This is a genomic window from Shewanella sp. SM87 (genome assembly GCF_025653705.1).
Lineage (GTDB): Bacteria > Pseudomonadota > Gammaproteobacteria > Enterobacterales > Shewanellaceae > Shewanella > Shewanella oncorhynchi.
In genome coordinates, this window is sequence record NZ_JAKKSC010000014.1 from 57,672 (window position 1) to 115,342 (window position 57,671).

At 44.0% G+C, this 57,671-nt stretch carries 47 protein-coding genes (2 of these 47 cut by a window edge); 26 read left to right on the forward strand and 21 right to left on the reverse strand.

What is annotated here, in order from left to right; all coding sequences use genetic code 11:
* The 3 genes from L5M11_RS12690 to L5M11_RS12700 form a co-directional block, all read left to right on the forward strand.
* Nucleotides 1–210, forward strand: partial view of a phosphoadenylyl-sulfate reductase gene (locus L5M11_RS12690; RefSeq protein WP_263192287.1) — the final stretch only. It extends 573 nt beyond the left edge of the window; the window shows 210 of its 783 coding nt (coding positions 574–783); its start codon lies off the left edge, out of view; its stop codon occupies nt 208–210.
* Nucleotides 211–967: 757 nt separating this feature from the next.
* Nucleotides 968–1,753, forward strand: coding sequence for a monofunctional biosynthetic peptidoglycan transglycosylase (gene mtgA / locus L5M11_RS12695; RefSeq protein WP_105251581.1), 786 nt, complete (start codon nt 968–970; stop codon nt 1,751–1,753).
* Between the two features lie 402 nt (nt 1,754–2,155).
* The gene (locus L5M11_RS12700) at nt 2,156–3,892 is read left to right on the forward strand and encodes a hypothetical protein (protein WP_263192290.1); all 1,737 of its coding nucleotides are present in this window, start codon (nt 2,156–2,158) and stop codon (nt 3,890–3,892) included.
* A gap of 61 nt (nt 3,893–3,953) precedes the next feature.
* Here L5M11_RS12700 and L5M11_RS12705 read toward each other — a convergent pair whose 3' ends face one another.
* A complete protein-coding gene (locus L5M11_RS12705; RefSeq protein WP_263192292.1) occupies nt 3,954–5,510 on the reverse strand; it encodes a S41 family peptidase in 1,557 nt (518 codons plus the stop codon).
* A 232-nt stretch (nt 5,511–5,742) separates the two neighbouring features.
* Nucleotides 5,743–6,627: a phospholipase A gene (locus L5M11_RS12710; RefSeq protein ID WP_113939007.1), complete on the reverse strand. Its 885-nt coding sequence runs from the start codon at nt 6,625–6,627 to the stop codon at nt 5,743–5,745.
* Nucleotides 6,628–7,069: 442 nt separating this feature from the next.
* Here L5M11_RS12710 and cobA point away from each other — a divergent pair, with 442 nt between their 5' ends.
* The 5 genes from cobA (at nt 7,070) to cysC (ending at nt 12,847) form a co-directional block, all read left to right on the forward strand.
* Nucleotides 7,070–7,912: a uroporphyrinogen-III C-methyltransferase gene (gene cobA, locus L5M11_RS12715; protein WP_263185873.1), complete on the forward strand. Its 843-nt coding sequence runs from the start codon at nt 7,070–7,072 to the stop codon at nt 7,910–7,912.
* A gap of 91 nt (nt 7,913–8,003) precedes the next feature.
* Nucleotides 8,004–8,912 (forward strand): sulfate adenylyltransferase subunit CysD, encoded by a 909-nt coding sequence (cysD, locus tag L5M11_RS12720; RefSeq protein WP_105251586.1) that lies wholly within the window; start codon nt 8,004–8,006, stop codon nt 8,910–8,912.
* Nucleotides 8,913–8,994: 82 nt separating this feature from the next.
* Entirely contained in the window at nt 8,995–10,437 is a 1,443-nt protein-coding gene (cysN, locus tag L5M11_RS12725) for a sulfate adenylyltransferase subunit CysN (RefSeq protein ID WP_011788280.1), read from the forward strand.
* Between the two features lie 3 nt (nt 10,438–10,440).
* The gene (locus L5M11_RS12730) at nt 10,441–12,165 is read left to right on the forward strand and encodes an SLC13 family permease (RefSeq protein WP_263161563.1); all 1,725 of its coding nucleotides are present in this window, start codon (nt 10,441–10,443) and stop codon (nt 12,163–12,165) included.
* Between the two features lie 64 nt (nt 12,166–12,229).
* Nucleotides 12,230–12,847, forward strand: coding sequence for an adenylyl-sulfate kinase (gene cysC, locus L5M11_RS12735; protein ID WP_105251589.1), 618 nt, complete (start codon nt 12,230–12,232; stop codon nt 12,845–12,847).
* Nucleotides 12,848–12,949: 102 nt separating this feature from the next.
* Here the strand turns inward: cysC and L5M11_RS12740 are convergent, their stop codons facing one another.
* Both L5M11_RS12740 and L5M11_RS12745 read right to left on the reverse strand, forming a co-directional pair.
* Entirely contained in the window at nt 12,950–13,789 is an 840-nt protein-coding gene (locus L5M11_RS12740; RefSeq protein ID WP_028761753.1) for a TIGR03899 family protein, read from the reverse strand.
* A 143-nt stretch (nt 13,790–13,932) separates the two neighbouring features.
* Nucleotides 13,933–15,141, reverse strand: a complete 1,209-nt coding sequence (locus L5M11_RS12745) for an MFS transporter (RefSeq protein WP_263161566.1) — start codon at nt 15,139–15,141, stop codon at nt 13,933–13,935.
* A 476-nt stretch (nt 15,142–15,617) separates the two neighbouring features.
* Between L5M11_RS12745 and hemG the strand changes: the two genes are divergently transcribed.
* On the forward strand, nt 15,618–16,139 hold the full coding sequence (hemG, locus tag L5M11_RS12750) for a menaquinone-dependent protoporphyrinogen IX dehydrogenase (protein ID WP_113939252.1): 522 nt from the start codon (nt 15,618–15,620) through the stop codon (nt 16,137–16,139).
* A 107-nt stretch (nt 16,140–16,246) separates the two neighbouring features.
* Nucleotides 16,247–16,774: a cytochrome b/b6 domain-containing protein gene (locus L5M11_RS12755; RefSeq protein ID WP_263161931.1), complete on the forward strand. Its 528-nt coding sequence runs from the start codon at nt 16,247–16,249 to the stop codon at nt 16,772–16,774.
* 106 nt (nt 16,775–16,880) lie between these two features.
* On the opposite strand, the gene L5M11_RS12760 is transcribed toward L5M11_RS12755, so the two are convergent.
* The 3 genes from L5M11_RS12760 to nfsB form a co-directional block, all read right to left on the reverse strand.
* Nucleotides 16,881–17,636, reverse strand: a complete 756-nt coding sequence (locus tag L5M11_RS12760) for a DsbA family protein (protein WP_263161569.1) — start codon at nt 17,634–17,636, stop codon at nt 16,881–16,883.
* A 312-nt stretch (nt 17,637–17,948) separates the two neighbouring features.
* The gene (locus L5M11_RS12765; RefSeq protein WP_131524261.1) at nt 17,949–18,593 is read right to left on the reverse strand and encodes a DNA-J related domain-containing protein; all 645 of its coding nucleotides are present in this window, start codon (nt 18,591–18,593) and stop codon (nt 17,949–17,951) included.
* 333 nt (nt 18,594–18,926) lie between these two features.
* On the reverse strand, nt 18,927–19,580 hold the full coding sequence (gene nfsB / locus L5M11_RS12770) for an oxygen-insensitive NAD(P)H nitroreductase (protein WP_219233801.1): 654 nt from the start codon (nt 19,578–19,580) through the stop codon (nt 18,927–18,929).
* 162 nt (nt 19,581–19,742) lie between these two features.
* Between nfsB and L5M11_RS12775 the strand changes: the two genes are divergently transcribed.
* The 4 genes from L5M11_RS12775 to L5M11_RS12790 all read left to right on the forward strand — a co-directional run bounded on the left by L5M11_RS12775 (nt 19,743) and on the right by L5M11_RS12790 (nt 21,880).
* Entirely contained in the window at nt 19,743–20,108 is a 366-nt protein-coding gene (locus tag L5M11_RS12775) for a glyoxalase superfamily protein (RefSeq protein WP_113939000.1), read from the forward strand.
* 77 nt (nt 20,109–20,185) lie between these two features.
* Entirely contained in the window at nt 20,186–20,542 is a 357-nt protein-coding gene (locus tag L5M11_RS12780) for a DUF6547 family protein (RefSeq protein WP_014611206.1), read from the forward strand.
* Between the two features lie 190 nt (nt 20,543–20,732).
* Nucleotides 20,733–21,020, forward strand: a complete 288-nt coding sequence (locus L5M11_RS12785; protein WP_105251593.1) for a hypothetical protein — start codon at nt 20,733–20,735, stop codon at nt 21,018–21,020.
* A 122-nt stretch (nt 21,021–21,142) separates the two neighbouring features.
* Nucleotides 21,143–21,880 carry a hypothetical protein gene (locus L5M11_RS12790; protein ID WP_263192295.1) on the forward strand — a complete coding sequence of 246 codons (738 nt, stop codon included), beginning with the start codon at nt 21,143–21,145 and terminating at the stop codon, nt 21,878–21,880.
* 487 nt (nt 21,881–22,367) lie between these two features.
* Here L5M11_RS12790 and L5M11_RS12795 read toward each other — a convergent pair whose 3' ends face one another.
* From L5M11_RS12795 to L5M11_RS12805, 3 genes are read right to left on the reverse strand one after another with little or no spacing between them, the layout of a single operon-like run.
* Nucleotides 22,368–23,093, reverse strand: a complete 726-nt coding sequence (locus L5M11_RS12795; RefSeq protein ID WP_028761645.1) for an amino acid ABC transporter ATP-binding protein — start codon at nt 23,091–23,093, stop codon at nt 22,368–22,370.
* Nucleotides 23,086–23,766: an amino acid ABC transporter permease gene (locus L5M11_RS12800; protein ID WP_263192297.1), complete on the reverse strand. Its 681-nt coding sequence runs from the start codon at nt 23,764–23,766 to the stop codon at nt 23,086–23,088. Before L5M11_RS12800 ends, L5M11_RS12795 begins: the two co-directional genes overlap by 8 nt.
* A gap of 7 nt (nt 23,767–23,773) precedes the next feature.
* The gene (locus L5M11_RS12805; RefSeq protein ID WP_006085902.1) at nt 23,774–24,508 is read right to left on the reverse strand and encodes a basic amino acid ABC transporter substrate-binding protein; all 735 of its coding nucleotides are present in this window, start codon (nt 24,506–24,508) and stop codon (nt 23,774–23,776) included.
* Between the two features lie 433 nt (nt 24,509–24,941).
* Here L5M11_RS12805 and L5M11_RS12810 point away from each other — a divergent pair, with 433 nt between their 5' ends.
* On the forward strand, nt 24,942–25,760 hold the full coding sequence (locus tag L5M11_RS12810) for a hypothetical protein (RefSeq protein ID WP_263192298.1): 819 nt from the start codon (nt 24,942–24,944) through the stop codon (nt 25,758–25,760).
* 8 nt (nt 25,761–25,768) lie between these two features.
* Here the strand turns inward: L5M11_RS12810 and L5M11_RS12815 are convergent, their stop codons facing one another.
* Complete coding sequence (locus L5M11_RS12815) at nt 25,769–26,659, reverse strand: LysR family transcriptional regulator (RefSeq protein WP_219254006.1); 891 nt, start codon at nt 26,657–26,659, stop codon at nt 25,769–25,771.
* Nucleotides 26,660–26,781: 122 nt separating this feature from the next.
* On the opposite strand from L5M11_RS12815, the gene L5M11_RS12820 reads away from it, so the two are divergent.
* The 5 genes from L5M11_RS12820 (at nt 26,782) to L5M11_RS12840 (ending at nt 31,041) form a co-directional block, all read left to right on the forward strand.
* Nucleotides 26,782–27,216, forward strand: a complete 435-nt coding sequence (locus tag L5M11_RS12820; protein ID WP_263192300.1) for a CidA/LrgA family protein — start codon at nt 26,782–26,784, stop codon at nt 27,214–27,216.
* A 2-nt stretch (nt 27,217–27,218) separates the two neighbouring features.
* Entirely contained in the window at nt 27,219–27,938 is a 720-nt protein-coding gene (locus tag L5M11_RS12825; RefSeq protein ID WP_263142698.1) for an LrgB family protein, read from the forward strand.
* Between the two features lie 176 nt (nt 27,939–28,114).
* The gene (locus L5M11_RS12830) at nt 28,115–28,606 is read left to right on the forward strand and encodes a GNAT family N-acetyltransferase (RefSeq protein WP_131525584.1); all 492 of its coding nucleotides are present in this window, start codon (nt 28,115–28,117) and stop codon (nt 28,604–28,606) included.
* Between the two features lie 396 nt (nt 28,607–29,002).
* On the forward strand, nt 29,003–29,971 hold the full coding sequence (pbpG, locus tag L5M11_RS12835; protein ID WP_105251600.1) for a D-alanyl-D-alanine endopeptidase: 969 nt from the start codon (nt 29,003–29,005) through the stop codon (nt 29,969–29,971).
* Nucleotides 29,972–30,135: 164 nt separating this feature from the next.
* Nucleotides 30,136–31,041 (forward strand): hypothetical protein, encoded by a 906-nt coding sequence (locus L5M11_RS12840; protein ID WP_263142631.1) that lies wholly within the window; start codon nt 30,136–30,138, stop codon nt 31,039–31,041.
* Nucleotides 31,042–31,070: 29 nt separating this feature from the next.
* Here the strand turns inward: L5M11_RS12840 and L5M11_RS12845 are convergent, their stop codons facing one another.
* The 6 genes from L5M11_RS12845 to L5M11_RS12870 all read right to left on the reverse strand — a co-directional run bounded on the left by L5M11_RS12845 (nt 31,071) and on the right by L5M11_RS12870 (nt 41,501).
* Nucleotides 31,071–32,168: a calcium:proton antiporter gene (locus L5M11_RS12845; RefSeq protein WP_025008445.1), complete on the reverse strand. Its 1,098-nt coding sequence runs from the start codon at nt 32,166–32,168 to the stop codon at nt 31,071–31,073.
* 143 nt (nt 32,169–32,311) lie between these two features.
* Nucleotides 32,312–34,624, reverse strand: coding sequence for a toxin-antitoxin system YwqK family antitoxin (locus tag L5M11_RS12850; RefSeq protein WP_263192301.1), 2,313 nt, complete (start codon nt 34,622–34,624; stop codon nt 32,312–32,314).
* Nucleotides 34,625–34,783: 159 nt separating this feature from the next.
* Nucleotides 34,784–36,538 carry a toxin-antitoxin system YwqK family antitoxin gene (locus L5M11_RS12855; RefSeq protein WP_263192302.1) on the reverse strand — a complete coding sequence of 585 codons (1,755 nt, stop codon included), beginning with the start codon at nt 36,536–36,538 and terminating at the stop codon, nt 34,784–34,786.
* A gap of 12 nt (nt 36,539–36,550) precedes the next feature.
* On the reverse strand, nt 36,551–38,848 hold the full coding sequence (locus tag L5M11_RS12860; RefSeq protein ID WP_263192303.1) for a hypothetical protein: 2,298 nt from the start codon (nt 38,846–38,848) through the stop codon (nt 36,551–36,553).
* A 217-nt stretch (nt 38,849–39,065) separates the two neighbouring features.
* Complete coding sequence (locus L5M11_RS12865; RefSeq protein WP_263192306.1) at nt 39,066–40,274, reverse strand: NupC/NupG family nucleoside CNT transporter; 1,209 nt, start codon at nt 40,272–40,274, stop codon at nt 39,066–39,068.
* 279 nt (nt 40,275–40,553) lie between these two features.
* The gene (locus L5M11_RS12870; RefSeq protein WP_263192307.1) at nt 40,554–41,501 is read right to left on the reverse strand and encodes a LysR family transcriptional regulator; all 948 of its coding nucleotides are present in this window, start codon (nt 41,499–41,501) and stop codon (nt 40,554–40,556) included.
* A gap of 225 nt (nt 41,502–41,726) precedes the next feature.
* Here L5M11_RS12870 and L5M11_RS12875 point away from each other — a divergent pair, with 225 nt between their 5' ends.
* Nucleotides 41,727–42,707 carry a dienelactone hydrolase family protein gene (locus tag L5M11_RS12875; RefSeq protein WP_173243020.1) on the forward strand — a complete coding sequence of 327 codons (981 nt, stop codon included), beginning with the start codon at nt 41,727–41,729 and terminating at the stop codon, nt 42,705–42,707.
* Nucleotides 42,708–42,882: 175 nt separating this feature from the next.
* Here the strand turns inward: L5M11_RS12875 and L5M11_RS12880 are convergent, their stop codons facing one another.
* From L5M11_RS12880 to L5M11_RS12890, 3 genes are read right to left on the reverse strand one after another with little or no spacing between them, the layout of a single operon-like run.
* Nucleotides 42,883–44,172, reverse strand: a complete 1,290-nt coding sequence (locus tag L5M11_RS12880) for a cytochrome c (RefSeq protein WP_263192308.1) — start codon at nt 44,170–44,172, stop codon at nt 42,883–42,885.
* On the reverse strand, nt 44,172–44,705 hold the full coding sequence (locus L5M11_RS12885) for a (2Fe-2S)-binding protein (RefSeq protein ID WP_006082848.1): 534 nt from the start codon (nt 44,703–44,705) through the stop codon (nt 44,172–44,174). The genes L5M11_RS12880 and L5M11_RS12885 overlap by 1 nt, the downstream gene beginning before the upstream one ends.
* Nucleotides 44,702–47,599 (reverse strand): xanthine dehydrogenase family protein molybdopterin-binding subunit, encoded by a 2,898-nt coding sequence (locus L5M11_RS12890; protein WP_263192309.1) that lies wholly within the window; start codon nt 47,597–47,599, stop codon nt 44,702–44,704. The genes L5M11_RS12885 and L5M11_RS12890 overlap by 4 nt, the downstream gene beginning before the upstream one ends.
* A 1,327-nt stretch (nt 47,600–48,926) precedes the next feature.
* Between L5M11_RS12890 and L5M11_RS12895 the strand changes: the two genes are divergently transcribed.
* The 5 genes from L5M11_RS12895 to L5M11_RS12915 all read left to right on the forward strand — a co-directional run bounded on the left by L5M11_RS12895 (nt 48,927) and on the right by L5M11_RS12915 (nt 55,327).
* The gene (locus tag L5M11_RS12895) at nt 48,927–49,379 is read left to right on the forward strand and encodes a hypothetical protein (RefSeq protein WP_263192310.1); all 453 of its coding nucleotides are present in this window, start codon (nt 48,927–48,929) and stop codon (nt 49,377–49,379) included.
* Nucleotides 49,380–49,387: 8 nt separating this feature from the next.
* Nucleotides 49,388–49,882 (forward strand): hypothetical protein, encoded by a 495-nt coding sequence (locus L5M11_RS12900; protein ID WP_263192312.1) that lies wholly within the window; start codon nt 49,388–49,390, stop codon nt 49,880–49,882.
* A 17-nt stretch (nt 49,883–49,899) separates the two neighbouring features.
* Nucleotides 49,900–53,787, forward strand: coding sequence for a hypothetical protein (locus L5M11_RS12905; protein ID WP_263192314.1), 3,888 nt, complete (start codon nt 49,900–49,902; stop codon nt 53,785–53,787).
* 630 nt (nt 53,788–54,417) lie between these two features.
* The gene (locus L5M11_RS12910; RefSeq protein WP_263192315.1) at nt 54,418–54,849 is read left to right on the forward strand and encodes a hypothetical protein; all 432 of its coding nucleotides are present in this window, start codon (nt 54,418–54,420) and stop codon (nt 54,847–54,849) included.
* Nucleotides 54,850–54,916: 67 nt separating this feature from the next.
* Nucleotides 54,917–55,327 (forward strand): hypothetical protein, encoded by a 411-nt coding sequence (locus L5M11_RS12915; protein WP_263192317.1) that lies wholly within the window; start codon nt 54,917–54,919, stop codon nt 55,325–55,327.
* A 397-nt stretch (nt 55,328–55,724) separates the two neighbouring features.
* On the opposite strand, the gene metH is transcribed toward L5M11_RS12915, so the two are convergent.
* Nucleotides 55,725–57,671, reverse strand: the 3' portion of a protein-coding gene (metH, locus tag L5M11_RS12920; protein WP_263192318.1) for a methionine synthase. The gene runs 1,788 nt beyond the window's last position; 1,947 of the gene's 3,735 nt are visible here — the last part of the coding sequence; the start codon falls outside the window, past its right edge — the gene reads right to left on this strand; the stop codon is at nt 55,725–55,727.

Consider the following 57,671-nt stretch of genomic DNA (forward strand, 5'->3'; position numbering starts at 1 on the left):
TTTAAGCTACTGCCAATTATCGAGTGGTCGAATAAAGATGTTCACCTCTATCTGACGCAATTTGACTTGCCGTACCATCCACTTTGGGACCAAGGCTATGTTTCTGTGGGGGATACCCATTCGAGTAAACCACTCGAATTAGGCATGACAGAGGAAGAAACTCGCTTTAATGGCCTACAACGTGAGTGTGGTCTGCACTACGAAATCTAGTCATTTTATTGATTTTAAATATTAAACGCCTCAACTTAGTTTGGGGCGTTTTTTTATCATTTTAAGATAAGTGGGATTGAATTTAATACTCTGGACTGTCGAGGAAGCTAAGTGATGTCATTTAAGCGTCATTTAACTAAGATAGATTGATATTCATAGAGTTAGTTTGCATTCATTTTTAAATGCTAAAAATGTTGTACATTTTTACTCACAGAGTTATGCACATTGGTTAAGCCTGCGCTATATTTTGAAGTTCCCGTAGATGGTTTTGAAGCGTTTTACTGCGTTAATTGACATAATTCATGTCTTTTATGAGGTTAAGTTGTTGTATATCGGTATTTATGGGCTGGGTTTGCTGTGTATTGATATGGCTTAATTGGATGCAGTGAAAGCGTTGAAAACCTGACTCGCACCTGCGAGTATCAAGCAGTTTGATTGACTTGCTAGCTCTCGTTAATCAGCCATCATTACCTCGGTCAGCTGTCGTCAAAGCTGCCGAGGTCAAGTTAAGTCGACCCCAGTTAATCTCTAATAGTGATTTGTTCTTGTTATGGTTATTTCTCAACCTATCTTTGATTATCGAGTAAGATATCCTTGGTGTTTCCTTTACTCTCGTAGCATGATCAGCTTGCAACTCGCGTAAAGCTTTAGAATATTTTCTGTAAGCCTAGGTTGCCCCAAAGAATCCTTGCAATGGGATGGCTTGACTGGATAGATGAGAAACAAGAAATGAGAGTGTGTGGATGAGATGGTATAAATGACGGCCCCTTTATATGCGATGCGAGATCATGTCAGGCGTCCAAGTGTTAATAAGTCGAGTGACCCAGCACCTCAGAGACGAAAGCGTGGTTTTCGTCGTTTATTGTCTTGGTTATTTAAGGGATTAGTTTGGGCATTTATTTGCTCAATTTTATTAGTGATCCTACTACGATTTGTCGATCCTCCTATGTGGACTTGGCGTATCGAACGTGCCTTATTTCCACCTGCTCCTATCGGTGAGATCAGGCATCAATGGCGCGATTTAGCGCAAATTTCTCCAGAATTACAATTGGCTGTGATTGCTGCGGAAGATCAACGTTTTGTTGAGCATACTGGATTCGATTTAGCCGCGATAAGTTCGGCACTGAAATACAACCAAAAAGGTACCAAAGTCCGCGGGGCAAGTACCTTAAGTCAGCAGGCGGCGAAAAACCTTTTTATGTGGTCGAGTCGCAGTTTCTTTCGTAAGGGATTGGAAGCTTGGTTTACGTTATTGATGGAGTTGACTTGGGATAAGTCGCGTATTCTTGAAGTGTATTTAAATATTGTAGAATTTGGCCCAGGTATTTACGGCGCCGAAGCGGCATCAAAGCATTATTTTGGAAAGTCAGCGGCAAAACTTACCCAATACGAGGCCTCATTACTCGCAGCCATTTTACCCAATCCTTGGCGCTATAAGGTGTCTCCACCGTCATCCTATGTGCAGCAGCGCTCAGCTTGGATCCGTAAGCAAATGCGCCAGCTAGGTGACGTCACGCTTAAAAAAGTCCACGAAGCACGATGACGCTCTGGTGAGGCAGTTTGAGTGAGATGAGCTTAATTTGTCATTGGGTTCTTTGCTTAATCGTCGATGACTTTGAGATGTTTTATTACCGAATTGAAATAAGATTGGAATCATGTTGAATAAACGTTAGTTCTAATACGTTTTTAATGCTGCGAACTCCTATCCTGTTCGCTTCTGTGTCGGTTTAATGTTAAATTATCGGGAAAATTTTATACCTTAGTTTCGCTTAGCCTAAGCATTTTAAACTGGGTTTGTATTGCGTAGGGCTGAGTCGTTGCGTTTTCTGATTTTGCATTATCTGCGTAAGGGATATGTAAGAGCGGATAAATATTTAAATACCTAAGGTGAGTTCTTTAGGTATTGTTTTCATAAAATTGAATGTCATTAAATGGAGTTTCTTAAATGAAAAAGATTGTGATTGCCGCGGCAATTATTGCAGCAGGTGCTGGTGGTTATTGGTATATGCAGAATGGCGCGGGTTCTAGTGCCTCTGCTAATCCTTTGCTCGACTATGTGCCTGCCGATACGCCGATATTTTCGGGCCAGTTAAAACCCTTCCCGTTAAAAGCGTATTTACAGTCTATTTCTGGAAATTATCAGCAATATCCAAGTAACACGCTTGATGAACTCGGTGTGCAGGATAGCCCTATGGGCAAGTTCTTCGTTAGCATTTATCAGCAGTATATGGATGGGATGAAAGATCCTGCCTTACTGTTAAAAACCTTCGGTTTCCCCGATGAAGTTAAACCTTATATTTATACTTTAGGTGCTTTGCCAGTATTAAAGATTGATGTTAATCAGGCTGAAGCATTTTGGGCTGTATTAGATAAAGCCGAAAAAGACAGTGGTGTAACCCACGAAATGCGTAAAGTGGGCGATGTTGATTATCGCGCTTATGCACTATCGGATGAAAGCTCAGAAGAGAAAGCTGAACTGCTATTTGCCCAGAAAGATGGCATATTAACGATGACTTTCAGTACCTCTATTACCGAGCCTGAGTTATTAGAAATGGCATTTGGTATTAAGAAGGCGCCGCAGTCATTAGCCGCTTCTGGCATATTAGAAGATATTATTAAGACCCATGGTTTTAAAGATGACAGCATTAGCTTTATTAATCATGTGGAAATTGTAAAGGCATTGACCTCTGCAGATAGCAATATGCTAGCTAAGCAACTGACTCAATTTTTTGCTGATGAAAGTGCGGGTGAAGATCCATTAGCTCAAATCAGAACACCAGAATGTCGTACCGAACTGACTGCGATTGCCGCTAACTGGTCGCGTACTGTTGCTGGTTTAACGGCGTTTTCTGTGACGGAAAAAGAAAGCCATATGGCGGCTTCATTTGTTGTCGAAACGAAGAATCAACCTATTCTTGCGGCAATGCAAAAGATGCGTGGTTTTATTCCATCGCATCTGGCGGATATCGACAGCACTATCTTCTCCATGGGAATAGGTCTAGATATCAATGAAATTACCCCTTCATTAACGGCTATTTGGGATGATCTGCAAAAGCCACAACTGACCTGTGCACCATTGGCAGAGTTGCAGGCTGAGTTGAGCCAACAGAGCCCAGCTATGCTAGGCATGTTTACTGGCATGGCGAACGGTGTGAAAGGCATGAGCGTTTCATTGCTCGATTTTAAAATGAGCACACAAGATCAAGAGCCTAAGTTAGAAAGCTTAGATGCGTTAGTCAGCCTTAGCGCCGAAAACCCATCCATGTTGTTCAATATGGTCAAACCTTTCGCCCCTATGCTGGCTGAAGTGCAATTAGCCGATAACGGCGATGCTACTGATTTATCTCCAATATTGATGTTGCCTCCAGAGTTAGGTGTTAAGCCAATGCTGGCGATTAAAGGCCAACATTTAGTGGTGTATAGCGGTGATAAAGGCTTGGCTTTAGCCAACAAATTAGCAGGCGAGAAACTGTCAGCTAATGGCATGTACAGCTTGTCTGCTGATTACGGCAAGATGTTTACGCCAGTGCTTACACTGTTAGAAATGAGCGGTGAGCCGATCCCTGAAGAAATGCAAATGCTTAAAGATTACAACATGCGAGTTCAAATGAGCTTTGATGTGAATAAGCAAGGCTTGGTCATAGGTTCAGTCGCCAATTCTAAAGCGACTGAAAAGAAGTAATGCGTTAGTAAACTCATATTTGCTTAAAAAGAGCCAGCAGATTGCTGGCTCTTTTTTTGGCTTAATTTAGCTTAGCTTGAGCCAACTTAGTGTGCTGTGCTGGCAGTACAAGTTGCGCTTTGGGCTTGGCGGAGCGCATTAAACTAACGAGCCCTTGCCATTGAATATCACTGTTCTGAGGGAGCAAAATATCCGGTTCAGTCCCGACACCCGACAGGAGTCTCCCTTGTGCATCATAGGTTAACGAACTGCTGAATCTTATGTTTAATCCACTGTTTGGCAGTTTGAAATGATACTGACGTGCAAAGTCACCTGAGGTTTTTTCACCAATCAAATTTGCCCTAGACCAAGATTTAGTACGATAGGCAATCCACTCGCATTCTTGGCGACAATGGGGACTCACGAGTAGCGCTAAGCGATTTCGCCCTTCAGGAACCACCGCAGGCTTAGTGCGAACATACCAAGGGCTGAATTTCTCTTTATCGACAGAGGGTAAGTTACGGGTGAGAGATTTGAGCCTAGGAGGACTGTACTCTAACGCATCCAGAGGCATAAAATTGAGCGGCTGTAGATAATCATTTCTCAGCTCTGGTGAGCGGCGATAGTGCGCAAATCCCATCACATTAGGTGCTAAAGTGTTATTTAAATCCGCATCTTGATATCGCGACAGCATAGTCAATAATTTCGGACTAAAGCCACTGGCATCACGTAAATCAATGATCAGTAATGGATGTGTCATGCCTTTGAGCAGTTCTTGCTGTTGTTCTTTATCTAATTCAAAGGCGTAGAGATCGCTGATCTTAAGTTTGACCGTCGTATTGTTGACCGTCTCTAATTGATTTGGCATGTCTTGAAATTCGGTGCGCTCAAATTGAGATAATTGGTTAATAAATTCGAGCACATTAATATCTTGAGTCTCGTCTTTTTCACTGATAGTTGCTAATTGAGTTTGTGGGTTATGGCTTGGCAGGGCGAGAGTCACCTGCTGGCTTTGCAGGTCATCATTAATTAGCGTAATGACTACATAGGGCTTTATGCTGAGTCCTAAGTCTTCGCGCAGTAGGTTAAGTTTTTTCAGCCAAGGTAACTGCATTTCTTGGCTCTGTTTTGCCGGCTCAGGTAAGTAGGCTTGGCTGGTCGCTACCCATTTGCTCATAGGTAAACCATCGATATGAGTGATAAAGGGGAAGTCGTTGTTGACTGGATTATTATCGTTATCCAAGGCTAACCATTGGTCGTTGACTGGCCTTAGCGTTAACGGGAGATCGCCGCTTTGATCGTCGAAGTTATGCACTTGAGCGCCTGGATCTTTGAGGGTATTGAGTAATTTAGTGACTTCAGCAGCAAAGCGATCATTGGGAGTAATATCTTGATACTGTTCAACAATAAGGCTAGCCATAAATTTAAGCTGCGGGTTGGCTTTGTCGGCCGTTAAGGCATAAAACGCTGAGTGTTGCTCGATTTGATCCAATAAGGCATAGAGATCTTGGCGTACCTCTTGTGCATTCAGCACTGGTGCAGCGCTATCTTTTGGCACAGCGAAAAACGCGAGCTTAAGTAAGCTCGCGAAAATAATGACACTGAGTAGCATGACTATGCTGCGGTAGCTAAAACTCATATTCCTCCATGATGTTAAGGCGCTGCTTCAGGGCACAAAAAGGTGTGCGACTATCGGCTTAAATGCCATTCGGATCAATGTAAATCGTCCTGCTCTGCCCTAAACTCAGGTCCATCTGAGCAATTTAGCAGCAGGTTTGGTAGATTAGCAGCAAATTATGGTCGATTTTTGTACTTAGTCACTTTATATACCCAAACAATCTTAAATAGCGGGATCAAGTGGGTAATCTTTCTTAAAGAATATCGTTGAGTGAAATTCCGATACCAATACGTTGATTGTGATAGTTGTAATCGATTAGGCTTTCGCCATAACCATTAAAGTATTGAGTATAAAAGCGTAAGTTGCCGACGATAGGATGACTCCAAGTCAGTTCTGCTGAGCCTCTGTCGATATCTTCTAGATTCGTTTTAACGGTTAAAGTGAATCTATGTTCATCGATACCATAAACGCCAATAAACTCTGCTTTACCTATATAGTCATCAATATTAGGGTTATCGTCGCCGCTGGCTTTATATGGATCTGTTTTTTCATCTTCAGGAATACGCCACCACACTTTGGTGGAGAAGGCGAGTGGGCCTGCATCAAAAATCATAGTGGCATAGAGTCGATTCCAACTGCGGGAAAGTGGCCCTGCTTTACCATTCGATTGATGTACGGCACCAAATCCCCAAAAGGAATTGGTCACACTGCCAATTTTCCAATCGTTATTAAACAGCATAAAGACTTCAGGCTCGTGATTGGTTTCCCTAAAAGGCGATGAAGTGTCTTTGTTATAAACCTGCCAATAGGATTGATTGGTGTAAGCAAAAAATAAATGGCCATTATCACCAAACACATTGTACCAAATAGGAAATTTAAAACTGATTTGAAACTTAGCCTCAAACTCATCTAAAGAATAGGGGTTGAGTATTGCATCTTCGGTGAAAGGTGCCATGTTGGGATCTGGGCTGTAGGTGACTGGTAAAAGGTAATTCACTTTATGTGGCGTAATCACAAAAGGTAGATCCGCCGTGGCAAGTTCATCTTTTACTCTTCCTTTGACTAATGATTCTTCGGCATTTATGTCCGTACAGGCTAATAGCCCTGCCAATGCAATACCTGAGTAAAGTGGTTTCATCTGCCCTCCTTGATGTGTTTATTTATTTGTCAGTCGTACTCAACAAAGATAGTTATTTCCAGCTTAACATTAGAAAGTGAATTTATGGTTATGGAAAAATCCTGTGTCACTTAATGACAAATCTTGTAGTCAGCCATTTTTAGTCCCATAGAGACATGTTTAGGTAGAATTTTTGGCAATAACATAGTGCCAAAATCATGCACTTAGCGGACAGAAATTATTTTGATGCAATTCGCTTAATCTTATTAAGTCATTTTTATTTCAATGGGTTAACCTGGATTTAGGGCATTTTTGATTTTGAAACCTAAGGTTTTCCCCACTTTAAGTGAGTGGTCACTTATTCTTTTATATCTAAATGATATAAAAACTAATAATTATCTATTTATTATGGAATATAAGACGCGCTATATTTCTACAGACTAAAGTGATCTTGGGGATTCTGATGGAAATTTTCTCTTTACCGGGCCAAGCGGCCAAAGGCAAAGTCTGGCTGGTGGGTGCAGGTCCCGGCGACGTTGAGCTATTGACGTTAAAGGCATGGCGCATCCTTAAAACTGCTGATGCAGTGCTATACGACGCTTTAGTCAGCCAAGATATCCTCGATCTTATTCCCAAAGACGCTGAGAAGATTGCCGTAGGTAAACGTGCGGGCAAGCATAGCGCCGCACAGGACGAGATTAATCAGTTACTCGTCACTAAAGCCTACACCCGTAAAAATGTGGTGCGCCTTAAAGGTGGCGATCCTTTTATTTTTGGCCGCGGGGGCGAAGAGTTACAAACCTTAGTTGAAGCTGGGGTTGAGTTTGAAGTCGTTCCCGGCATTACCGCTGCCAGCGGCACGTCAGCCTATGCGGGAATTCCCCTAACCCACAGAGATCATGCCCAAGGCGTCACTTTTATCACTGGCCATTGTCAGTTAGAGAGTCGCCCTATGGATTGGCAAGGTTATGCTAATCCTAACAATACTTTAGTTGTGTATATGGGGATTCTGAACGCAGGCATTATTCGCCAAGGTTTAGTCGATGCGGGCCGAAGCCCTGAAACACCCGTGGCGATAGTGTCAAAGGCAACTACTAAAGAGCAACGTCGTTTTATCGGCTGTTTAGGTGAGCTTGAACAGCTTGCCGCCGATCCAGAATTACAAATGCCAGCTTTGATGATCATAGGTGAAGTCGTCACGCTGAGTGACACCTTGCATTGGTTCAAACCTGAAGCGATTGAATCGACTCAGGTCAGCGATGAACAGACTCAATCGGTTAGAGTCTCGGGCGCGTCGATAAGCTAAGCCGCAAACAGTTAAAGCTATTAAGCAGTTAAACAAATTAAGCTAATCCATGCTGTGGTAACACGGCGAATTTAAGGTAACGGAGAATAGTATGGCCGGGCGTGAATTAAGCCACTTACAACAACTGGAAGCCGAGAGCATCCAGATCATTCGTGAAGTTGCAGCCGAATTCGATAATCCTGTGATGTTGTATTCCATCGGGAAAGATTCTTCCGTTATGTTGCACTTAGCGCGTAAAGCCTTTTATCCAGGCAAGATCCCATTCCCGCTGCTGCATGTCGATACAGGTTGGAAATTCAAAGAGATGATCGCGTTTCGTGATGCGCAGGCAAAGAAATTTGGCTTCGAGTTACTGACGCACATTAACCCAGAAGGGTTGGCGCAGGGGATTAACCCCTTCGACCATGGCAGTGCGAAACACACTGACATAATGAAAACCCAAGGTTTAAAGCAAGCACTTAACCAATATGGTTTCGATGCGGCTTTCGGTGGGGCTCGCCGCGATGAAGAAAAATCTCGCGCCAAAGAGCGCGTGTATTCCTTCCGCGACCGTCACCACAGATGGGACCCTAAAAACCAACGTCCAGAATTATGGCGCACCTATAACGGCGCAGTGAACAAGGGCGAAAGTATTCGCGTGTTCCCACTATCTAACTGGACTGAACTGGATATTTGGCAATATATTTATCAAGAAAACATTGAGTTAGTGCCTTTGTATTTTGCCGCTAAACGTAAAGTGGTTGAGCGCGGTGGTCAGTTAATCATGGCCGATGACGAGCGGATGAAGTTAGCCGAGGGCGAGCAGATTAAAGAAGAAGTGGTGCGTTTTAGAACCTTAGGTTGCTACCCACTCACGGCCGCCATGTATTCTGAGGCCGACAGTCTAGAAAAGATTATTGAAGAAATGCTGTTAACCCGTTCGAGCGAACGTCAGGGCCGATTGATCGACTCAGATCAAAGTGCCTCGATGGAGCAGAAGAAGCGTCAAGGCTACTTCTAATATCTTCAGGGTTAAGCCTATTTCGCGAAGGTGGCGCTAGTCAGTGCGACCTTCAGCCAAGCAGATCAAGAGTGAGAATAAGATGGACAAAGCGGTCAATAAAACCAATCTCATGGCGGCAGAAATTACCCTCCATGGTGTGAAAGAATATCTAGCCCTGCAGCAGCACAAAGGTTTACTGCGCTTTTTAACCTGTGGCAGTGTGGATGACGGCAAAAGCACTTTAATTGGCCGCCTGTTACACGACAGCGCGCAGATCTATGAAGACCAATTGGCGAGCCTTAAGAGCGACAGCGCCAAGATGGGCACCACAGGTGAAGCGATTGACTTAGCTTTGCTGGTGGATGGTCTGCAAGCCGAACGCGAGCAGGGCATCACTATCGATGTGGCTTACCGTTATTTTTCAAGTGATAAGCGCAAGTTCATCATCGCCGATACGCCAGGGCATGAGCAGTACACTCGCAATATGGCGACAGGTGCATCGACCTGTGATTTAGCGGTGATTTTAGTCGATGCCCGCTACGGCGTGCAGACTCAGACTAAGCGCCATGCGTTTATCGCGTCATTACTCGGTATTCGTCACTTTGTGGTTGCCGTGAATAAGATGGATTTGCTGGGGTTTGATGAGCAAGTATTCAATCGTATTCGTGCCGATTTTACGGATTTCGTTAAAGATTTCGGTAATCTCGATATCCACTTTGTGCCCTTATCCGCGCTTAATGGTGACAACGTGGTTGAGCGCAGTACCCAAAGTGACTGGTATCAAGGTGGAACACTGCTTGAACTGCTAGAAACCATTGATACTCAACGCGAACTCAGTGCATTGCCCGTGCGTTTCCCTGTGCAATATGTGTCGCGTCCTCACTTAGATTTTCGCGGTTTTGCGGGCACGTTAGCCTCTGGCATCATCAAGGTCGGCGACGAGTTAGTCGCGTTGCCATCGGGTAAATGCAGCAAGGTTGAACGTATTGTCACCTTCGATGGTGATCTAGAGGAAGCGGTTGCAGGCCAGGCTGTGACTATCACGCTGGAAGATGAAATTGATATTTCCCGTGGCGATTTACTGGCAAAACCCGACTCAGCTCCCGCCGTCGCTAACCTGATCAGCGCTGATATAGTGTGGATGGATGAAAAGCCATTACAACTCGGTCAGTTATACGACATCAAAGTGGCCGGTAAGAAGACGCAAGCCTCTGTAACAGCTATCGATTATGTGGTTGATGTTAACACCTTAGCGCGCAGTGCGACGGACACGCTTGGGTTAAACGCGATTGCGCGTGTGACCTTAGAACTGACCGAAGACATAGTATTTGATGCCTATTCGTTAGTACGCGATACCGGCGGAATGATCTTAATCGACCGTCTTACTAATGCGACGGTTGCCGCGGTGATGGTGGTGTCGGGTCAACATATTAACAAGCAAACAGCGTCACAATTTAGTGCCTTTGAAGTCGAGTTTAATGCCTTAGTGCGTAAACACTTCCCCCATTGGCAAGCGATAGATATCACTCAGCTTGGAGCTTAATTTGTGAGTGACTTGTGGCAATTAGCGATTATTTTGATAGGGCTTGTGGCTGGCTTAATTAGCGGCCGTATCAACCCAGCGGTATTGTTTTTATTTGCATTTTTGCTCTGTTATCTCTTGGGCATGGTTGCGCTCGATACCGCATTAACAAGCTTTACCAATATTGGCTTAGTCACACTTGTCCTGTTGGTGTTGGCCGCGACGGCGTTAGAAAAAACGTCCCTGCTGGGAAAGTTGAGTCAAGTCATAGGCAATAGTTCTTTGCCTATGACAATGGCAAAGCTCGGTTTTTCGACGGCTTTGCTGTCGTCATTTACCAATAACACTGCAGTTGTAGCATCACTGATTGGTGTTGTGCGCCGCAATCAGGCACACGCGCCGGCTAAGTTATTATTGCCGTTAAATTATGCGGCAATTTTAGGTGGCACACTGACCCTGATTGGTACCTCGACCAACTTGATTGTGAACTCCTTTGTAGAAAACGCCGGCTTACCCGCCTTAGGGTTCTTCGAGTTTACGCCAGTTGCAGTGGTGATCGTTGTCGCGGGTATATTGTTACTGACCTTACTGGCGAACATTCTGCCCGACAGACGGGAAGAGTCAGGTGAAGAAGCGCTGCCATATTTGCTCGAAGCCCATGTGGCGAAAGGTTCGTCCTTGGTCGGTCGCAGTGTGGTGGATAATAAACTTAGGGCGCTGAAAAAGTTATATCTGGTTGAATTAGAACGCAGTGGCATTTGTATTTGCCCTGTGCCGCCCCAGTTAGTGTTGCAAGCGGACGACGTGCTGCGCTTCAGTGGCGCGGTGGAATCGGTTGAGTTATTGCACCAATTCGATGGTTTAGATTGGTTTGGTAAACATCAAGCCAAAGGACAAAATTTAGTTGAAGCTGTACTCGCACCGTCATCCAGTTTAGTGGGCAGTTCGTTGAAAGCATCGCGTTTTCGTGAGCAATTTGATGCGGCTGTGATGGCCATTCGCCGCGGAAATCATCCGCTGAAGGGCGGACTCGGTGACATTATTCTGCAACCCGGTGATGTGTTGTTATTGACGCCAGGTGATGGTTTTAGCAATAGCGCAAAGCTGAGTTCAGAGTTTGCAGCGATCAGTGGCTTAGATTTGAATGTGCGTCTAGACAGTCGTCGTGGTCGTTGGGTATTGCTGGGCTTTGCGGCAACGATCATCCTGAGTGTCACTGGCATATTACCCTTGGCTAAAGGTTTAGTGATATTGCTGCTCAGTTATTTTGCCATAGGCGCAGTCACACTGGCTGAGCTTAAACGCCGTTTCCCATTGGAATTAGTGGTGATCGTGGGGAGTGCGTTAGGGCTTGCCAACTTGATGATGAGTACTGGCCTTGCGAACAGTTTAGCCCAAGGATTACTCTCAGTTATTAACGGTTATGGGGTATTTGGCGCTTTTGTCGGCGTGTATTTAATGACCTTATTGCTGACTGAACTGGTGACCAATAACGCAGCGGCGGCGCTGGCGTTCCCTATCGCTTACGCGATTGCGCTTAATTACGGTGTCGATGCAAGGCCCTTTATTATGGCCGTTGTCTTTGGTGCCAGCGCGAGCTTTATTTCACCCTACGGCTATCAGACCAATTTGATGGTATTTAATGCGGGTAATTATCGCTTCAGTGACTTTGTCCGCCTTGGATTGCCGTTATCTGTGCTGTATTCCCTGATAGTGATATTTATGGTGCCGATCATCTTTCCATTTTAGTGATTAGCTTGAGTTTATTGCCCTTATGTTAGTGGTTAGTCAACATGGGGATTGAGGAGTTTTTATGACAAATATCGTGTGGCATCAACATCCTGTAGACCAAGCCGCGAGAGCCGAGCAGAAAGGTCAAAACCCAGTGCTACTTTGGTTTACCGGACTTTCTGGCGCGGGCAAGTCAACACTGGCGGGTGCATTAGAGCGGGCGTTATTTGAGGCGGGATTCCACACTTATTTGCTCGATGGCGATAATGTGCGCCACGGCCTGTGTAAAGATTTAGGGTTTACGGTTGAAGACCGTGATGAGAACCTGCGTCGTGTGGGCGAAGTGGCTAAATTGATGGTGGATGCGGGGCTTGTGGTGTTATCGGCCTTTATTTCCCCGACCCGTGAAGAACGTGATGGTATTCGTGCCCGTTTTCCTGCCGGGCAGTTTATTGAAGTGCATGTAGCTACGCCTTTGAGCGTGTGCGAGCAGCGTGACCCTAAGGGGTTATATGTGAAAGCGCGCAGTGGCGAAATTAGCAATTTCACTGGTATTTCATCACCCTATGAAGCGCCATTAGCCGCCGAATTAACCATAGATACCAGCAAAGGCGATTTAGTGACTCAAGTGCGTGCATTAATCGATTATTTAACGGCGATCAATGTCATTAATGCCGATAAGGCAAAAGCGCTAGCTTAACATTTAGCCCTTATCTTGCTTAAAAGGAGCCTTTAGGCTCCTTTATTATTTCTGGGTTTTACTGCTTATACCATTGATTCATAATTTTTTATGGCGTGAGCATTATTCTATTTTAAAGTCTTTAGCAAACAAGAGCTGTAGAGCCTTCAAGTATTCTTGATCTGGCTTAGGCTGTACTAGTTGGGCGAGTTCATCACCAATCGGTGTTAAGCGATAATAGCTAAAAAGCAGATTACCGCTCTTGGGCGTAAGCTTCATTTGTATGCCTTGCAGGGCAAATTGAATTGGTGTTTTGTTATTGAGTAGGCCGGTTTCGAACTCACTGCTGTGAAGTATTCCCGCATCGACTAAGGTCAAAATACTGGAATAAGGTAGCCCAAACTGGGATAAGCCTAAATTGACTGAGGTGGTTTTACGGAAATACTGGCCAATCCCACCTGACAAGCGGTAGCCACTGATGAGTTTTAGGCGCTGCTCGTTATTTACCTTCGCCGCCATGCCAAGGGCTTTTTCAAGAATTTGTGCTTCCCTGTGAGTCAGTTGCTTGAGCAGCGCTAGGGTACGTAGACTGAAGTTTCCCGGATTCACTATCTCGCTCGACAATATCCGAGCCCATAAATCTTGCATCTTGCGGTTATGGATTTGTTCCGCCATCAAGAAAAATTGATGGCTCCAATCGGGATCAAGATCGACCCCAGTGACATCTGAGTGGGTATAACTGAGGGCTAAGGCAAAAATGGTTTCCACATTGGCCTGATATTCGCTCGATAACTTGCGTGCTCTATGTTGAGCTCGCTCGGCTATTGAGGCGTTCGCAGGGCGATATTCTTGCTCACTGGCGAGCCCTAATTGGCGACCGAGTAGCAGGGCTTTTTTGCGAGCGGATACCTCGGATGCTGACTCGCCTTCTTCTGCCAACAGTAAAATATCTGAATCCTTCATCGCGTTATTAATCCTTGAGCCTGCACTGTGGTTGAGGTGAGGGTTTAGTGAACTCTTACATTCGGTTGTAGCTTACTTTAGATGATCATCTCTTTAGTTTAGCATCTCGTTAAGCCAATTATTTGGTTCGTTATTATGCTGTTTTATTTAACGACTTTAGCAATTGATGTCGCACTTTTAGTTGGCCAAGACCATAAGGTTTCATTACCCGGTTCAGGATGGCGCGGCACATTCAGCGCTAGTATTAACGAACATACGGCAAAGCCCGCCCCTATGTAAAATACAAAGGCAGGATCGGTTAACCATAATAAGCCCAAAAGCACAGGAATAATCACAGCGGCTATGTGGTTTATGGTGAAACTGACCGACATAGTGGCGGCAATGTCTTTGCTGTCGGCGATTTTTTGAAAATAGGTTTTCATCGCAATTGCCATCGCAAAAAGTAAATGATCGATGACGTAGAGTGCTGCCGCCATATTGGCTTGTTCGACTAGGGCATAGCTGATAAAGACTAAGATGAGTCCAATATATTCCACAGTAAGCGCATTACGCTCACCAATACGTCCAATCAAACGACCAATAGCAGGCGCAAACAGTAGATTAACGGCATAGTTGATTAAGAACAGCGCAGTGATTTCACTGACGCTATAACCAAACTTTTCAACCATCATAAAGCCCGCAAATACCATAAAGATTTGCCGCCTCGCACCTGAAAAAAAGGTGAGCAAGTAATAGAGCCAATAGCGTTTACGCAGTATGATTTTTTTGTGTTGTATTTCCGTTGTCTCAAACTTGGGGTAATACCATGTTATGGTTAGTACAATGATGAGACCTAATACGCCTATAATCAAATACATATGCAGGTAGTCTAGCTTCAACCAAGTCATTACTAGCCAAATACTGGCATAACCGACTAAAGCAGCCGCCGAACGCCACGCCAGTGCTTTCCCCATAAATCCAGCCGCGTCTTTTTTTTCGACCCATTGCAGCGTTAGCGATTGGTTGATGGTTTCAAAATAGTGAAACCCGACAGACATCAGCACAGTCGTAAGATATAGGCCTATGACCTGAGGAAAGAAACCTGTTACCGCTACGCCGATACATAAAATGGCGAGCGAGAGTAGGGCGAAGGCTTGTTCTCGAATGAGCAGTAGCACAAAAATCGCCGTAAAAGCCAAGAAGCCGGGGATTTCGCGCAGGCTTTGTAACATGCCGATTTCAGCACCAGTGAATTGGGCTTTCTCAATCACGAAGTTGTTGAGTAATGCCTGCCAAACGGCAAACACGAGCGACATAACAAAGGTCATCCACAGCAAGAGTGCTTTAGGATCTTTTGCTTGAATAGCTTTCATGGATAAGGGACTCAGGCGATAAGTGTTCAAATGCTAATGCTTTTTTCTTAGGTTGGCTATATAAGGTGTGACTTATCCCTTTCAATTTTGTAACAATGTTTAGGCGAATTAACTCTCTAGGTTACAAAGACGCTAAAGCGAGAATATACCTAAGGCGTTATTTTTGTGAGGCAGTTAAAACAACCGCATATACTTGGGGTGTTTGGCGCTAAGCCCGTGATCTATTTCATGTAAATTGGCGGGTAAATCACCTAGTATGAAATATCTTAATTGTCATTTTACTTTTGCATACCAAGTTAAATTCCACTGGAATGCCAATGACTCTGAGTGTCCATTGCTACTTTTAGCGCATTTAGTCTGAGCGTTGTGATGTCATTTGATATGCCGAACGGGCATAGAGAGTCGAAATTAAGTCGCCTGCACCGTCTTTTCTAGGCCGCTTATTGTTATTTTGCTTGGGATTAATCGAGGCTAAATTGAAAAGAATTCTTATCATTTACTCTAGTGTTCACGGCCAGACCCAAAAGATTGCTAAAAAGCTCGCACAGCAGTTAATGGCTTTGGGGAATGAAGTGGTTACTGCCGATATCAAGGCCGCTCCAGTGCTCACTGAGTTCGACAAAATCATCATAGGCGCCAGTATTCGCCATGGTAAACATAACCCAAGTTTGTACGAGTTTATTGAAAAGCATCAAGCCGTATTGACGGATAAGGTCAGTGGTTTTTTCTCTGTCAGCTTAGTGGCACGTAAACCCGAGAAAAACACCCCAGAGACCAATCCTTACATGCAGGCATTTTTAAGTAAAACCACTTGGCGGCCACAATTGCTGCGCGTTTTTGGGGGTAACTTGAATTACCAAGGCTATAACGCTTTAGATAGAAATATTATCCGTTTCATCATGTGGTTAACGAAAGGACCTACGGACCCTGTTACCAATGTTGAATACACGGATTGGCAGAAAGTGACTGAGTTTGGTGAGCAGATCCACAACGCTTAAGCTTGATATCAAATTTCGGTGCTTCATTTAGCCCTATTCTATTCGCGCCCTGAAAGCGGTATGTATGCCTTAGTCACAAGGGCAAAGGAGCATTAAATATGATCAGTATGATGACTAAACTTCGCTCCTTATGCCGAGTCATTATGGCGCAACTGCATGTGTGGATTGTCGTGTCGACGAGCCTACTCGTGTGTGCCAGTCCGTGGATTTTTATGGGCCGACGGATACCCGATAACGCCAGTTTTTGGGATTATTTGCATGTATATTTAGGTTTAGCGTGCACTGTGCTTGGGATTCTTTTTTTACTCAGTAATACCTTGCGTGGCAAGTGGCACCAATACTTTGGCTGGTTGGCGGGCGATTGGGCACAGTTAAAGCAAGATATTGTTGGACTTGCTAAAGGCAAATTCCCCGTCGCTGGTGGCAAAGGGCTGTTTAGTGCCATAGAAGGTATCGGCATGCTGTTGCTAGTGGCTACAGGGGTTACGGGCCTCGTTTGGTTTATCGTTCAAGGGACGCCAACGGCACTGACATGGCGTGGTTATCATCAAGTCTTTGCGCAGGCTTTTATTGGTTTCTTGGTCCTACATCTCGTCTTGGCTGCGAGCCATATTCTTGATTTTATTCGGCAATAAACTGCAGAACCCATATTGAGCGCTTATATCGATAGCTTGGATTGAACACGCATAAAAATGGCCTCCTAATTTGGAGGCCATTTTTTATTTCAACGATTGTTTTAAATTAGCTAAGACGTTGCTGACGGGTCACACCAATTGCGGCGGCGAAGACTAGAAATAACCAGCCTAGACTGCCACCCGATGAGGTTTTAGCGGGGGCGGCATCTTTCTCAACAGCAAGGTAGTTAATTAACCCAATTAACTCATCTAAGGTTTTGATACTGTTTAAATTTACCGCATATTTATCGTTCACGATAAAGGCGGGTACGCTGTCGATTTTGAATTCATTCTGCTGGGTGCGCCACAGGGAAAGCTTTTCATTAGTGCTTTTGCTATCGGCTAATTCATCGTATTTAGCAGCATCGACACCCAATTGGGCGAAGACTTTTTTGATGTCATCACGGCTGTTAATTTGCGGCTCGTGCTGATGGCCAGGTGCACTATGATCGTGGCCGTTTGCGCCCTCTGCACCTTGGATTGCGGTAAACATGGCATGGGTTAAGGCGTCTTTGTTATCAACGCTTTGGATCACGGCTAATGAACGCATCACTTCGGTGCCAATGTCGCTATTCATAAAGTCGACATGCTTATTGTCGAAACTTATCTGTTTGTTGAGGTTCGCCTTGATATCAGGCAAATAGTTGGTTTCCATATTGAAGCAGTTATGGCAATAAAATGAATAGAATTCAGTGAGTTTTGGTTCGCTGCTAGGCGCTTTGGTCGAGATTTGAGTGTAATGTGTGCCTTCAACAAAATTGGCGGCAAAGGTGCTCAATGGTGCAATCGCTAAGGTTACAGCCAAGGCTAATTGTTTAATCATAGTTTCCTCAAATTCGGTGGGATTGAATTCACAATGTCAGTCATTGTTATCGTTGACATTCAACGGTCAACATAAGAGATAGAGTGAGCTTCAACCTAGGAGTTAAGCTAGCCAAAATGGCAGCGTTGACACATAGGTTCAGGTTAAATGGAAAGGCTTAATTATGACTGAATTGGCATGAAGCTAGTAGGCTAAATCTGTGATCTCAATGGAAGTTTTACCTTAGATTTGGCAGGACTGTAGACAGGATCGCATCGCTAAGTCGGTGCATGTTGATTAAAGCCCAGTTCTGCATCATCACAGGCTAAATTCTTACGCAATATCCCTAAGCGACTGCCAAGCTTCGCACACCTCGCGAAAACGCGCCGCATCGCCATCGGGCCTGTCTGGGTGCCATTTGAGCGCTAAACGACGCCATTGCTTGCGGATATCACGGGCGGTAGCACTCTCGTCTAATTCGAAAACTCGCAGCGCGTTACCTTTGTTCATCAGATTGATATTTAAGCCAATATAGCTCTTATAATTGCTCCAGAATGCCTCAAGTAATTCTCGTACTACGTTTTCGCTGGTGTCGTAGTTATTCCAATCGAGGTAATACTCACGCAGGGAAGTATCTTGCATTATCAGCAGGTTAACGTTTGATGGTACTAGGCGGAAGATTTGAATTTCCATGGCTTTGACTTGTAGCCATTGCTTGGGTAGTAATATTTCCTGTAGTTCAAACAGGGCGTTCATCAGTAGGAAGTTACGTTTGAATAAATCGTTACCCGGATTTTCATCAAGCTGGTGGATCAGCCCTTGGGTTTGTAATTCAGTGGCTAAGTGATGGATTTTCCAACTTTGATTTGAGGCTTGTAAAACCGTAAGCAACGGCCAGATCAGTGGGTTATCGCCCTTAGTGTTTGCAACTCGAATCGATTGAGATTCTTCAGTGAGTGAGGGTTTGGCAAATAACATACTGACTGTCCCATCCTAAATTGTGAGTGTTACCAATGCGCTGATAAAACCGCTGTGCTGCAACAAAGATGACTCGAAAGGCGACGATAAATGATCATTCACTAAGTTGAGCCGCAAACTATGCCACAGAGCCAAAGTGTAGGCAAAGATGAATTTTAGAGCAATACCGTGATGGTTTACTCCTACTTTAGATGGTTTCTCGGCGTAAATAAGCCGTTAACAGCAGTGAGGTTTTAGGGGAAGGCAGTTAAGAGATGGCTAGTTTTAGACATGATGCCCTTGTTTATATCACATAAAATCAAGGGCATGATTATTTTCACATAGAGTGAAGGACTAGATCTCGGTGAAGATCACTTCTTGATCTAAGCGAGATTTAGGCAATTTAGCGTTGAAATCATTTTCTGAGTGATAACCCAAGGCTACAACCACGCAGGCACCTAGACCTTGCTCTCTTAAGCCTAGGACTTGATTCATTTTAGTGGCATCAAAACCTTCGATCGGACACGCATCAATATCTAATACACTTGCACCGAGCATTAAAGTGCCAAGCGCTAAGTAGACTTGTTTTTCCATCCAATGCTGGGCATCTTTCAGCTCAAATTTATGCATATTAGCGAAGAAAGAGCGGCCATTATGTTGGCCTTGCTTGGCTTCTTCATTAGCAAAACGGCCATCCTTCGCTTCTTGCTCGAGTACTTGCAGTAAGTGTGCTTCATCTAATTGAGCACGAGCACAGAGTACGAGTACATGGGAAGCATCGAGAATTTTTTGGGTATTAAACGCATAGTTTTCGGTCGCTTGGGCAACTAACGCTTTACCTTCCGCCGTACTCGCTAACACAAAATGCCAAGGCTGTGAGTTAGTCGATGATGGGCTGTACTGCAATAAGGTTTTGATTTCTGCTATTTTATCCGCAGGAATCGTCTTAGTTGGATCAAAGGCCTTAGTGGTGTAGCGCTTTTTGGCGAAGAAACTTAAATCACTCATGTAACGGCTCCAAATCATTAAGGAATACAAATTTAATGGCAGCATTTTAAGCAGGTTTAAGTAAAAAACAATGTGATCAAGGCAGGTATTAGTTTCAAAAAAAATTTGAAACTGGGTGCTTATGCACACTAGACAAAGCTTATGTGTGATGGAGTCGATGGCATGAAGTTTCAGACAATCCCAATTATGCGGATCTTTGATGAAGATAAAGCCAAAGAGTTTTACCTTGGCTTTCTGGGAATGGAATTAGATTGGGAACATCGCTTTGAGGATGGCTACCCGATTTATATACAAGTTTCACTTGGCAATTTTGTTTTGCACTTGAGTGAACATTCAGGCGACTGTACTCCTGGCTGTAAGATTTTTGTGAATGTGAGTGAACTTGATCAATTATTTGCTCATGTGACTTCTAAGCCATATAAATACAACAAACCTAGTATTGAAGATGCGCCTTGGGGCGATCGTTGCTTTACTGTAACAGATCCGTTTTCAAACAGGATTTTGTTTAATGAAGCAGCAGACACATAACAGAGTGAGGCATTCGAGACCCGCGGCATTCACAAGTTTACGCGCATGGGCACTGCGTTATGCTCTCAGGAGAAAAAATGAGTTCAGTTGAATTGTGGAAAAGCTTTGTTGACGAGTTTGCTCAGTTACATGATGGAGTATTTGAAAAATGGGTCTTGCAAGAAGGGAGCTATCCAAACAGGCAGGAAAATTCAGAAATAAATGAGTTCTTAAAGTCACTAACTGTCCAGCAAAGAGAGATTCTCGTCAAGATGCTTATTAATGCTAGACGTGGTGGTATTCATGATGCCTTAGTACGACTTAATGACAGAATGGACTGCGAAAATGGTCAGTATTACGAAAACGGCATTGAGATGGAATTTCAGCCCTTTGGTTCCACCCTTTACTATGACTATGTTTGTCGCCGAGAAGGGGATAATTGGGAGCAAGAATAGGTATTATCGGAATATCTTGCTTCCAATGGACACCCTGAGAAGCTGAATAGTTTCAGTTACTTAACAAGGTAATCGCTGGTTGAAGGCAAACCAAAAGTGCATTATGTTGTTGGTTTAAAATGGATGGCTTGATTTATTATTCGCTAACGCGGATCCGCTTATACCCAACGTTATGTGTAAGGGAATCTTAATGATCGAAAGACCCAAAGTAATAAACCTCACAGAAGCCAGAACGATTCGCAAAGTCCATTGCGGAGAGTGTAACTGGGAGCAGGAAATAGCTGCTATCACTGAAGCTGAGATAAAATGTTGCCCTTGGTGCGGCTGGAGCGATCTGGAAATAAGTACTTTAAAAGCAGAAGGTGGCTTCCAAGAAATAGAATGTCAAAAGCACGGTAGAGTTACGGTTCTACTACCTAGCTCCAATATTGATCCACTAGACTTCATGAACAACTTATTTTGTCCATTCTGTGAGTAACACATAACAATGCAAACCAGCCTGATGGCTTTTTCGTTCTTTGTTTTGCTACGCTACCGCAAAACAATCCACTACAAAGCAGCTGTTTGTGGCTTATGCGTGAAAATAGATCGGATATATAAATGGAAAAAGTATTAATAGATATTAGGTACTACGCTAGCGACTCCCTATATGAGACAGGTAAGAGTCTACCTTCGAGTTGTTCTAGATTTTTCAAATTTCCTAAGCTGCTTCATTATTGGGGTGCTCGTATAGCCACAATACTTGGTGAAAATGGATTATCCCTCGGAGAATTCGATCACCTATATGTAAACTACACAAATGCTATTCCAGAAGGCACGATGGTTTTTTCCGATAGAACACCAGAAAAGTGGCTTAGGTATATAGACTGTGGTGTAAATTTTGAGAAATTAAAATCATCAAATGAGTCCGAACTTGAACAATTTGTAATTCGCAGTACCTTTGAGTGTCTTGAGCACCTTTGTAAGTTGAGCATAGAAAAAACCGAAAAAATCAAGCTTGCTTCAAACGAGGTGGAAAGATTTGGTTCTGCGGTCGAGCTTCCGGTTAAGGCAAAACATACTAAGTCATATTCGGTTTTGGTTTCATATAAATTGCGCCCAAATGGCGAAGCATCTCATGGGCTTGTAAAATACATTAACCACAAAACAGGTGCTACTTTCACTAAAAGGTTTGTTGATCTTAAGGGACCATCGGATATATTTCCTCTGGTCGGTACAATTTCAGTAAAAGATGGAAAAGTCCTGATCAAGCCGAGGGCATCATTTAAAGCTAGCCTTTACACAAATTCATATCAGATTCCAATGGAGATTGATTTAAGTGAAGCGGCAAGCGCATAACAAGGCGCTGCTAGGGACAAATCTGCGCTGCGCTTCGGTTTGTTCTAGATCGCAGCGTTAATCCATAGAAAATTTAATCCGAAAATCATAGATTAGAGCAAGAATTCTAACCCATTTATATTTACTAGCTTTTTACGTATATATAGCAAAACTGGTAGTTAAAATTGGCATTGGGGCACCAGTGACCGTTGGCGACATGGATGTCGCCGTCGAGCCTATAAGGACATATTCACGGCGTGTCGCTGGAGACACAATGACAATAAACTCCCTGAACAGATAAACGGCTATTTAGCTTTTGTTCAATACCTATTAATTCAAAGGCATAATTTTTATGGCGTTGTGAAAGATGATTATATCCTGACTTGTCTAATTTAGTCTTTGTCATAAACGTTGAATGTTGGGATCCTAATTTGAATCCTTCGCTCACTGCACGTACTTATAAAGGTCATGACAGTGAGCGTGAGTGACAGGACTTAAGCCGCTTAAGCTAGCGTAATACTTTGCTTAAAAACGCTTGGGTACGGGCTTCTTTCGGGTGGCTAAATAGCTCATCTGGCGGACTAGATTCGACTACATAACCACCGTCCATAAAGATCACTCGATCGGATACATCGCGCGCAAAGCCCATTTCGTGGGTGACAATGACCATGGTCATGCCCTTTAGCGCTAAATCTTTCATCACGTCTAATACATCACCGACCATTTCAGGATCGAGTGCCGATGTTGGCTCATCGAACAGCATCAAGTCTGGTTCCATGGCCAATGCGCGGGCAATGGCGACCCTTTGCTTTTGGCCGCCTGATAAACTGGCGGGGTAGGCATTGGCTTTGTCACTTAAACCAACCTGTGCCAGTAGGTCGAGGGCTTTGGTCTCGGCCTGAGCTGGCGTCATCAGTTTTAGACTAATGGGCGCTAAGGTGATGTTTTGGATGACGGTTTTATGGGGGAACAGGTTAAAGTTTTGAAACACCATGCCCACTTTTTGCCGCAGTTTATCTACGCAGGCGTTTGGCGCTGTGATCAATTGACCTTCAATCTCGATATCGCCTTGGCTTGGCTGCTCTAACAGATTAATACAGCGCAAAAAGGTACTCTTGCCACTGCCGCTTGGACCGATCACGCTCACTACTTCGCCCTGACGAATATGCTCGCTAATGCCCTTGAGCACTTGGTTATCGCCGAAGTTTTTATGCAGGTTGGTTATTTTAATCACTTTGTTTCAACCTCTTTTCAAATTTCGACAGCACAAATGTGAAGCTGTAGGTCAGGAATAGGTAAATAAGGGCGCAGGTAAATAAGGGCACACTGTCCTCGAAGGTACGGCTACGGATGATTTCACCGGCGCGCATAAGGTCAACACCACCGATAAAGCCAATGACGGCGGTTTCCTTGAGGAGCACGATAAATTCATTACCAAGTGCGGGCAGAATATTCTTAATCGCTTGGGGCAGAATAATCGACTTCATGGTCATTGCTTGGGACAAGCCAAGTGAACGGGCCGCTTCGGTTTGACCTTTATCAACGGCTTGAATCCCTGCGCGGATTATCTCAGAAATATACGCGCCGCTATTGAGACCAAAAGCGATAATGGCGGCAGTGATCTTATCGACATCTAAGGCAGAAAGCACGATGAAGTAAAGGATCACTAATTGCACAACTACTGGGGTGCCACGGATCACACCGACATAAAGATTGGCGGGGAAGCGGATATACCACTTAGACGACATCTTCATAAAGGTGGTGCCAATGCCTAACACTGCGCCTAATAACATGGCGAAGAAAGTGACGATTAACGTCACTTTCAAACCATTTAATATCAGCAGTATGCCTATCATGCCATCTTTGCCAATCGGGCTAAACAGCGAGGTATTAATTGCGTCTATCATGCTGATATCACTTTATATGGGCAGAAACTAGCGTCTGATATTGGCCGTCGGCTTTCATGTTAGCCAGTGTTTTATTGATGCTCGCCAGCAGTTCAGGCTGCTCTTTTGACACGGCGAAACCATAAAACTCAGCAGGAAAATCCAGTTTAATCATCTTTAATTCAGGATTTTTAGCCAGATAGTTAGCGGCAGGTTCGCTGTCGAATAATACTAAATCCACCTTGGCATTTTTAAGCTCCATAATGGCTTCGAAACCCGTATTAAAGGCGGTGATATTTTGGGTGTATTTCTTCGACATGATGTCAGCGGTTGTGCCTAACTGCACCGCAAAGTGTTTGCCTTTAATATCTTCAAGCGTATGAATACTATCGTTATCTTTGTTGACGAGTACGACTTGAGTCGCTTCGTAGTAAGGCTCAGAGAAGTTTACGTTTGCTTGACGTTCAGCGGTAATCGTCATACCTGAGGCGATAAAATCAATCTTGCCTGAATTAAGCGCGACGATCAGTGAATCGAACTTCATGTTTTCGACTTTGAGCGTCTTGCCCGCATCTTTAGCGATTTGCTTGGCCAGATCGATATCAAAGCCTTTGATTTCATCGCCACTTTGGCCGCCAACATATTCAAAAGGAGGGAAGGCGGCATTGGTGCCAACGACTAACACGTCATCGCTTTTTCCGCATCCAGCTAACAACAAGGTGGCAGTTAAGGTCAGGCCGCCTAATAACATGGACTTTTTCATTTAAGACTCTCTTGTTCGATTTCACTATCAGTGTGGCGACTATAGGCAGATGAGCATTAAGTGTCAATAATTATGCTGTTAATTTGATTAAAAATTCATTTCTATTTTGCAGTTTTCAGTCGCAAGATTGAGGGGCGCTGCTTTCCTGTACAAATTTGTGTGTAAGTTGTTTTTTCTGGGTTGAATTATTGTGCTTTGGTCTATAACTATTGTTACTGTTAGGTTTTTGGCTATCTATACTCCTGTGGTGTTTATTAGCGGCTTCTCAATGAGAGTGTCATAATTTGAACTATCGCCTATTATTCTTTGATTAAATTGGCTAGTTTAGCCGCTCTTTAACGGCAACCTTAGTTGTTGTTATTCCTATTTTATGCAGTTTAATCCTCTGGCTGATTTGATTATCAAGCTAGAAACGATGTTTCAGGAGTCAAAAGTGAACTATCTCAACTCAGCATTAGTGTGCTTAGCTCTGTGCTTATCGAGTGCACTGCAGGCCGAAGAGCAAACTCAGTGGCATTACAGCTTAGGCAGCCATGATTTTGTGGTCGAGGATTCTCACACCTTAGGGGTGAATGCGAGTCTATTGTTAGAACATAAAACCCAAAGCGATATTTTGCTGACGGCGGCGCTGGATGCCTATATAGACGTAGATGTCGATAAACTCGACCCTGACCACATCCCTGTGTGGTTTAAGTCTGCCTATGCCGCGAGCGGTGAACTTTATCGTGTTAATCCCGCGTTTTCATTCGGTTGGCAGTTCGACTTACAGGGAAAGCGTAATACCGTTAGCTCGGTGGAGAAACAAGCTAAGGTATTTCCTGGGCTGACAGCTAACTTTGATGGGCAAGCATTACAGGCCCAGTTCAAGGCGGGTGCGGGTTATTACTATCTCGAAATCGATGATGATGTGCCTAGAACCCGAGGTTACGATCGTGGCGATTTTGGGAATGGTACGTTTGCTTATACCTTTATGGGGAGTTTAGGGGCTAATGTGACGCCTAAGCTACATATGCAAGTGGCCGCACAAACCTGGCAAGACGAAGACCAATGGTTAGAGAATCAATACCGCTTTGAGCTGAGTTACCAAACCGATTTTTGGCGGCCTAATAGCGTGTTAATGCTGAGTGCTGAGCACACGCAATACAATTTAGACCACTATGCCAAAGTCGATGTTAACTCGGCTGAGTATTTGCCTATTCTGCCATGGGATAGCGATACGCTAGTGCGTTTAAGCTTAGTGGTTCCTTGGTAAGAATAGGGTTATTTATGGGTTAAGTGCTTCTCGACTAAGGCGATCATGGCTTGAGCCGCGAAGGACAATACTTGGTCTTTGCGCCAAAAGAGGGATAACTCCCAGCGCAGCTCGTCACTCGCCAGCGGGATATTTACGACGCCTGGCACGCTGTAGCGCCGCGCGATGGAGCGCGGTAATACCATAACCCCTGTGCCCGCGGCGACTAAGGCAATACCGAAATCGGCTTGGCTAACGCGGGTGATGTTTTTAGGGACAAATCCTGCCTGTCGGCAGGCATTGAGCACTAATTGATAGAGAGTGTATTCGGTTTCGAACATCACTTGAGGGTCGGCACTGAGATCACTAAACGATAATATCTGTCTGGTGGATAACGGATTTTCCTTAGGCAGTACCACTACCATAGGATCGTTAAACACGCGTATGCCGTCATAACCCTCATCAAAATCAATAATCCCAGTAGCCAGTTCAATTTCGCCCTTTTGGATTGCCGCGGTTTGCTCTACACCGCCACGGACGAGTAAGTGCATCTCTATCTGCGGATATTGCTGGCGATATTTGGCAATAATCGGGGCAAAAATTTCGGCACTACCTAGAGGAGCCAATCCGAGATTGAGTTCGCCCGCGGTTAAACTGCGTTGGGCCGTGAGTTCAGCGAGCATGCGTTGTCGGCCAGCGAGTAACTCTTTGCCATGTCGATAAACAACTTCGCCCGCGGGCGTGAGTTTGACTTGGGTGCCGCGTTTACCGCGTTCGAGTAAGATGAGGTCTAGCTCCTCTTCCAATTGGCGTACGGCTTTTGATAGTGCAGGTTGGGTGAGATGGACTTTTTCGCTGGCTTTACCGAAGCCTCCAGCATCGACGATTTCGATAAAATAGCGGATAACTTTGAGGTCCATTAAGGTTCACCTTTAAATGTATTCTTAAAATTCATGCATTACATTCTTAATATTCATTTTTTTTATCAAATAGGCAAGCCTAGAATAGCCCTATAGAAAACTTTGTTCTAACCGAGAAAATCATGTCATTCCCACAAGCCGCAATACGTCAGTGTCGACATTGGGCTTTGTTATTAAGCCAAATCGGCCTCTTCTGTTTACTGTCCTTCGCATGTCACTGGTTCGCCACTTGGGCACATTCTCCTATTCCAGGGAGTGTGATTGGCTTAGGCATACTCTTATTTTTATTAGGTTTTAAACTCATTCCTGAAAATGCCGTACAACTGGGCGCCGCTTGGTTGATTGGTGAGTTATTGCTGTTTTTCATCCCGCCAGTGATATCCGTTATTAAGTACGAAGGTTTGTTTGAGCAATACGGCACCAATATATTGTTCACTTTAGTGATGGGCAGTGTGTGTGTGATGTTTGGTACAGGCTTTGTGGTCGATAGAGTGTTTCGTTTTGAGCGCCAACTGAACATCAAAAAGCAAGCCCGTCGCCACGTTAAGGCGGCTTAATGATGACTGACTCAAAAGTGGTGGATTTTGTGTTGTCGCAGACCGGATTAGCCTTATTCAGCTTATTGCTGACAATATTCTGTTACTTCGGTGCCAAGCGTCTCTATAAGTACCATAGAGTCTGGTGGTTAGCGCCCATAGTGTTAGCGCCAATAGTGATTACCTTATTGGTGTTTAATCTTAAGATCCCGCTGCCAACCTATTTTGAATACACCCATTGGTTGATGGCCATGTTAGCGCCCGCGACTATCGCCTTTGCTTTGCCGATTTATCGTGAGCGTAACTTGATCCGCCAGTATCCGCTGACGATAGGGTTAGGTGTAACGGCCGGATTGTTTCTGGGGATGATGTCTTCTTGGCTGTTGGTGAAGTTTGTGCCCTTGCCGGTGGAATTGTCTAAGAGTTTGCTGGTACGTTCGGTGTCGACGCCCTTCGCGATGGAGGCGACCAGTGCCTTTGGCGGCGTGCCTGAGTTGACGGCCATGATGGTGTTAATTACAGGCGTCATTGGCATCTTGGTGTGCGAGCCACTATTTAAATTTATGCGTATTCGTACTTCGTTAGGTAAAGGTGTTGCTCTAGGGGCATCTGCCCATGGTGCGGGCGCCGCAAAAGCCAATGAAATCGGCAAGCAAGAGGGCGTTATCGCCAGTTTGACTATGATTTTTATTGGTATCGCTATGGTGTTAGGCGCACCCGTTTTTGCATTGATTTTTATCTAGGCTTTGAATGCTATCGTGTGAGTTTTATGGTTTGAATTTACACAACTCAATTTCGGCAAATTTGCCTCTTCGAGCGCTAACTCCTTCTCGGTTATGCGCTTTTTTTTTTGAGCTTACCTTCATAAAATGTGGCATGCTGTACCAACTTGAAATACATAGTATTAATGGTGATACCTATGTCTAGTAAGTCAGATAAACAGCCAAACACACAACAAAACGTGAGTTTACGCGCAGTTATTGAAAGTGACCTTGAAGCTATTTTTGTGCATCAAAGCGATCCCATTGCTAACCAGCTTGCTCAATTTCCTCCTCGGGATCGGGAAGCGTTTTTTAAACATTGGCATCAAAATATTCTGGGACAAGTGAATGTATTACCAAGGGCGATATTGGTTGATGGCAAGTTTATGGGCAATATTGGGCATTGGCAAAGTGATGGACAAGCGCTGATAGGGTATTGGATTGACCGTGAATATTGGGGCAAAGGTATCGCGACACAGACCTTAGCGCAATTTTTGCCTTTAGTCAGTTTAAGACCCCTCTTTGCCCATGTGGCTAAACATAATTTAGCTTCACAGCGAGTACTGCTCAGACACGGTTTTGTGCTGACAGACCAACTGATACAAGAGTGTGAAGATACTGAAGCCTTACTCGAATTTGTCTTACGCTAGCGGATAAGATGCTATAACGCGACATTTTAGGGCGTATGTTAACGCTTTCATTCGCCTAAAATGACGTATTTAGATGCTTGAAACCACTGTTGTACAGGGACTTTTGTTAAAAGTGCAAAAAGTCGCCCATTATTTTCATTTCAAATTATTCTACTGAAAAAAGCCTCTTCCTAAGATTTTATCTCTACTGTAATTGAAAAGCCTAGATCTAGGTGCTTTATTGCTCTGGATTGGTGACAGGTTAAGCTGGTTTTATATAAAAAAATTGAGAAGAAAGTGCTGATCTTACTGATAAAAGTCTAATTGCATTCTATTTCTTTCACTGTAGAACTCCTATACTTAGCCAAAACCTGTGCCATAGCACAATCGATCCCTTATCTATTCAGTGAAATCTATATGAAGATCCGTTTTCTGCTCAGTAGTTTTATTCTTGCGTGCAGCAGTCTCACCGTTGCCACGACAGCGCATTCAGCCGATTCGGCCTCTGTCGCATATAAAAGCACCAAAACTCAATCGACAGCAAAAACGAAGCAAGCACCATTAAAGCAAGAAATTGCAGGACGTAGTGCGATAGTCGTGGACTTAAAAACCAATGAAGTGCTTTATTCCAATAATCCTAATGCAGTAATGTCAATTGCATCTGTCACTAAGTTGATGACAGCAATGGTGGTGCTGGATGCAAAGTTACCTATGGAGCAAAAGCTTGCGGTAAATATCCGTGATACCAAAGAAATGAAAGGTGTTTATTCTCGAGTTCGTATCGGCAGTGAAATCAGCCGTAAAGAAATGTTATTGCTGACCTTAATGTCATCAGAAAACCGTGCCGCTGCAAGTCTTGCACATCATTATCCCGGTGGTCATAAAGCTTTTATTAAGGCGATGAATGCCAAAGCAAAAGCACTGGGAATGAAAAATACCCGCTATGTTGAACCTACAGGTTTATCCTATAAAAACGTTTCGAGTGCCAGTGATCTGATTGTCTTACTCAAGGCCAGTGAAAAGTATCCTATGCTAGGCCAGCTGAGTTCGACCGAGAAGAAGACGGTTACCTTTGCCAACCCAAGATACAGTTTAGATTTTCGTAATACCAATCGTTTGGTTTATAAAGATAACTGGGATATTCATCTAACCAAAACAGGCTTTACGAATGCTGCGGGGCACTGCCTTGTGATGCGTACTGAAATGGCAAAACGCCAAGTGGCATTTGTCGTGCTCGATGCTTACGGCAAATATACTCATATTGCGGATGCTAACCGTTTACGTAACTGGCTAGAGACTGGCAAAGTCACTCCTATTCCTGCTGAAGCTAAGCAATACAAGAAACAACGTAGCCAGCAGCAATTAGCTAAGTTGAGTGAGACCTAGTTTCTCGGTTGCAGCTTTATAAAAGTACAAACATAAAGGCCAGATGAGCAATCAATCTGGCCTTTATGTTTTAACGCTTTGAGTTGCTACTCAATTTTGGTAAATTTATGATGGATTTGAGCGTACCATAGTCGTTATTTTATGTTCTCAAGGATGACATTCGTGTGGATGTATTTTTAAAAAAAATTCAACTTATCTATTTTCCCTTCTTATTTCTCAGCCTGTTATTTGTTTCTGGTTACAGTTTTGTCCATTGGCTGTTGTTGGTTAACCTTGAGTTTTTTAGCCTAGATGAAGATATCGTTAATTTGTGGCTGCCGCAGATACTGTCTTGGGTATTGTCGATCATTTATATCCGGCCTAGGCTAAAACGACTCAAGTTTGTTAAAGATAATTCGCGCTTTTTCTATTTATTGATCGCGGTGCAATTAATGGCTGTTCCTTGCATTGTTGCGCAGGAATATCTCAAGACGACCACGGGGAAGTTAACGCAATTAGCATCGATACAAGAATTGTATCTCCATAAAAATACTCAGTATTATCAGTTGCAGCAATCTTATATTGATAAGATGCAAATTGGTTTGCAGCGAAGCCTAGAGGTTACAGGTAAACATAGTAGTCACTTAAATATGGCACTGTATATCGCTATGCCGATTTTTGCCGAGCGTGCAGACAGTTGGCATGCTAAGGCCCTCGCTTGGTATGGTAAAGTTTATCAGCAGGAGATCAGTAATCGACTTGAACCCAATGAGAAAGAAGCGCAATTCAAAGCGTTTTTGGCTAAATCCCTAAATGAGTTCAATGAGTTGGACCCCCAGAGTTTTGTTTACCTTGAACGATTAGCTCCATCCTCACTTCGTTCAGAGTTGCTCAGCGCCGCACAAAAAAGTCCGCTTTACCAAGCCGAACATCAAACGATTTTTATGCCCAAATTTGAGCCATTTGAGGCTCGTAATGGCCATAAGTTAGTGTGGATTTTTATCTGGTTTGTTGTTGGCGCTTTAGTCTGGTTTGTACTCTTACTGCGGGTCAATCTGGATGAGAAAAGCGTAAAGCCGAGACGCAAATAAATCACGCTCGGCCTTGGATTTAATAAAGTTTAGGCATGTTCAAACATTAAGAACAAGTAAACGATAAACAAGACTATATGAGTCGCGCCATGCAATGCATTGGTGCGACCGCTACTAAAGCTGACCTTACAGACCATTAAACTGGTGATTAATAGCACCATGTCGGCGGGTGACAGGCCTAAATGGACTTCTTGATCTATCACGCTGCCAATAATTAATACCGCAGGGACTGTGAGTGCAATCGTCGCGAGCACTGAGCCAAAATACAGATTCATCGCCCGCTGTAATTGATTGTTTAACGCGGCCTTAAAGCCTCCCACAGCTTCGGGAGATAAAATCAAGCAGGCCACAATAAAGCCCCCTAATGCCTGTGGAGCGCCTAGGGTAGCTACGCTGTAATTGATGGGCATAGCTAAGGTTTTTGCCAGCAAAATGACCACGAGTAAGTAGCCAATTAATAGAATCGTATGGTAAGCATTACTGCGCAGTATGCCGTGGTGTTCCTCATGGTCTTCATGATCGGCATCGACAAAGAAATGGCTGTGGCTCTTCGTCTGTACCACTAAAAAGACGCCATAGAGCAGAATTGAAATAATGATCAGCATCCAAGACATGGCTTTAGACATGCCGCCAATAGTGCCACCTTCGGTAAAATTAGGCAGTACTAAACAGAGTAGGGCGAGGGGAATAATCGCCACGAGATAGGATTTTACGCCATCTAAATTGAAATGCTGGGTATGGTAACGCCAGCCGCCAAGTAATAATGTAAAGCCCACTAAGCCATTGATGATCAACATGACGACGGCGAACATAGTGTCGCGCGCCATGACAGGGTTGGGTTCTCCGGTCAGCATCACGGAGGAGATCATCACCACTTCGAGTGAAATGACCGATAAAGTTAAGATTAAGGTGCCATAGGGATCGCCAAGCTTAATCGCTAGTGCATCTGAGTGGCGTACCACAGAGAAAATAGCCCAAGTCACTACACCCAATAGGGCGAGTGAAACGGGAATATAGGTCGAGAGGGCGGTGCCATCGGCGAGTAAGCTATCGCCACCGGTTTTAAAGAATACTAAGGTCAGTATTCCCAGTAGCAGGGCTAACTCGTCTTTCATAAATGTCTTCATAGGCAATTTGTCCTAAACGAAAAAAAAGGCCGTTAGTATAGACACTGGTTATGGCACACTTTGCATGAAACTTCCTTTAGATTTGGAGTTAAGGATAAATGTTTGAACTAGATCGCTTTTTAATCTAAAACCCCATTTTTAGGCTAGCCATGGTGTTCTGTTTTAATCAGCTTGCCGAGTTGATCATAATGATTCCAATCCCCTGATTCTCGATCGCTGAGATAACTGCCTTCAGTGCGTTTTTCACCATTAGGCCAAAAACTTTGCCATAGACCTTCCCTGCGATCCCTAAGATAAGTGCCTTGTTCGGCTAACTTGCCATTGTTGTGGTAATAGCTGGCATCGCCTTCTTTTTGGCCTTTCACCCAGATTTCAACGAGTTCTGGCTTACCGTTCTGGTGATATTGCTTAACTTGACCATCAAGCGAACCCTTAGCATAAGTTGCCTCTAATTTGAGTTGGCCGTTACTGTAATATTCTTTCGTTTGGCCATGGTTTTGACCCTCTAAAAACTCAGTGCTAGCAGCTTGCATCCCATCCTCAAACCAGCTTTCCCACAATCCAGTTTGATTACCTTTATCCATAGCACCGCTAAGTTTTAGTTGGCCATTGTTGGGATAGTACTCGGCATACGGGCCTGTTTTGTCATTTTTATCATAGGTTTCTGAGCGGTAAACCACTTGCTTAAAGCTGTAAAACTCTCGAATTCCATGGCGCTTGTTTTCCTGCCAATGGCTTTTTTGCTGGATATTCCCCTCGGGGATTGTGCCATAGGTAGGGTCTTTTTCTTCGTAGCGATAATCTGTCCATAGACCGGTTTTTTGGTCGTCCAGATACTCCCCTGTCACACGGCGGCGTCCGTGGTAATACTCTGTATAGTTACCATTAAGTTTGCCATTGGCGAAGGTTTGCTCCCGTTGTTTCAGGCCTTCGCTGTACTGTATCCATAGGCCTTCTTTATTGCCGTTTTGATATGTGCCTTCTTCATTGGGATCACCATTGGCATACCAGCGGGCGAAATGGCCATCAAGAGGGTAACGACTGGCATTGTCTTTTTTATCCCGTGCGTAGTGAGATACTTCCCGAGGTTTACCGTTATCGTAAAATGACTCATATTTTCCGACCCATTGGCCATCGATACGTTCGCCGCGCTCACTCACTGTGCCGTCGTCAAAATAGGTTTCTGATTTCCCTGTTGGTTTACCTTCAACGTATTGATCTAGCGTCCGCAGCTTGCCATTGTTGTGGTAACGGCGTGATTCACCGTGACGCTGCCCTTGTCGCCATTGCTCGGAGGATTGCAGCTTGCCGGCATGATAGCGCTCAAATAGCCCATCCTTAATTCCCATGTCGTAGTGGCTTTTTTCGAGTAAATTACCTTCGGCATCATAACGCTCCGATGGTCCATGAAGCGGATATTGGCCATTTTCAGCTAGCTTTGAGTCTTGATAACTGCGCAGTTCCTTAAGTTGGCCATTGTCGTAGAAATACTTTTGCGTACCGGCGAGTTGGTTCTGCTTATAGTTGAGATCGCTGGTGAGGTTTCCTTCGGCATTAAAATATTGCTGCTGCCCATCTAAAGCGTCGTTAACATACTGTTCTTTAACTTGTAATTTACCCGCATCATTAAATTGCTGACACTTGCCTTGGCGTTGTCCGGCCTTATATTGGCAGAGGCTGGCGAGTTCGCCATTGGGGTAAAATGTCCGTTCTTCACCCTCGAGCAGATTGAGATTAAACTGGCTGCTGCTCGATTTAGTCCCGTCATCGAAAAAGGTTTCCCATGCTCCTTGGCGACGGCCTTCGGCATCGAAGCGGCCCGTCACTGTGGCTTGTCCATTGGGATTTTGTTCTAAATAAGAACCTGAGAGTTGGTTGTTCGCATAGCTCTGGCTTTGGGACAAGGTACCGTTTTCATAGAAACTTTCCCATTTCCCGTGGCGCAGGTTATCGAGGTAACTTTCTTGGGCTTGCAGTTTGCCACTGGCATAGAAACGTTTTACTTGCTCCTTTTTACCGTCTTGATAGCGCGTCGTTTGGCTGAGATGGCCGCTGCTGTTGTATTCCTTCCATTCGCCCGTGGGCACGCCTTTGGCAAATTGCTGTTCCTCAGTAACTGCGCCGCTCAAATCGAACATATGCCAAGTGCCATCTTGATAACCCTGCTGATAGTTTCCTTCGACTAGCTTGCTGTTATTGGTATGAAATACTTGCCATTTACCATTAGGGATCCCCTCGGAAAACTGCCCTAAGGTATAGCCTTGGTTATCGCGCACTATGGCGATATCGCCATTTAAGGGCATGCCAGTGGCGAGATTGTAATAGCTGGGAATTCCGTCCTGTTGGCGGATTTCGACCATCATGGAGGAGAGATTTTGCGCTGCTTGTACATGGACACTGGTTAAGCTGGCTCCCGCAATCGCGAGGCTGATAAAGCGAAATGGCGTATTGAACATGCTGATTCCTTGCTCTGTTCTGGGTCTTAAGGCCGCGCGGTTTGCAGCCTATACAAGAATCCTAATTTTTTGCTGTTGAGTTTATTTATCGGGCTGTGCACTTATATACAGTGCACAGCGCCAAGGGTTAAGTTAATCGATTAAGCGAATATGCTTAGGCTAAAAAATAGGGAAAACATGGTCCGAGGTAATCACCGGCGGCGGTATTTCCCGATTTAAAAACTCGCCATGATGGAAGCTATTGATCACTTCTATCCAGCCATTATCCCTAAATTCGTATTGTTTACCATGAAGCCTGCCCTGCTCGTCATAATTCGCTATTTCAAGCACATAGTCTTCGGTATTACGCAGTTCCCAGTGGCCGACTTGTTTACCTTGGTCGAAGCGTCCGTACCAATAGTGTCTCTCAGGATTTGGCATTGGGTTGAAACCGAACTCACCATGGGTGTACACCCAGTCGCCATCCTGTTGCCCATTGCGGTATTCGCCCTTTTCATGCAATTGGCCGTCAGTGGCGTAGCGTTGTACTAATCCTTCGGGTTTGCCATGGTTAAAGTTTATTAATTCAAGCAATTGCCCAGAACTTGTCTCATTACGGAACTCACCATCGAGCTCGCCTTGGGCATCATAGCTAAAGGTGAGGGTGGCATCTTCTTGTTGTTTCTTCCAAGAGCCAACGGGCTTGTCATTGGCATATTGGCCGCGCTCGGCCACCCACTGCTCCCCTGTCTCATGGTTAATTTTCAGCATCTCGTAGGGGCCTTCGCGCTTACCCTCTTTAAAATACTCGCGGGTAATCACTTTTACAGTTTGACTACGGTTTAGGGTTTGCAGATATAAACCGGTCAATTGGTTATCGATATGCTCGCTGCGGCTAATTAACTCACCTTGCTCAAATATTTCGTTGAGGACCCATTTTTTAAGCTTGTCTTCTTCTATGTTAGAGGTAAGTTGACCTTCACTAAAGCGTTGATGCTTACGGTAAACCCAGTTGTTGTCTTGGTGTTTTTCTTCGGTTGAACTGAGCATTTCGCCCTTTTCATTGTATTTAATCGATAACTTCACATTCCATGGCGCCTCTATGATTTCCTTTTGGGCTATCTGGCCATTTTTAAAGTAATCCAGTTGTTCACCGACTTTATAATCATTGTGGTAGCGGTAGTGGCGCTTTACCTTGCCATCGTCGAAATATTCGAAGTAATCCCCGTGTTTCTTACCTTTGACATAAGCTTGGGTCGAAATGATTTTACCAAAGCCCCAATTGGTCTCGTTGCCATGTGTAAGCCCATCCACCATAGGGATTTCGACGTGTAAGTTGCCATTGTCATAGTACTGGGTAACACAAGTACCACTATTACAGACTTTGCCCCTAAGCTTGCCCTCGCTATCAAAAAGCTCGCTTATACCGACCTCTTTGCCATCTTTATAGGTCGTTTTGTACCGGATCTTCCCACCTTCCCAGTAACCTGTTTCTGGGCCTTGTTTAACGCCATTTTCATAGTGCGATTCAACATACAATTGACCCGTGGCGATATATTTTTTGAGCAGGCCATGAAGTTGACCTTGCTCGTTGCGAAAGCCTTGTTCGTAGGGCTTGCCATCCTCAAAGTAGCATTGATAAGCACCGCGAAATTGTTCGCTCGCGAGTGTTTTACCGATATTGTTATCGGCGAGGGCACTGGCGCAGAAAAGCATATCTTTGTCTTTGTAATAAATCTCAGCCTTATAATGTCCGTCGATAACTTCGGTCGATTGTTTTAGATAGTATTGAGCCTGTTTTTCATCTTTGACAACCTTCCAATGGGCATCGAGTAACACCTTTTGTGCATTGGCATTGGCATTGGCACTGGCACTGATAGTGATACAGATAAGTACCAGTGCTCCAAGGAGCAGTTTTACTGTAAATAGACGCATAACCGCTCCTTTTTATGGCAAAGGTTTAAAGGTGAATTCATAGGGGATGTCTACGGGGTTTTGAGAGAGAGTCATATAACTCACCTTCGCTGCAGGGCCCTCCACACTCAAATAGCGGCCATCGACCAGCGCCTCTTTAATCCGCAGTTCGGTGGTTTCGGGCAGTCGAATCGTTAGGGATTTGCCCTGGGCATCCTCGACTTTAAAGTAGTTCTTAAGATCTTTACTCGGCTCGTCACCATAACCGGTTTTTGTTAGCCAAGCTTGTAAATCGATTAACCAAGGACGTGGGTTAGCTGCCTGCTCTAAGGGTTGCCAACTGATATCACCTTGGCAATGGATTTTTCCTTGGATGTGTTTATCGTAGAAAAACTGCCGCTCGCGGTCGGGCGTCATCAGGGTATAGGCTGGTCCGTTTGGGGCATTATGCTCAAACAGCCAAGTGACTTCGTGTTTCCCCTCTTTAAAACCTTGTTCTATTTCAGGTTTACAGGCACTCGCTAATGCGGCTGACATAGGAATATACAGATTATGGCCATTTTCAGTCTCAGGTTTTATCCCTTGGATCGCACTGATTTCGGCGTTTGATGGCTCAAGATCTTGATAGAGGAAGTTATTGAGGCTCGAATCGCCAAACTCGCTTAAGGGATTGGCCAGATTTTGGTTGTAGTCGGTAAAGGTCACAAAGCGGATGTTCTTGGTTTGGCTTAACTCCGGTTGTGGCTGGCTCTCCAGTATTACAACGGTTTTAGGGATTTCATCTAGCTTAAGTAGCAGGGCGCGGGTGCTAAGGTGATGAGGATCATCGACACCGATTAATTCCCCCAGTAGTTCCTTATCCGTCACCGTTAACCATTTAGGATAATCACCATCGCGACGGGCTTCGGCCATCTTTCCTTTAAATTGCTGAAAAGGAAGGTTAATGTTTTTAGTCTTACTCTGCTTTGTCACGACTTTAAATAGCTTTGCCTCGGCGTCGAGCACCTGAATCGTGAGGCTCGCATCGCCAAAGGTATAGGGAGTGGCGACCAGTTCATCCCACGATTTTTCGACTATCTTATTGCTTTCGGGGATAAGGGTCAGCTTGGCGGTGATATGGTCTATCTGTTTGAGTTTATTGGCGGTGTTGTCCCAGCCTGTGGCGATAAGATCCACCGAAGACTCAATCGAGCGGTTGAAATTCATCGCCACACCTCTGCTGTGCTGCCAGAAGTGAATGTCTATCGGATTTCCGCTGGCATCAAAGGCGGCTAAGTCTTCATAATTCACATTAGCAACCACATATCGCGGGCTCATATTATGCACAAAGCGCAATTGCAGCACTTCTGGCGTGTCAGCGCCCCATGGGCCAATATTATCAAGAATACCTTGCTGATCAGCTAATAAGGATTTTATAAAGTCCTTATCATGGGCTTTATATTCCCGCGGAACATCGCTAATCGGGTATAGCTCTTTTTGCAGATCATCTATATCACGCTCCGCATCGTAGCGAGCGTCGGCATGCCAAAGCATGCTCATAATATAAGGGCTATCCTTGGGCGCCATGGCGATGCGGCGGGTGAGAGTACTGCCTTGCTGCACTTCTTGTTGAAAAAACGCCATGCTCTCTAACCAACCGGTTTTGCGGTTAAGCTCGAACTTTCCATAGGCCTTAAAGTTGTCTTTCTCACCTTGTACTACTGCAAATAACTTATCTTCGGTCACTTGCTCAACCGTCCAAGTTAGGCGTGCATCCATGGGGGCGCTGATGCTATAACCGACCCTAGGCTCAAGCACCACAGGCAAGGTTGGAGCTTGTTTAAACAAGCTATTAAGATTCACCCAGTGGTCAAATAATTCCTTGATATCTTTTTGATCCATCTTGGCAATGGGAGTCAGTTGGCGGACTTCACCATTGTTAAATTCCACATTAAAGCCATCTTTAACCAACTGAAAGATTTCATTAGAGTTACCTTTAGGGTCGATATTACTCACCGGAATCGGCATGCCATAATCGCTAATTTGCAGCATATTAGGTTGGATAAAAAAACGGGCGTTATGGGTTAACGGCGTTGTTAAGCTGGTCGCCTTACCCTCTGCATTCTGTAATTGGTAATCCAGCAGCAGTCGTGCCTGCAGCACTTTGCGGGTTTCAAAGCCATCATTGAGGTTTATGGTGGAGATAATCTGATATTCACGCTCTGTGGGTATGTTGGTATTAACTGAATTGGAGGGTGACGTTGAGTTATCGCAGGCGGTTAACAAGAGTGTTATACCTGCCATTGTCAGTGTGATTGCGGCGTTAACTGCCTTGTATTTCACTATGGCCATTCGTACTCCTTTGGCTACGCATGTTATTGAAATGTAAACTCATTAATCTTTTTCTGGCGACATTATACACAAAAAATATCTGAGGCATAAAAGAAAACCCAAACCAAGCTTGCTTGATTTGGGTTTGTGTTGATCGCGGTTTTGCTGCGCGAGAGTGGCTAACTTAGTGGTTAACTCAATGGTGAGATGAGTGCCTAAAAAAGCCCAAGCTGATGGATTACAGCGAGAGGATCACGCTGGCAATTGCCGCACTCATCAGGTTGGCAAATACACCCGCGGCAATGGCGCGAAAACCATTACGGGCGATAAATTCGCGGCGTTCTGGCACCATGCTACCCAGTCCACCGATCAAAATTGCCATAGTGGAAATGTTCGCGAAACCACACAGGGCGAAAGTCACAACGGCCTGAGAATGGGCGCTCAGTTGGTCTTCGACTTTCATTAACTGAATAAAGGCCACAAATTCATTCACCACGATTTTTTGGCCAATGAGTGAGCCTGCAGTAATGGCCTCATGCCAAGGAATACCCAGCAGCCATGCCATAGGGGCGAACAGATAACCGAGCAAGAACTCGAAGCTTAACTGGTAACCGAACCATTCACCCACAGCGCCTAACATGCCATTCAGTAGGGCGATAACACTGACAAAGGCCAGTAGAGTGGCACCAATCCCGACAGAAATCCGCATGCCAGACATAGCGCCATCGGCTAAGGCTTCAACCACATTGGTGGCGCGTGGCAGTTCGACTGAGGTGATTTCATCGGCACTATTTTTGTCATTGTCGCTAGGCGGCATGAGGATTTTTGCCATCAACAGACCCGCGGGTGCCGACATAAAGGCGGCGGCAATCAGATAGTTAAGATCGACACCTAAAGCGGCATATCCGACTAAGGTACCGCCCGCGACTGAGGCTAAACCACAGCTCATGACCGCGAAGAATTGTGAATCGCTCATGTGCTTTAAATAGGGTTTAATCACCAGCGGCGCTTCAATCATACCGACGAAGATGTTTGCCGTGGCAGATAAAGACTCGGCGCGGCCCGTGCCCAGTAAACGCTGCAGACCACCACCAATAATGTTGATCACCTTAGGCATTAACCCAATATGGTATAAGGCTGAAATCAGTGCCGAGAAAAAGATGATGATACCTAACACATTGATTGCAAATACGAAGCCGACTTTACCCGTGGCGAGATCGCCAAACAGGAAGCCGGTCCCTTCGTTGCCATAGGCTATCACGCTCGACACGCCCGCCGTAACAGACTGCAATACGGCCTTACCCGCAGGGACGTAGAGCACTAACAGGGCAAATATAATTTGTAAGCCTAGGGCTAAAATCACAGTGCGGTAGGGAATATTCTTGCGGTTCACTGACAGTAACCAAGCAAAAAACAAGATACTAATCATGCCTAATATCGCGGTCATAAGGGGTTATTCTTTTGAGTTAAGGAAGAAGCCGCGCATTGTAGGCCGAGTCGCAGTAAGGGCAAGTCGAGGGCGTTACTGGGCTGTTACGATAAAATAGTCGAAAATAGCAACAGTTTAAGTTGCTGTTTATGCAGGAGAATAAAAGCTATTTTAGCTACTGTTGCCCAGAGGAAATAATATTTGTGCCTGTGGCAATAATCGAAATCACGCCACAGACGACTTTAGGCTGGTGCAGTAGTCAGTGCTGGTTTGAAATGCAGCTTATGTGACTGCAGTTTAAGTGACAGCCTTACCTAACCAAGGTTTGAGCTTTTTATCCCAGTAGGGCGGGTGGCCGATATGGGACTTTAAACACTCGATTATCACCTTGTACTTAGTCGGTAAATGGCGCCGCCTCGGGTAAACCACATAGACGGGCATCTGTTGCAGTGGTTTCCAATCGGGAAAGAGCTGGATCAGTTTTCCGCTTTGAAACTCATCACTGAGTAAATACGTGGCCACATAGCCTATGCCGCGCCCGGCAATCACCGCATTGCGCACGGCTTCGGCTAAATCGACACGGTAATTCCCCGCCACATGCACGGTTTGTTCTAGGTCATCCTTAGCAAAACTCCAGCGATCATAATTACGGCTCTTGCTTTGATAGATAACGCAATTATGTTGCGCTAACGCCTGTGGATGGTGTGGCACGCCATGCTTGAGTAAATAATCGGGAGAGGCGACCACCACAAAGTTAGTCTCGGCAAGGTGCTGGGCGATATAACCTTCGTTCAGCTGTTCATGGTTAGTGATCCACAGATCCAAGCCTTCTTCTAGCATGTCGGCTTTATGGTCGAACAGGCTTAGCTCAAATCGCAATTCGGGGTATTTTTGCTGCAACACTTCCAGTGCGGGGATGATGTGTAAGGTGCCGAAGGACTGGGAGGAACCGAGACGAATCGTACCGCTAATGTCATCGCGGGCATCTAGCATAATCGCATCGGCATTTTGCGTCGCTTCAAACACTTGCTCACAGTAATGGGCAAACTGTTGGCCCGCGTCGGTTAGCACTAAGGTGCGAGTGGTCCGCTGGACTAATAGCAAGTTCAGCTCGGCTTCCAGTGCGCCAAGCTGCTTGCTGACATAGGAAGTCGAGGTTTTTAACTTGGCCGCCGCTTGGGTAAAACTACCACTGGTCACCAGAGTGTGGAATATCACCATCTGGCTAGCTCTATGTTGTATCACGCTAGGCCCTCTAGAATCTAAATCGCTATTTTAAGCTAGCCTTGCCCTAACCGACAGCCGTTTGTGCCGATCGTGTGCTATTTCAAAACAAACTTACCAAACGGCAAACGTTAAAGTCAGTTGCCCTAAGTGCGATTCTTCCTTTACTCTTGAGTTAAATCTTAACACCCACAAGCTAGGGAAGACGTGTTACCTGTGGTTAGCTTGTTCAATGGAGGAATAACGATGACACAACAAGACAAGCAAGCCTTAGCAGAAACAAGTCAGATACATGCCCAGAAAGTACAACCGATACCGCAGGAAGCCTTTGACTGGTATGACGAATATGCCCATGGCATTATCGATCGCCGTGAGTTTATGGGGCGGCTCGCAGGGCTGGTGGCGCTAGGTTTCACCATGACGATGCTCACGGGCGCACTCTTGCCGAACTATGCCCTCGCCGAGCAAGTCTCCTTTAACGATCCCAGTATTCAAGCCAGCTATGTTAAGTTTCCCTCGCCAAATGGTTACGGTGAAGGGCGCGGCTACTTAGTCATGCCCGATGAGTTATTGCTCGCGGGCAGTGCCGCAGGTGAGCCGAAAACCTTAGATCTCAGTAAAAAAGCCGCTGTGGTATTAGTGGTGCACGAGAATCGGGGTCTTAATCCCTATATCGAAGATGTGGCTCGCCGATTAGCCGCGCAGGGGTATATCGCCTTCGCCCCCGATGCACTTTATTCCCTCGGTGGTTATCCGGGTAATGATGATGCGGGCCGCGCCATGCAAAGCAGTTTAGACAGAGCCAAAATCGAGCAAGACTTTATTGCCGCAGCGCAGTTTTTAAAATCCCACCCCCAAAGCAATGGCAAACTCGGTGCCGTGGGTTTTTGTTTTGGCGGCTATATCGTCAATATGCTGGCCGCCACGATTCCCGATGAGCTTAATGCTGGTGTACCTTTCTATGGCACGCCAGCCGCTGCGGAACTGCGTAGCCGAGTAAAGGGGCCACTTATGTTGCAATTTGCTGGGCTCGATCAGCGGGTAAACGACACTTGGGCCGAGTACGAAACCCAGCTAAAAGCCAACAAAGCCGATTATGTTGCTTATCTTTACCCAAATGTGAATCACGGTTTTCATAACGACTCCACTGGCCGATACGATAAAGCCACCGCCGAACTCGCGTGGGCGCGCAGCTTAGCCTTCTTTGATACTCGACTGCGTGGCTAAGTGGGAGTGAAGCTCCGCTTACTCTGATCTCGCTTACTTTGATTAAGTCGATGAGTGACCGATTCTCGCGCTCTATATCATTCAAGCAAAAGCCGACGCTAGAGTCGGCTTTTATTTTAAATCTCCCACATACCTATGCAGCTTTTATCTTAAATCTCCCACATATCTATGTGGGTTAGTCGTGCTCGAGGATCACTTCTTTTAAGCTTTGGATGGTTTTCACATCGAGATTACCAGCTTGTGTGCTCCAGGTGAGTCTTAGGTAATTGGCTAAGTCTTTAATCTGCTCATCGCTTAACTCATCAGCATATCCCGGCATGGCATAAAAGCTGGTGGTAGCGTTGTAATGCTGGCTTTGAATACCTTTTAGCATCACGGCGACGATATTGTGCGGACTCGCTTTATCTAAGGTGGCGTTACCTGCCATCGCGGGGGCGACGTTGGGGCGACCTTCACCATTTTGACCATGACAACCGGCGCAGTAACCTTTGTAGAGCGTATAACCTGGCAGTTCAGGTTTATGGCTGTTAAAGGTGAGCGGATCCGGTTTAAGATCATCGTCGTTATCGAGCAGATAACTGCTTACCGCGCGCATATCATCATCGGTTAAGTGGCTAAAGCTGTGATACACCACGGGATACATGCCGCCAAAGACGGTGCCTTTGCGGGAATAGCCTTCGGTAAATAGCGACTTAAGATCCTCATGGGTCCAGTTTTGCCTGTTAAGCTCAGCGGGGCGAATGTCCGATGCCTCTAGCCCTTCGATAATCGCGCCCTCAAAGTGCTTGTCCTGCTCCATGGCAAACAGCGTGTCTCTTGGGGTGTGGCATTCACCGCAGTGCCCTAGGGCATTGACTAAGTAATTGCCGCGGTTCCAATGCTCACTTTTTTCCTTGCTCGGGGTAAATTCCTTAGCATCGTGTGCGACTAAGTTCCAAGCTTTTAGGCCAAAACGCAGGTTAAACGGAAAGTAAACATCATTGTCGCGATTAGCTTGCTTGATAGGTTTAGTACTCATCAGATAGGCATAAATCGCCTGAGTGTCTGCGTCCGTGAGCAAACTGTAGGAAGTGTAAGGCATAGCAGGATAGAGGTTGCCGTTGACGCCAACACCGTGGTGCATGGCATCAAAAAACTCCTCGTAACTGTATTTGCCAATACCGGTTTCTTTATCTGAGGTGATATTGGTCGAGTACACAGCGCCAAAGGGGGTTTCGAACGGCAAACCGCCCGCGAGTTCACGACCGCCGACTGCAGTATGGCAGGCCACACAGTCTCCTATCTTCATCAGATACGCGCCGCGTGCGATGTCGTTATTCGTATTGCCGCCTTCATCGGCAACGCTGCTGGAACAGGCGAGTAAACCTAGCCCTAAACTCAGGAGTAGATTGTGGCTCAACAGATTTTTTATCCTACTAATGTGCGGGAAATAGCGCGAGAAATGGCGCAGATTGGCTGATGTCATCACAGGGTTAGCCCCTTAGTTTTGAGGATCAGATCTTTGACTGCCGCATAGTATTTTACGTAGCCAGTACAGCGGCATACGTGTTCACTCAAGGCATCTTCAACGACTTTTTCAACTTGATCTTTAGCGATAGGTTGTCGCTCTAATCGCTCAAGCAGCGCGGTCGATTCGTTGACAAAGCCCGAGGTACACCAGCCACATTGAAACGAGAAATGCTCTAAAAAAGCTTCTTGCACTGGGCTTAGGGCGGTGATTTCGCCAAGGGAGTTTTGTCTAGCATGACCTTCGACAGTGCGGACGCGTTTACCATTAAAACGCTCAACACCATTGATGCAGGTACGCACCACTTCACTCATGCCTTGCTCGTCGTCGACGATCACTGTACAGGCGTGGCATACGCCTGCGCCACAACCAAACTTAGTGCCAGTGAGGTTTAAGTACTCATGTAGAAACTCAATCATCATCACACCATCGGCGACTTCAATCGGGCCTACGGCTTGGTTATTAATGGTCAGTTTAATAGACTGGCTCATGCCATGGCCTCCTTAATTTTTTTCGCTGTCATAGGTAAATCGTAAAAGCGGACATGGGTTGCTTGATACACGGCTTCAATCAGCGCCGCGACCACAGGGATCATCACCACTTCGGCGATACCACGGCTGGGATCGTTATCAGATAACTGCGGCAATATGGTATGACGTTGATCCCACACGCCCACATGCCGCGCTAACGGCACCTGATAGCGATTGAGGTTCCACGTACCATTGCCGGCGCCTGCTTCAAATGGCGGTAAGCCTTCATGCAGTGCATGGCCAATACCCATCGCAAGGCCACCTTGAATTTGCCCTTCGACTAGTTCTTTAACAATCACTTTGCCCGCCTCTAACCAAGTATGAGAACTCAACAGCGTGACTTCGCCATTGCCTTCGTTTACGGCCACTTCAACCAAAGTGGCGCAGGGGGCGTAGTAAGTCACCATGGCATTGTTCAGTTCGGCCTTGGGATAACTCATGGCTTGACGATCGATCAAGTGATAGCCATTAGATTTCATGCTGGCTTGACGCGCTTTGATACTCTTAGTCGTGTCGGAAGTGGCCGCAAATGTCGCGTTGCCTTCGCCGTATTGCAGCGCCAGCGCATCGAGTGCTAAACGCTCTTTAGTGCCAAGAATGTCGAAATCGGCTTCAGCCCAAGCCCAGCGATTAAAGGCATGGCCCATCACGCCGACCACTAAGCCCATGTCGTGGGCGCGTTTAGCGAGAATATCCAGCGACAATGGCGGAAAGCCCAAGGCGGTTAACTTGCCATCGACCCAGCGACCATCCCGTGAGTTATGCAAATTAGTTGAGCCCATTGGCGTATTAAAATACAACTCGTTCCAAATCGATACCGCTGCAGGCCACAGGCCGTGGCGATAGATAATATCGGCGGCGATGCGGGTGACATGGCTTTGGTAATAGGCCGACATAGACGCCGACGATGCCATGGCTTTAACCGGTGTCCAGCGTGGATTGGCCGCCATTTCATCTTGGCGTTGCTGCGAAATGATATAAGGATTATCGGTTTGCACTAATTGCATCGCATCCCAAATATCCACTTCGGCGAGTTTTACTTCATCGGCAAAGTTGCCAAGGGCATCGCTGACCACCACGGCTTGGGAGGTTTGCGTGCCAGTGCCCATTTCGATAAAGCCGATTTCGAGGGTAATTTTACCGTCTTTAGCTAGGCGAACCGCCGCACTTGGCGCTGCTGCGCCCGTACCATAATCTTTGGTGGCGATACCAAAACCGACGCCGTAACGCATCCCCGGATGTTTGGCCTCATAGTCCTTTTTATTCACCGCGCGGTTTTGCCACACGGGAGCTTGCTCTGCCATCTCGAGCATTTCGCGGTAACGTAAAGTACCGTTAGGAATCGCACCTTGAGTATTGCGCTGGCCAGACTCCATCACGTTGGCGGCGCGCAGTTTAAAGGGATCAACCTTCAGCTCGTCGGCGATCTCGTGGATCATGCATTCCATCGCCGTCATCGATTGCAGCGTGCCATAACCACGCATCGACCCCGCATCTGGGTTACGCGACGCATAGGCGGTGGCGATAATATCGTTGCGCGGCGTGTAATAAATGCTTTGCATCGCTGTCGCGCCAACCGAGGTCACAGACGGGGTAAAGTTGACTCGTCCGCCGCCATCGACTGTCATCTGCGAAGTTAAGGCTTGGATTTTTAAGGTCGATTTATCCACCGCTAAGCGGCTTTTCATGATGAACGGATGACGTTTAAGGCCAGATTGGAATTGCTCGAATCTGTCATTGGCGAGTCGGATTGGCCCTTTGGCATAAACGGCCGCGATCACGCCGTAATAAGGAAATATCGAATGGTCTTTCGCGCCAAATCCACCGCCGATATAGGGCGAATGCACCACAAGATGTTTTACCTTGCCTGCCAGTGGGCTAGATAACAGCATGTGCACTGCCATCTCTTGAAAGTCCTGCGGCGACTGCGAGGTAATCACAGTATGAAATGTTTGGCTAGCCGCATCATACCAGCCGTTAAAGGCTTCGGGTTCCATCATCATAGGATCGATGATCTGGGTGCGATATTCCCGCTCTAGCACTTGCCATTGTTGATTGGCTTGGGCGCTAGCAATCTGCTTATCTATCTCACCCGCATAATAAAGCCCGCGCTCAGACACTGTCCCTTTGGCATTCGGATTACCTAACCATTCAGGCTTGCGATCTTTTACGCTAGGGAAAAACAGCCCATCGTGGAGCGGGCTATATAAATCTTCCCGTGCGCCATTTTCACCTTCTACTCGAATCAAACGCCAGCTGGCATAAGGGTCTTTGGTGTCCGACACAAGCGGCGTTTGCTCACCAAAACGCAGTAAGGTTTGATCAAATTGCAGCAAGGACTTAGCTTGCTTAAAGGCGGGAAAACTGTCGAACAATAATATCGCCACCGCATGACCTAAGTAGTCGGCGGTTTGACCCTCGGCCAGTAACATGTTGTCACCGTAAAAATCGGGCAGCTTGATTTTATCACGGGCCAGATCGGCCGCAGTGATCACTTTATAGGGCTTAGCCGACGCGGGCAGGTGGTCGAGGGAAAAGCCTTGATAAACATGGGAGGCATCGGCGGCGCGAAGAATAAAAGCGTAACCTTGCTGCTTGGGCCAGCCCTCCATGTCCATAGCACGGTAATCACGGCCATAGACCTTTTGGCCTGTGACCTTCGCTATGCCGTCGTTACGAAACTTAGGTTTGGATTGACCATTAACCTGAGTTTGCCATTGGGCTGCCAGTTCAGGTGAGACAATCGCCGCATTAGCGCGACTCATTTCCCACAACAAAGGGGCCGAATATACGGCAACCCCGCCAATCACACATTGCTTAATAAAGGTCCGGCGTGACGTATTAGATGGTTCCATATCTCAACCTCAGTTGTGCTTCCGTGTAATATCAGCCGCGCTGCATGGTATCGCCCGATATAAGCTTGTTGTCGATCGACTTTTTATTGATTGTTGCGACATAGCTTTGATAAACACTGAATGTAAATTTACATTAGCCACGTTAGCATGTAGGGCCGAAAATGCAAATTTAGGCGGCTAATCGTTGCAGTTTTGACCAAGCTAAATCAGAGTGTAAAACCCGTGTTATCAGGCTTCTGCAGTGATGTTCGTACTGTGATTCAACTCAGTTACGTTATGGCTGAATTTTGCTCAGTGCTCTTTGCTCAGAGCCACTTGGGCAATGCGCTCGATTGGGGCTTATTTGCATGTCGAAATATGGCCATTTGCCAAAACAAGACCGCCTGTCACAGCGAGACTTCATGCCACTGCAAGATCAAGAGATAGTGTTATTTGATGGCGATTGGTTTAGTCACATGCATTCATATCAACATTGTTAAATCAGTGCTTGCTTAATTACTTGATTTGTAATGCTAAAGTTATAGACAAGTGTACGCTATGTCGCTATCTTAGGTTTTTAACAAGGATGAGCTTTAATCGCATACCCGCGATTCGAGTCACTTGCATCAGGACGATGTGTCTTTTCTCTTTCTTAGATACCCAACTCCTCCTGCAAATTCGTGAATATGCTTTGGCACTTATTTTCTTGTTGCCATAGTGCTTATTGGCATTGTACTCAATATTCAGCAGTGGACGTTTTGAGCTGGTGCGACCTTGTTTTGATTGATGGCTTGGCTGACGGATGTTGGCGAAGTGCGGTAGCAATGGGGAAGCTTTGTCGGTTCACAATTTGCCGTTTCACAAATTAGTGAACTGGTAATTTTGCGGCCTAGCGGCCGAGGTGAATCAAGGTCGTGGGGCTTCACCCCACACCCGACCAAGGAGGACTGCTCGTCCTATCCTCCTTGGATGCTCCAAGACGCCCCTAGCGAAGTTACATGCATTAGTTACTGGCCTAGCGCTTATTCGAAAATCACTAACGCTTCCGATGGTACATCCTGCACCCCGAAAGCTAGCTCGGCATCATGCTTCGAACAAGTGATTTTCTTCAACGTACTTAGCTCATTTCACCGTGCGTTGTATTATCTTGTTCCAGAAAATTATGAAATATTTAAGTTAGGTGAATACAAGTTAACTAAATCTACTAAAAAATCGATACGAAAATAGAGTTAAAGTAATACATTACTCAAAAAATTGGTTATAAATTAAAGTTGTAATAGTTAGTTAAATGCCACGGCTTGTAGTGAATTGTACTTTTTAAATTATTTAATATGGAAATGAAATTTTTATGAATCAAGAAATAATATATCCCAGTATGAATTCGCTATTTTCCTGCGATAACGTAGACTATGGCATAAAACGAGAGTCACAAATAGATACAATTAAGTTTTATCTGAAAAGTGAGCAAGTAGTTTATGTAAATGCATCTTCATGTATTGGGAAAACTACAATATTGAAACAAATATTTGAAGAGTATAAATATGACGCTATAACTTTGTTTATAGATAAATCTAAGTCGAAATTTATAAGTGATGTGGAAATTTATAAAGATTTATATATTCAAATAAGAACTTACATGGGTGAGTATTCTTCAGATGATATAAAGAAGGACGTGTCTAAGGCTGATGTTGAGCGGATAATAAAGACTCTTACTTATTTTTTGAAATATAAAAAAGAGAGGTTTATTTTTTTCTTGATGATTTATATTTCTTTGATGAAAATGATAATAATTTTTTATTAGAGTTGTTTTTGATTTTTCCGACGGATGAGAATTATAAATATTTAGTCACAAGAGATAGTTCTAGTAAAAATTTTGGTATAACATCAAAAAAGATTCAAAATTATAGTCTCAATATATTTTCATTGGATGAGGTTAGGCATTGCCTTCCTACTGTATCATTAGAATATATAGAACAGATAAGAGATTCATTTGGTTTTTCACCTGAAACTATTTCTTTTATAAAGGAAATGGTGGAAAGGAATGTTTCTATTGAAGAAGTTTTCCAAAGTACTAGTAATGATAGTATGAAAGGTTTATATGATAGTGAGTGGAGGCGAGTAGTAAAGTGTGACTTTGTAGAGGAAATACTTGGTGTAGTTGCTTATTCAGTTGATAAGTTAAGTGTAATAGAACTTTGTTCAATCCTTCAATCAATGGAATCAGATGTATTATCTTTTATCGATGATATTTCATTCTTGAAATGTGAAGGTGGATATGTTTTTTTAACTCGAACGGTGCTGTAAATTATTGTAGAGAAAAGTTGGTTGATAAAAAAACTCAATTCATTGACATGCTTCTTGGACAGATAAATGAAGGTTTGTTTCCTAAGGATACTGCGAAGGTTGCATTTTACCTTACACAAAAAAAAGAATATGAAAAAGTATTGAATGTTATAAGTGATGAGCATATTGGTGAAACATTCAATAGAACAAGATCTATTAATGAAGTTCATAAAATTGTTAATTTTGGGATAAAGGCTTGTGAAAAGCTAGAGGTGCAAGATAGATTTGTAAAGTATAAGTTTTTAAAAAGTGGATTGTCAAATATATATAATTCAGAACTGATGTTGCAACAACTGCATTGTCACCTAGCGGCCGACGAGTCCAATAATGCTTTAATGTTAATTCAGAAAGCAACGTCTGAAGAAGAGATGCTTCAGCTATATTGTATTTTTGTTATGTCTAAAAATAAAGAGGGTATAAGTGCTGATGAGGATATTTTAAATAAAATTGACTACCTATATGAAAAAATAGATGTTAGTGAGCTTGGTCCAGAGAGGACTATTGATATATGTGCTGATCTACTACCTATTATGCCAGAAAAGGCACTTGCGTTAATTAATAAACTTGATTCTTTGAATGTTGCTGGTCAAAATAAGTCAGATTTTGCATTTTTAAATTTATCCTTACTTACATTTCATCGTCATGGTGATAGTTTTTCAACTAATGTAAATAAGGAGGATGTAAGAGAGTTATCACGTTCAACTATTATAGAAACAATTAAAAGCCTAAATAAAAATGCTACAACTGATAATTTACTAGAGTTTTTCAAAAATTTTACTGAAAGTGGTGATAGAATATTTTTATACCGAGCCTGGCTCAAAAACAATAAGAAGAACAAAAACTCAATTGTAATTTTGAATGAAATTTTGAATGAAATATTTCAGTCTGTAGATTTTTCAATTGATGCATCTCTTTTTAGTGATATAACTGAATGTTTAAATCACATCGATAGCAATGAATGTATTGATGTGTTATCAAAAATTAAACCACAGTTAATCACTTTGAAAAACAAAGGGCCTACAGTCGATTATTGTACTCTAATATTGAACATGATTAATCATGCTGAGAATAAAAACAAGAAAGTAACTTTTTTGAATGATATAGTTAAGTATACATTATCTGTTAATGATTATGCAGTTAGATTAACATGTCTTTCGCATATCTGTGGCTTTGAAAAGAAATATATAATACATAATGAAATTATAGATGTAGAGCAAGAGAAAAATAAATTATTGGATAAAATAGTCGATACGGATGCTTTGCATATCGAAGTTTTAAAAGAATCTATTTCAGTTGAGTCTCAATATGACCTGAACAATGCAATACTTTGGTCTGATAAGTTTAACAATGTAATTAGACGGAATAAAGCTAAATCGATTGCTATCTATAATTATCTCAAAGGAATTGACTCTGTTCAAGAAAATAGGAAGGTAAATGATGTAGTGTGTTTGATACGCTCTATTAGTGAAGAGGAGTATAGAGAGGATACTTATTATATTTTTATAGAAAAGTATATGTATTTCCACCCATCAAAAACTAATACAGATAAGTTAATAAAGTTTTTAAGTAGAATACAAAATAACTATATTAAAGCAAGATGTCTTATATTGTTATATTGTGAAGCGTATAACCTTAATGTGTTGAGGGAGAATGCGACATTAATTGATTATATAAGCTCTGCTATTAATAAAACTGATGGTGATGATCATAAAGCTGAGTTGTTTTTTTATGCTTGCCAAATGACTTTTAAAATTAATAGAGAAATATCTTCCAACTTTAAATTCCAAGCAATTAATGTAGTTGATAAAAATGGGTATTCAAGTGAAGGTCAGATTGAGTTTAAGATGTTTTCAATTGAACTTGCAATTAGATGCTTGTACTTACTTTCAAGTAGAAACGAAGATGTAAACTCAGACTTATCAAATTTAGTTGAGAGTATTTCTAGTATAAATAGCGATATAAAAAGAACTAGACTATTTTCGAGGTTGGCATCTGCTTATCAAAAGTCCGGAAAAGAAAGTTTTAGCAAAGATGTAATAGAGAAGTTTATAATTCCTATTCTTGAAAGAAATAAAGTTACTGCTGGTAAAGAGTTTCTTTTATGCTTACTATATTCTTTACCTGTAATTTATCATTATGACTCAGAGGTTTTCTTGAAATGGTATGAGCAAATACCAAAGAATAATGACACAGTTGTTGATAGAATAATAAATATGACTATTGATTATATATATAATGATTGCTTGATTGGTGATCCTTATGACCAACTTAAAAATAAATATACAATAGGTTATAGAGAGTTGAATTGGATTTGTAATTTAATCAAGCTAGTAAAAGAAGATGGTAATCAATTCTTTGAAATAAAGAGATTGCTAGATGCTATTAAAGGTTTAAGAAAAAAGAATAAAATTAGTAAAGTTCAAGAGGATGATCTATGTGGGAGTGTCTTACAAATTTTTGGTGATAATTTTCCTAAGCAGAACTATATATCCCATTTTGGATACAAACTACTTTTTGAAGCTGAGATAAAGTCAATATCAGAAGACCTTGTTTTAAAGTCATGGGAACAAATTGTTAAGGATTCAAAAGAGATTTGTAATTTATCAGATCGATCTTTTGTGCTCTCGCAGATCTCTATGAAATTGCCAGAGAAATACCATGATATCCGAAAGATTCTTTTTCAAGAATCTATTTCACTTATTGATATTCTTTCTTCAAATATTGAAAAGGCAAATAGATATAAAGTTGTTTGTGAAAATCATAGAAGCTATGATAAATCAATAGTTAAAGAGCATCTAAAAAAAGCATTTATGCTCTGTAGTAATAATAGAAATATACAAAGCTCAACTCGTTTAGAAATTATTGATATGGTAAATTCATATGGAGACGCATTTTCTTCATCGCTTGTTAATATGTTAGATGATGATCCGGCAAGAAAAAAAATCATTTCTGAAAATATAGAAAAAAGAAAAAAATGTGATGATTTAAAAAAGAAGTTTCAAAATAATCTTGATATATCAGTAGATGAGAATGATGATGCGCTAGCTGATTTATTATGGCAGCAACTTGCTATTATCAACTCTAAAAGTGGCCATGTCCCTAAAACATTTAATGTCCATAATTATATAAATAATATAACCCTTTCCGATATTGAAGGCGTATATAAAGTTCTTAGTTATTACATTCATTCATCTTATTTGTCTAATTCCTCAAGAGTAAATGTTGTCCAGAAAATAAGACCTTTATTTGATGTTTTCATCTCTTGTTTAAAAATTCTGAAAATGACTTTTGAACATGATTCAGCAAATGTAAAAGTTGAAGTGGACTCTAATGTTGCTGACTATATTATTATTTCTGAAGGTGAGGCTGAAACAGCTTTGTTGTTCATTAAAAAGTGGTTTTCACAGAGCGAATGTAAAAAGTTGGTAATAATTGAACCATTTTTAAAGATTGATGATTTTGAATTTATTGCGAATGTGATATCAATGGATCCTGAAGTTGAGTTGGTTATTATTTCGAGTTTGGAATCTAAGCGAATATTAGACAGAAATGGTGATTTTGATGATTATTTTCATGATTATTGGAATGAAAATATAAGTAAGACCGATACTCCTTTTATTGACTTGATATTTATAAGCTATGGTGAGGATAATAAATTTCCAATTCATGATAGATGGTGGCTATCAGGTAGTAGTGTCATTGAGTGTGGGACATCAATTAATGGTTGGGGAAGTAAAACTTCAAAATTAAAAATACTACCTTCTAACGAGGCAGCTGAGGTTGACTCGAAGATATCCCCTTACATTTCGATGAAGAAAAAGTTTATTGAAGAGGAAAGATTAAAATATAAACTAGTTAAAATATAAATTAGCATATTGAAATTTTATATAACACTAAAGTTGAAGTTTTAATTATTGCAGTATCAAGTCTGATTGCGAATGTTCTGTGGACATAATGCTTATCTGTTAGAGGTTTAACTGGCATCGATCTTTCAATGCGAAAAGTTAACTCTAATGCCACAGAAGTTCACCGATCCCCTGCGAAGTTGCTGAAGGGCGTTGGAAGAAAATAGCGTGACGCAGACAGGACGTCTGCGTAGCTTTCGGTGAAGGGGCGAATGAAAATCGATGATTTTCGTGCTTATGAGCGAGAGGCAGGGATTGCCGAACTGGAGGGCTTTAGGGATGTAAAGCGGAACCATCGGAAGCGTTAGCTATTTTTGAATAAGCACGAAGCCACTAATCAATGCATGTAACTTCGCTAGGGTGAGTGCTGCGTAGCAGTGTTACGAACGAGAGCCATGGATGGCGAACTGGCAGTTAAACAAGGACGTTGTTCGGCAAGGGAGAATCCAAGGAGGATAGGACGAGCAGTCCTCCTTGGTCGACTCTTGATAAAAAAATCAGGGGGTGAAGCCCCACGACCTTGATGTAGATTTTTAATTTGAAATTGAGGCCAGTGTAACTCTGAATAGAGTGCATTCCATTGGAGGTAAATTGAAGTTTTTAGTGATTATCTTCGGCATAGCTGTGTCGATATTTATGCATGGAAGTGGGTTGTCTGTCGATAGCAAATGGTGGTGGGATTTACTGTTATCTTTCAATGTAAAAGCATTAAGTGAAAACTTGGGGATAGTTGTATTTTGCTTTTGGATACATCTTCCACTGATGATCATATTTTCTTTAGCATGTGCTTTGATTATTAATCGAGTTGGGTATCCAAGGTATTTTATTTACTCTGTGTTAGGTACTTCATTTTTTACATTTGTTGTGCTGCCATTAATGCCTGTTTTCGATGTGTTATTAGCTGGCGGGATGAGTCCATTACGTTTTATCGATATCTTTGTAAAAACACTCATGTTTCTGACCTTGTTCTTTGTTTTTAATATACTTATGAAAAAGTATAATGGGTTGAATTTATTGGGTTAATTTTCACTTTCAAGATGTTTCGCTGACTGTGTTTATTGATTTATTTTAGGGATGATTTAAGAGTTTTATGAAAAAAATTAGTTTTTTGGGTATGAGCATAGTGCTTGCTTTGACACTTGTTATCGGCCTTGCTGTTGATTTTTTGGTTGAATTTAAATCTGAATCGATTTTTATGCAGATGAATATTTTTAGCTTTAAATTATTGTTTTCGTTACTTAGTATGCTCTGTGTGTATATTGCTATTGCAGTCACTTTTAATTTGAAACTGTTACCAATGCTTATAGGTAAAGATTATCCGTCAAATTACTTTAAATGGTCTAAATTTCGACTTATAGAAGTTTTATTTTTATTTAACTTATGGGCTATGGGTCATTGTCAATATTTCACCGTCGTAATAGTTAATTTCGCTTTGGTTGAGTTGATACACTTATATTTAGTTTATAAAAGTATCAATAATAAGCTTGAGTCTACTATATAAATTGGTAAGTTGAGGACAATAAGGCGTGTGGAGTTGGCATAACTCTTTCAATGCGAAAAGTTAACTCTAAATGCCACAGAAGTTTACCGATCCCCGGCGAAGTTGTCGAAATACGCAGATAAAAATGCCGTGGCGACATCATGGATGATGGCGCAGGCTCGGGGGCACATGGATGTGCCATCTGAGCCGTTAGGCGATTTTTATTGGAGTATGAGACCGGAAACTAATGCATGTAACTTCGCTAGGGGCGGCAAGGGGAGATGCAAGAGGGGGATTGCTGTTGATCCCCTTCTTGCCCTGGTGTGGAATGGAATTCCACGACTTTGATTTTGATTTATAAATTCAAACGAAGTTTGAATCAGCTTTTCAAACCGCGTTAGCGTAAGTCCGATCCAGATTACTCTGGATCATAATCCAACACTGGCGCCAGCCACTTCTCCGTTTCCGCAATGCTCATCCCTTTACGCTTCGCATAATCTTCCACTTGATCGCGGCCGATGTTACTCACGCCAAAGTAGCGGGATTTCGGGTGTGCGAAATACCAGCCCGATACTGCCGCTGTGGGGAACATGGCGTAGCTTTCGGTGATGTTCAAGTCGATAGTCTCATCGGGCTTGAGCAAGTCCCATAACAAGCCTTTTTCTGTGTGGTCTGGGCAAGCTGGGTAGCCCGGTGCGGGGCGTATGCCTTTGTATTTCTCGCGGATTAAGGCTTCGTTGCTTAACTGCTCATCGGCCGCATAACCCCAAAACTCTTTACGTACCCGTTCGTGCATCCGCTCGGCAAAGGCTTCGGCCAAACGGTCGGCTAAGCATTTGAGCATGATGGCGTTGTAGTCGTCGTGGTTGGCTTCAAAACGTGCCACATGTTCGTCTATGCCGTGGCCTGTGGTCACCGCAAAGCCGCCCATGTAATCGGCGACGCCTGAGTCTTTTGGCGCAACAAAGTCGGATAGGCAGAAGTTGTCGTTGCCGACACGTTCAAGCTGCATCCGCAGGTGATGCGTGGTCATTTCGACTGTGGTGCGTGACTCATCTGTGTAGAGCTCAATGTCGTCGTAATTGACGGTATTGGCTGGGAATAAGCCGATAACCGCTTTCGCCGTGAGCCACTTTTCTTCGATGATTTGTTTGAGCATAGCCTGACCATCGGCGAACAGCTTTTGCGCCTCGACGCCGACCACTTTATCGGTGAGGATTTCAGGGTAATGGCCGTGCAGTTCCCACGAGCGGAAAAACGGTGTCCAGTCGATACGCTCGACTAAGTCTTCTAATGGATAATGATCAAACACTTGGCGACCGAGCACGTTTGGCGTGAACGGGGTGTAATTGGCCCAATCGTGTTGGCAGCGGTTTTCACGGGCCGCTTCGAGTGAGACTATCTCTTTGCGCTTGGCTTGGGATAGGCGCTTAGTGCGCATGTCGTCGTATTCGGCATAGGTTTCGTCTATGGTCGCTTGGCGAGTCTCGTTGTTGATGAGCTTACTCACCATAGGCACGGCGCGGGACGCATCGGCGATATAAATGGCGCCATGGGGATAATGGGGCGCAATTTTTACCGCTGTGTGGATTTTAGAGCAAGTGGCGCCGCCGATAATCGCCGGAATGGTTAAGCCTTCACGGTGGAAGGTTTTCACGTTATGCACCATCTCGTCCAGACTCGGAGTGATGAGGCCCGACATGCCGATGATATCGATATTGTGTTCTTTCACGGCGTCGAGAATTCTCTCCACCGACACCATCACGCCTAAATCGAATACCTCAAAACCGTTACAGGCGAGCACCACGCCGACGATATTTTTACCTATATCGTGCACGTCACCTTTTACCGTCACCATCAAGATCTTGCCGTTAGATTGGCCTTCGACCTTTTCCAGCTCGATATAGGGGTTTAAGTAGGCCACGGCTTTTTTCATTACCCGCGCCGATTTCACCACCTGCGGCAGGAACATCTTGCCCGAGCCGAATAAGTCGCCGACCACGTTCATGCCGTCCATCAAGGCGCCTTCAATCACATCCAGCGGACGTTTTGCTTCTTGGCGAGCGGCTTCGGTATCTTCATCGATAAATTCGGTAATGCCTTTCACTAGCGCATGGGATAAGCGTTGGCTCACTGGCCAGCTGCGCCATTCTAAATCTTCTTTCTTGCCCACCTGCGCGCCATCACCGCGGAATTTCTCTGCGATTTCAAGTAACTGCTCGGTATTACTTGAGCCTTCCACTGGGCAGGGCAAGTTAAGCACCACGTTTTCGACCCGCACTTTAAGCTCAGGATCGATATCGTCGTAAATGGCTAACTGGCCCGCGTTGACAATCCCCATGTCCATGCCGACTTTGATGGCGTG

Bases quoted from the DNA above. Each gene is read 5' to 3' on its own strand.
- nfsB (WP_219233801.1), bottom strand. From the start codon at position 19,580: ATGAGTGATTTAAGTTTCTTCGCCAAAAAGCGCTACACCACTAAGGCC.
- L5M11_RS12780 (WP_014611206.1), top strand. From the start codon at position 20,186: ATGAGTTCAGTTGAATTGTGGAAAAGCTTTGTTGACGAGTTTGCTCAG.
- L5M11_RS12830 (WP_131525584.1), top strand. From the start codon at position 28,115: ATGTCTAGTAAGTCAGATAAACAGCCAAACACACAACAAAACGTGAGT.
- L5M11_RS12885 (WP_006082848.1), bottom strand. From the start codon at position 44,705: ATGAGCCAGTCTATTAAACTGACCATTAATAACCAAGCCGTAGGCCCG.
- L5M11_RS12850 (WP_263192301.1), bottom strand. From the start codon at position 34,624: ATGTTCAATACGCCATTTCGCTTTATCAGCCTCGCGATTGCGGGAGCC.
- L5M11_RS12860 (WP_263192303.1), bottom strand. From the start codon at position 38,848: ATGGCCATAGTGAAATACAAGGCAGTTAACGCCGCAATCACACTGACA.
- L5M11_RS12785 (WP_105251593.1), top strand. From the start codon at position 20,733: ATGATCGAAAGACCCAAAGTAATAAACCTCACAGAAGCCAGAACGATT.
- L5M11_RS12915 (WP_263192317.1), top strand. From the start codon at position 54,917: ATGAAAAAAATTAGTTTTTTGGGTATGAGCATAGTGCTTGCTTTGACA.
- L5M11_RS12765 (WP_131524261.1), bottom strand. From the start codon at position 18,593: ATGTTATTTGCCAAACCCTCACTCACTGAAGAATCTCAATCGATTCGA.
- L5M11_RS12705 (WP_263192292.1), bottom strand. From the start codon at position 5,510: ATGAGTTTTAGCTACCGCAGCATAGTCATGCTACTCAGTGTCATTATT.
- cysD (WP_105251586.1), top strand. From the start codon at position 8,004: ATGGCCGGGCGTGAATTAAGCCACTTACAACAACTGGAAGCCGAGAGC.
- cysN (WP_011788280.1), top strand. From the start codon at position 8,995: ATGGACAAAGCGGTCAATAAAACCAATCTCATGGCGGCAGAAATTACC.
- L5M11_RS12880 (WP_263192308.1), bottom strand. From the start codon at position 44,172: ATGACATCAGCCAATCTGCGCCATTTCTCGCGCTATTTCCCGCACATT.
- L5M11_RS12775 (WP_113939000.1), top strand. From the start codon at position 19,743: ATGAAGTTTCAGACAATCCCAATTATGCGGATCTTTGATGAAGATAAA.
- L5M11_RS12895 (WP_263192310.1), top strand. From the start codon at position 48,927: ATGAATCAAGAAATAATATATCCCAGTATGAATTCGCTATTTTCCTGC.
- cysC (WP_105251589.1), top strand. From the start codon at position 12,230: ATGACAAATATCGTGTGGCATCAACATCCTGTAGACCAAGCCGCGAGA.
- L5M11_RS12740 (WP_028761753.1), bottom strand. From the start codon at position 13,789: ATGAAGGATTCAGATATTTTACTGTTGGCAGAAGAAGGCGAGTCAGCA.
- L5M11_RS12800 (WP_263192297.1), bottom strand. From the start codon at position 23,766: ATGATAGACGCAATTAATACCTCGCTGTTTAGCCCGATTGGCAAAGAT.
- cobA (WP_263185873.1), top strand. From the start codon at position 7,070: ATGGAAATTTTCTCTTTACCGGGCCAAGCGGCCAAAGGCAAAGTCTGG.
- L5M11_RS12760 (WP_263161569.1), bottom strand. From the start codon at position 17,636: ATGATTAAACAATTAGCCTTGGCTGTAACCTTAGCGATTGCACCATTG.
- L5M11_RS12745 (WP_263161566.1), bottom strand. From the start codon at position 15,141: ATGAAAGCTATTCAAGCAAAAGATCCTAAAGCACTCTTGCTGTGGATG.
- L5M11_RS12875 (WP_173243020.1), top strand. From the start codon at position 41,727: ATGACACAACAAGACAAGCAAGCCTTAGCAGAAACAAGTCAGATACAT.
- L5M11_RS12710 (WP_113939007.1), bottom strand. From the start codon at position 6,627: ATGAAACCACTTTACTCAGGTATTGCATTGGCAGGGCTATTAGCCTGT.
- pbpG (WP_105251600.1), top strand. From the start codon at position 29,003: ATGAAGATCCGTTTTCTGCTCAGTAGTTTTATTCTTGCGTGCAGCAGT.
- L5M11_RS12805 (WP_006085902.1), bottom strand. From the start codon at position 24,508: ATGAAAAAGTCCATGTTATTAGGCGGCCTGACCTTAACTGCCACCTTG.
- L5M11_RS12890 (WP_263192309.1), bottom strand. From the start codon at position 47,599: ATGGAACCATCTAATACGTCACGCCGGACCTTTATTAAGCAATGTGTG.
- L5M11_RS12755 (WP_263161931.1), top strand. From the start codon at position 16,247: ATGATGACTAAACTTCGCTCCTTATGCCGAGTCATTATGGCGCAACTG.
- L5M11_RS12790 (WP_263192295.1), top strand. From the start codon at position 21,143: ATGGAAAAAGTATTAATAGATATTAGGTACTACGCTAGCGACTCCCTA.
- L5M11_RS12845 (WP_025008445.1), bottom strand. From the start codon at position 32,168: ATGAAGACATTTATGAAAGACGAGTTAGCCCTGCTACTGGGAATACTG.
- L5M11_RS12815 (WP_219254006.1), bottom strand. From the start codon at position 26,659: ATGGACCTCAAAGTTATCCGCTATTTTATCGAAATCGTCGATGCTGGA.
- L5M11_RS12825 (WP_263142698.1), top strand. From the start codon at position 27,219: ATGACTGACTCAAAAGTGGTGGATTTTGTGTTGTCGCAGACCGGATTA.
- L5M11_RS12865 (WP_263192306.1), bottom strand. From the start codon at position 40,274: ATGACCGCGATATTAGGCATGATTAGTATCTTGTTTTTTGCTTGGTTA.
- mtgA (WP_105251581.1), top strand. From the start codon at position 968: ATGACGGCCCCTTTATATGCGATGCGAGATCATGTCAGGCGTCCAAGT.
- L5M11_RS12855 (WP_263192302.1), bottom strand. From the start codon at position 36,538: ATGCGTCTATTTACAGTAAAACTGCTCCTTGGAGCACTGGTACTTATC.
- L5M11_RS12700 (WP_263192290.1), top strand. From the start codon at position 2,156: ATGAAAAAGATTGTGATTGCCGCGGCAATTATTGCAGCAGGTGCTGGT.
- L5M11_RS12820 (WP_263192300.1), top strand. From the start codon at position 26,782: ATGTCATTCCCACAAGCCGCAATACGTCAGTGTCGACATTGGGCTTTG.